49 protein-coding genes (1 of these 49 running past the window's edge) are annotated in these 57,671 nt (G+C 43.2%); 26 read left to right on the top strand and 23 right to left on the bottom strand.

The genetic code is table 11. The annotated features are described in order from the left end of the window. Positions 1–1,874: the 5' portion of an ATP-dependent Clp protease ATP-binding subunit gene (locus tag H6G05_RS10340; protein WP_190578099.1), read on the bottom strand. 616 nt of this gene lie to the left of the window's left edge; the window shows 1,874 of its 2,490 coding nt (coding positions 1–1,874); its start codon is at positions 1,872–1,874; its stop codon lies beyond the left edge, outside the window. Positions 1,875–2,526: 652 nt separating this feature from the next. Here H6G05_RS10340 and H6G05_RS10335 point away from each other — a divergent pair. Continuing rightward, positions 2,527–2,925 carry a response regulator gene (locus tag H6G05_RS10335; RefSeq protein WP_190578098.1) on the top strand — a complete coding sequence of 133 codons (399 nt, stop codon included), beginning with the start codon at positions 2,527–2,529 and terminating at the stop codon, positions 2,923–2,925. 26 nt (positions 2,926–2,951) lie between these two features. Here the strand turns inward: H6G05_RS10335 and H6G05_RS10330 are convergent, their stop codons facing one another. Beyond that, positions 2,952–3,854, bottom strand: a complete 903-nt coding sequence (locus H6G05_RS10330; protein WP_190578097.1) for a sulfite exporter TauE/SafE family protein — start codon at positions 3,852–3,854, stop codon at positions 2,952–2,954. Positions 3,855–4,111: 257 nt separating this feature from the next. Here H6G05_RS10330 and rimI point away from each other — a divergent pair, with 257 nt between their 5' ends. The 3 genes from rimI to H6G05_RS10315 all read left to right on the top strand — a co-directional run bounded on the left by rimI (position 4,112) and on the right by H6G05_RS10315 (position 6,788). Beyond that, a complete protein-coding gene (gene rimI / locus H6G05_RS10325; RefSeq protein ID WP_190578096.1) occupies positions 4,112–4,651 on the top strand; it encodes a ribosomal protein S18-alanine N-acetyltransferase in 540 nt (179 codons plus the stop codon). 189 nt (positions 4,652–4,840) lie between these two features. Next, positions 4,841–5,428, top strand: a complete 588-nt coding sequence (locus tag H6G05_RS10320) for a hypothetical protein (protein ID WP_190578095.1) — start codon at positions 4,841–4,843, stop codon at positions 5,426–5,428. Between the two features lie 40 nt (positions 5,429–5,468). Further along, a complete protein-coding gene (locus tag H6G05_RS10315) occupies positions 5,469–6,788 on the top strand; it encodes a peptidoglycan-binding domain-containing protein (protein ID WP_190578094.1) in 1,320 nt (439 codons plus the stop codon). Between the two features lie 35 nt (positions 6,789–6,823). On the opposite strand, the gene H6G05_RS10310 is transcribed toward H6G05_RS10315, so the two are convergent. Together H6G05_RS10310 and H6G05_RS10305 are read right to left on the bottom strand one after the other, a co-directional pair. Continuing rightward, on the bottom strand, positions 6,824–7,402 hold the full coding sequence (locus H6G05_RS10310) for an L-threonylcarbamoyladenylate synthase (protein WP_190578093.1): 579 nt from the start codon (positions 7,400–7,402) through the stop codon (positions 6,824–6,826). A 124-nt stretch (positions 7,403–7,526) separates the two neighbouring features. Next, positions 7,527–8,111, bottom strand: a complete 585-nt coding sequence (locus tag H6G05_RS10305; RefSeq protein WP_190578092.1) for a DUF2854 domain-containing protein — start codon at positions 8,109–8,111, stop codon at positions 7,527–7,529. Between the two features lie 325 nt (positions 8,112–8,436). Here H6G05_RS10305 and rpoD point away from each other — a divergent pair, with 325 nt between their 5' ends. From rpoD to H6G05_RS10270, 7 genes are all read left to right on the top strand, one after another. Further along, a complete protein-coding gene (gene rpoD / locus H6G05_RS10300) occupies positions 8,437–9,624 on the top strand; it encodes an RNA polymerase sigma factor RpoD (RefSeq protein ID WP_094534929.1) in 1,188 nt (395 codons plus the stop codon). Between the two features lie 257 nt (positions 9,625–9,881). Beyond that, on the top strand, positions 9,882–10,022 hold the full coding sequence (gene rpmH, locus H6G05_RS10295) for a 50S ribosomal protein L34 (RefSeq protein ID WP_094534927.1): 141 nt from the start codon (positions 9,882–9,884) through the stop codon (positions 10,020–10,022). Positions 10,023–10,098: 76 nt separating this feature from the next. Next, a complete protein-coding gene (rnpA, locus tag H6G05_RS10290; protein WP_190578091.1) occupies positions 10,099–10,449 on the top strand; it encodes a ribonuclease P protein component in 351 nt (116 codons plus the stop codon). Then, positions 10,439–10,837, top strand: coding sequence for a PH domain-containing protein (locus H6G05_RS10285; RefSeq protein ID WP_190578090.1), 399 nt, complete (start codon positions 10,439–10,441; stop codon positions 10,835–10,837). The genes rnpA and H6G05_RS10285 overlap by 11 nt, the downstream gene beginning before the upstream one ends. A gap of 103 nt (positions 10,838–10,940) precedes the next feature. Beyond that, positions 10,941–12,245 (top strand): membrane protein insertase YidC, encoded by a 1,305-nt coding sequence (yidC, locus tag H6G05_RS10280; protein WP_190578089.1) that lies wholly within the window; start codon positions 10,941–10,943, stop codon positions 12,243–12,245. 83 nt (positions 12,246–12,328) lie between these two features. After that, complete coding sequence (locus H6G05_RS10275; RefSeq protein ID WP_190578088.1) at positions 12,329–12,850, top strand: Jag family protein; 522 nt, start codon at positions 12,329–12,331, stop codon at positions 12,848–12,850. Continuing rightward, positions 12,850–13,353 carry a YceD family protein gene (locus H6G05_RS10270; protein ID WP_190578087.1) on the top strand — a complete coding sequence of 168 codons (504 nt, stop codon included), beginning with the start codon at positions 12,850–12,852 and terminating at the stop codon, positions 13,351–13,353. Before H6G05_RS10275 ends, H6G05_RS10270 begins: the two co-directional genes overlap by 1 nt. 225 nt (positions 13,354–13,578) lie before the next feature. Here H6G05_RS10270 and H6G05_RS10265 read toward each other — a convergent pair whose 3' ends face one another. Next, on the bottom strand, positions 13,579–14,670 hold the full coding sequence (locus H6G05_RS10265; protein WP_190578086.1) for an NAD(P)/FAD-dependent oxidoreductase: 1,092 nt from the start codon (positions 14,668–14,670) through the stop codon (positions 13,579–13,581). A gap of 315 nt (positions 14,671–14,985) precedes the next feature. On the opposite strand from H6G05_RS10265, the gene H6G05_RS10260 reads away from it, so the two are divergent. The 5 genes from H6G05_RS10260 to polA all read left to right on the top strand — a co-directional run bounded on the left by H6G05_RS10260 (position 14,986) and on the right by polA (position 22,614). Continuing rightward, complete coding sequence (locus H6G05_RS10260; RefSeq protein WP_190578085.1) at positions 14,986–15,390, top strand: FHA domain-containing protein; 405 nt, start codon at positions 14,986–14,988, stop codon at positions 15,388–15,390. A 472-nt stretch (positions 15,391–15,862) separates the two neighbouring features. After that, a complete protein-coding gene (gene tig, locus H6G05_RS10255; protein WP_190578084.1) occupies positions 15,863–17,272 on the top strand; it encodes a trigger factor in 1,410 nt (469 codons plus the stop codon). A gap of 195 nt (positions 17,273–17,467) precedes the next feature. Further along, positions 17,468–18,139 (top strand): ATP-dependent Clp endopeptidase proteolytic subunit ClpP, encoded by a 672-nt coding sequence (clpP, locus tag H6G05_RS10250; protein WP_190578083.1) that lies wholly within the window; start codon positions 17,468–17,470, stop codon positions 18,137–18,139. 17 nt (positions 18,140–18,156) lie between these two features. Next, positions 18,157–19,494 (top strand): ATP-dependent protease ATP-binding subunit ClpX, encoded by a 1,338-nt coding sequence (clpX, locus tag H6G05_RS10245; protein WP_190578082.1) that lies wholly within the window; start codon positions 18,157–18,159, stop codon positions 19,492–19,494. A 261-nt stretch (positions 19,495–19,755) separates the two neighbouring features. Beyond that, on the top strand, positions 19,756–22,614 hold the full coding sequence (polA, locus tag H6G05_RS10240) for a DNA polymerase I (RefSeq protein WP_190578081.1): 2,859 nt from the start codon (positions 19,756–19,758) through the stop codon (positions 22,612–22,614). 450 nt (positions 22,615–23,064) lie between these two features. Here polA and H6G05_RS10235 read toward each other — a convergent pair whose 3' ends face one another. The 6 genes from H6G05_RS10235 to H6G05_RS10210 form a co-directional block, all read right to left on the bottom strand. Further along, positions 23,065–25,230 carry a molybdopterin oxidoreductase family protein gene (locus H6G05_RS10235; protein ID WP_190578080.1) on the bottom strand — a complete coding sequence of 722 codons (2,166 nt, stop codon included), beginning with the start codon at positions 25,228–25,230 and terminating at the stop codon, positions 23,065–23,067. A 14-nt stretch (positions 25,231–25,244) separates the two neighbouring features. Then, a complete protein-coding gene (locus tag H6G05_RS10230; RefSeq protein WP_190578079.1) occupies positions 25,245–27,263 on the bottom strand; it encodes an ABC transporter ATP-binding/substrate-binding protein in 2,019 nt (672 codons plus the stop codon). Between the two features lie 77 nt (positions 27,264–27,340). After that, positions 27,341–28,177 (bottom strand): ABC transporter ATP-binding protein, encoded by an 837-nt coding sequence (locus tag H6G05_RS10225; protein WP_190578078.1) that lies wholly within the window; start codon positions 28,175–28,177, stop codon positions 27,341–27,343. Between the two features lie 72 nt (positions 28,178–28,249). Next, complete coding sequence (ntrB, locus tag H6G05_RS10220) at positions 28,250–29,179, bottom strand: nitrate ABC transporter permease (RefSeq protein WP_190578077.1); 930 nt, start codon at positions 29,177–29,179, stop codon at positions 28,250–28,252. A gap of 118 nt (positions 29,180–29,297) precedes the next feature. After that, positions 29,298–30,641 (bottom strand): CmpA/NrtA family ABC transporter substrate-binding protein, encoded by a 1,344-nt coding sequence (locus H6G05_RS10215; protein ID WP_190578076.1) that lies wholly within the window; start codon positions 30,639–30,641, stop codon positions 29,298–29,300. Between the two features lie 81 nt (positions 30,642–30,722). Beyond that, complete coding sequence (locus H6G05_RS10210) at positions 30,723–32,285, bottom strand: ferredoxin--nitrite reductase (RefSeq protein WP_190578075.1); 1,563 nt, start codon at positions 32,283–32,285, stop codon at positions 30,723–30,725. 270 nt (positions 32,286–32,555) lie between these two features. Between H6G05_RS10210 and H6G05_RS10205 the strand changes: the two genes are divergently transcribed. Beyond that, entirely contained in the window at positions 32,556–33,290 is a 735-nt protein-coding gene (locus tag H6G05_RS10205) for a pseudouridine synthase (protein ID WP_190578074.1), read from the top strand. Positions 33,291–33,815: 525 nt separating this feature from the next. Beyond that, on the top strand, positions 33,816–34,976 hold the full coding sequence (locus H6G05_RS10200; protein WP_190578073.1) for a helix-turn-helix domain-containing protein: 1,161 nt from the start codon (positions 33,816–33,818) through the stop codon (positions 34,974–34,976). A 50-nt stretch (positions 34,977–35,026) separates the two neighbouring features. Here H6G05_RS10200 and H6G05_RS10195 read toward each other — a convergent pair whose 3' ends face one another. Beyond that, positions 35,027–35,524, bottom strand: a complete 498-nt coding sequence (locus H6G05_RS10195; RefSeq protein WP_094533289.1) for a bifunctional nuclease family protein — start codon at positions 35,522–35,524, stop codon at positions 35,027–35,029. Positions 35,525–35,877: 353 nt separating this feature from the next. On the opposite strand from H6G05_RS10195, the gene H6G05_RS10190 reads away from it, so the two are divergent. Further along, the gene (locus H6G05_RS10190) at positions 35,878–36,837 is read left to right on the top strand and encodes an NAD(P)H-dependent glycerol-3-phosphate dehydrogenase (protein ID WP_242025396.1); all 960 of its coding nucleotides are present in this window, start codon (positions 35,878–35,880) and stop codon (positions 36,835–36,837) included. Between the two features lie 17 nt (positions 36,838–36,854). Further along, positions 36,855–37,673 (top strand): sulfurtransferase, encoded by an 819-nt coding sequence (locus tag H6G05_RS10185; RefSeq protein WP_190578072.1) that lies wholly within the window; start codon positions 36,855–36,857, stop codon positions 37,671–37,673. Between the two features lie 98 nt (positions 37,674–37,771). On the opposite strand, the gene H6G05_RS10180 is transcribed toward H6G05_RS10185, so the two are convergent. Together H6G05_RS10180 and H6G05_RS10175 are read right to left on the bottom strand one after the other, a co-directional pair. After that, positions 37,772–41,962: a response regulator gene (locus H6G05_RS10180; RefSeq protein WP_190578071.1), complete on the bottom strand. Its 4,191-nt coding sequence runs from the start codon at positions 41,960–41,962 to the stop codon at positions 37,772–37,774. Positions 41,963–42,409: 447 nt separating this feature from the next. Further along, entirely contained in the window at positions 42,410–43,024 is a 615-nt protein-coding gene (locus tag H6G05_RS10175; RefSeq protein ID WP_190578070.1) for a Yip1 family protein, read from the bottom strand. A gap of 84 nt (positions 43,025–43,108) precedes the next feature. On the opposite strand from H6G05_RS10175, the gene aroA reads away from it, so the two are divergent. The 5 genes from aroA (at position 43,109) to H6G05_RS10150 (ending at position 48,439) form a co-directional block, all read left to right on the top strand. Next, positions 43,109–44,452: a 3-phosphoshikimate 1-carboxyvinyltransferase gene (aroA, locus tag H6G05_RS10170; protein WP_190578069.1), complete on the top strand. Its 1,344-nt coding sequence runs from the start codon at positions 43,109–43,111 to the stop codon at positions 44,450–44,452. Positions 44,453–44,487: 35 nt separating this feature from the next. Further along, complete coding sequence (locus H6G05_RS10165) at positions 44,488–44,745, top strand: hypothetical protein (protein WP_190578068.1); 258 nt, start codon at positions 44,488–44,490, stop codon at positions 44,743–44,745. 198 nt (positions 44,746–44,943) lie between these two features. After that, the gene (gatB, locus tag H6G05_RS10160) at positions 44,944–46,428 is read left to right on the top strand and encodes an Asp-tRNA(Asn)/Glu-tRNA(Gln) amidotransferase subunit GatB (RefSeq protein WP_190578067.1); all 1,485 of its coding nucleotides are present in this window, start codon (positions 44,944–44,946) and stop codon (positions 46,426–46,428) included. 278 nt (positions 46,429–46,706) lie between these two features. Beyond that, a complete protein-coding gene (psbP, locus tag H6G05_RS10155; protein ID WP_190578066.1) occupies positions 46,707–47,255 on the top strand; it encodes a photosystem II reaction center PsbP in 549 nt (182 codons plus the stop codon). A 29-nt stretch (positions 47,256–47,284) separates the two neighbouring features. Further along, entirely contained in the window at positions 47,285–48,439 is a 1,155-nt protein-coding gene (locus H6G05_RS10150; RefSeq protein ID WP_190578065.1) for a PP2C family protein-serine/threonine phosphatase, read from the top strand. Positions 48,440–48,676: 237 nt separating this feature from the next. Here the strand turns inward: H6G05_RS10150 and H6G05_RS10145 are convergent, their stop codons facing one another. Beyond that, positions 48,677–49,000: an STAS domain-containing protein gene (locus tag H6G05_RS10145; protein WP_190578064.1), complete on the bottom strand. Its 324-nt coding sequence runs from the start codon at positions 48,998–49,000 to the stop codon at positions 48,677–48,679. Positions 49,001–49,381: 381 nt separating this feature from the next. Between H6G05_RS10145 and H6G05_RS10140 the strand changes: the two genes are divergently transcribed. Next, positions 49,382–50,461, top strand: a complete 1,080-nt coding sequence (locus H6G05_RS10140; protein WP_190578063.1) for an Mrp/NBP35 family ATP-binding protein — start codon at positions 49,382–49,384, stop codon at positions 50,459–50,461. Between the two features lie 240 nt (positions 50,462–50,701). Here H6G05_RS10140 and mtnA read toward each other — a convergent pair whose 3' ends face one another. The 8 genes from mtnA to lysS all read right to left on the bottom strand — a co-directional run bounded on the left by mtnA (position 50,702) and on the right by lysS (position 57,173). Beyond that, on the bottom strand, positions 50,702–51,793 hold the full coding sequence (gene mtnA, locus H6G05_RS10135) for an S-methyl-5-thioribose-1-phosphate isomerase (protein WP_190578062.1): 1,092 nt from the start codon (positions 51,791–51,793) through the stop codon (positions 50,702–50,704). A gap of 73 nt (positions 51,794–51,866) precedes the next feature. After that, positions 51,867–52,259, bottom strand: coding sequence for a hypothetical protein (locus H6G05_RS10130; RefSeq protein WP_242025394.1), 393 nt, complete (start codon positions 52,257–52,259; stop codon positions 51,867–51,869). A gap of 219 nt (positions 52,260–52,478) precedes the next feature. Next, positions 52,479–52,643 carry an adenylate/guanylate cyclase domain-containing protein gene (locus H6G05_RS10125; RefSeq protein WP_190578060.1) on the bottom strand — a complete coding sequence of 55 codons (165 nt, stop codon included), beginning with the start codon at positions 52,641–52,643 and terminating at the stop codon, positions 52,479–52,481. A 49-nt stretch (positions 52,644–52,692) separates the two neighbouring features. Next, positions 52,693–54,051 carry a ribosome biogenesis GTPase Der gene (der, locus tag H6G05_RS10120; RefSeq protein WP_190578059.1) on the bottom strand — a complete coding sequence of 453 codons (1,359 nt, stop codon included), beginning with the start codon at positions 54,049–54,051 and terminating at the stop codon, positions 52,693–52,695. A 4-nt stretch (positions 54,052–54,055) separates the two neighbouring features. Further along, positions 54,056–54,244, bottom strand: a complete 189-nt coding sequence (locus tag H6G05_RS10115; protein WP_190578058.1) for a hypothetical protein — start codon at positions 54,242–54,244, stop codon at positions 54,056–54,058. A gap of 90 nt (positions 54,245–54,334) precedes the next feature. Next, on the bottom strand, positions 54,335–55,159 hold the full coding sequence (locus tag H6G05_RS10110; RefSeq protein ID WP_339383047.1) for a metal ABC transporter solute-binding protein, Zn/Mn family: 825 nt from the start codon (positions 55,157–55,159) through the stop codon (positions 54,335–54,337). Beyond that, positions 55,078–55,434, bottom strand: coding sequence for a metal ABC transporter solute-binding protein, Zn/Mn family (locus tag H6G05_RS25995; protein ID WP_339383046.1), 357 nt, complete (start codon positions 55,432–55,434; stop codon positions 55,078–55,080). Before H6G05_RS25995 ends, H6G05_RS10110 begins: the two co-directional genes overlap by 82 nt. Before the next feature lie 140 nt (positions 55,435–55,574). Next, a complete protein-coding gene (gene lysS / locus H6G05_RS10105; RefSeq protein WP_190578057.1) occupies positions 55,575–57,173 on the bottom strand; it encodes a lysine--tRNA ligase in 1,599 nt (532 codons plus the stop codon). Between the last annotated feature and the right edge of the window lie 498 nt (positions 57,174–57,671).

Here is a 57,671-nt window from a genome sequence, read left to right as displayed (position 1 = left end):
GCTTTCTCGATTTCGTCGAATAGGACGACAGTGTAAGGGCGACGACGGACGGCTTCAGTAAGCTGACCACCTTCGTTGTAGCCGACATAGCCAGGAGGTGAACCGATCAGCTTAGATACAGTGTGACGCTCCATATATTCCGACATGTCGAGACGAATCATCGCTTCTTCAGAACCGAAGAAGTAAGCGGCGAGTGCTTTAGTTAACTCAGTTTTACCAACACCTGTAGGTCCTGAGAAAATAAAGCTGGCGATCGGACGGTTAGGGCTCTTCAGACCTACACGGGCGCGACGGATCGCACGGGAAATAGCTTTTACTGCTTCATCCTGACCGATTACGCGGCTATGCAGGGTTTCTTCCATCTGCATCAACTTGACAGACTCGGATTCGGTAATCTTGAGGACAGGTACGCCAGTCCAAGAACTGACGATGTAGGCGATGTCCTCTTCGGTTACATGAATTTCAGGTACATCTTCGGCGGGAGTTTCTGCCTTTTTGGTTTGGCTGAGAGCGCGAATTTGTTGTTTAAGATCGATTTCCTTGTCACGCAATTCCGCTGCCTTATCAAAGTCTTGCTTACGAACGGCATCATCCTTATCTTTAAGGGTTTGACGCAATTCCTTATCAAGTTCTTTGGCAGCAGGAGGCAACTGTGAGTTAATCAAACGCACACGCGAACCAGCTTCATCGATTAAGTCGATAGCTTTGTCGGGCAAGAAGCGATCGCTAATGTAGCGATCGGATAATCTCGCCGCCGCAACAAGGGCTTCATCGTCGATCTTCAGCTTATGGTGTTCTTCATAGCGTTGACGTAAACCGATCAAGATTTCGATGGTTTCTTCAACACTAGGCTCACCGACCATTACTGGTTGGAAACGACGCTCTAGGGCTGCATCACGCTCGATATGTTTACGATATTCATCAAGGGTGGTTGCACCGATGCATTGCAATTCGCCACGAGCAAGGGCAGGCTTGAGAATATTAGCGGCATCGATCGCGCCTTCCGCAGCACCCGCACCGATCAAGGTATGGACTTCATCAATTACCAAGATCACATTGCCAGCCGTGCGAATTTCTTCCATGATCTTCTTGAGGCGTTCCTCAAATTCACCACGGTATTTTGTACCTGCTACTAGTAAGCCGATATCTAAGGTAACAACCCGCTTTTCTTGCAAAATGTCAGGGATATCACTGTTAGAAATGCGCTGAGCTAAACCTTCAGCGATCGCGGTTTTACCCACACCAGGTTCACCAATTAGGACTGGATTATTTTTGGTGCGGCGACCGAGAATTTGAATGACTCGTTCAATTTCTTTTTCACGACCAACGACTGGGTCGAGTTTGCCATCTTGGGCAAGCTGGGTCAAGTTTGAGCCAAACTCGTCGAGGGTTGGCGTTTTGGTGCGTCCTGATGAACCGCCACCAGCGGATACTTCGGCAGTCTCACCGAGCATCCTGATTACTTGTGTGCGAACCTTAGACAGATCCACGCCGAGATTTTCTAAAACTCTAGCGGCAACGCCTTCGCCTTCGCGAATTAGTCCTAGCAATAAATGCTCAGTACCGATATAGTTATGTCCGAGCTGACGAGCTTCTTCTAAGGACAACTCTAGGACTCTCTTAGCGCGAGGAGTGAAAGGAATTTCGACGGCGACAAAACCAGAGCCGCGTCCGATGATCTTTTCAACCTCAATGCGAGCGTCTTTGAGGTTTACACCCATGGACTTAAGTACTTTGGCGGCAACGCCAGTTCCTTCTCCGATTAGACCCAATAGGATTTGCTCTGTGCCGACAAAGTTATGACCGAGGCGGCGAGCTTCCTCTTGAGCCAGCATGATGACTTTAATTGCTTTTTCTGTAAAGCGTTCAAACATGGCGTTTCCCCATACTTTGCTGCGTTCTGGTTAAAGTTAATACTAGCACAGCATTAGCAGCATTCTGTGTGTACGGGTTTCACTCCTTTTTACCCAAATTGTTAAGATCTCTCTTAGGGATTATGTTGGCTTTTATAGGTCGTTTTAACTCAATATTTTTAGTTTTTTGTTGTCTTTGCAACCGATTAAAGGGGCTCTTTGCTGTATCAGGATATTAATGTATGAGGAGAATATGATTTCCATCTAAATTTATGAGGCTGGCATCAGATTTATGAGATTAACAATTCTTACATCACTTCTCAAAATTTCTCTGTAAGACTATAAACCAATTCTTATTTCTGAAGTGTGGATCTATAGCAATCATTAAGTTTATCTATTCCCGTTTTGCAAGCCGATTTCGCTATGATTGATTGAAACAAATACAAGCCTAGTTTTTCCTGATTACTGATAACTGAGTTAATTCCTACACTAGTACAAAAAACATTAATGTAGACAAGCAGCAATGAGAATCAAGGCACTGGTCAGCTAAATCGTGATCGAAGTATTTGCGTCGTTTTCATCAGTATGAAATGGACGTTTTAGAACACATCCCACATTAGCCAACCATCACCTAGAAAAGCAACCTCTTGTATTCTCTGATATTTCAAATGCCATGAGAGAAGAAAATATAAAATTTGATTTAGCTTCAATTAAAAAATACACAGTACTTGATGTTTACGATTGCGTAAGTGTAAATTTCTTTTCCCGTTTGATTAGACATATGGGATTGAATTGTATTGAATCAGTTTACAGTGAAAATTTGTTAGAAATTGCAACACAGTATTTGCCAGACATTATTCTTCTCGAACAGTTTCATCCTAATGATCTTGAAGTTTGTCACCATTTAAAAATCAATGAAAAGACAAAAAATATCCCTGTGATTGTAATTACGGTATGTGAAGAAGAAATAACTGAATCTATTGCAATGGAAGCAGGTGCAGATTCATACTTAGTTGCACCTGTTAAAGTAGAAAAATTTAGAGAAACTATTCAGTCTTTTTTGAATGAATAGGCGATCGCCTCAAAACTTATCTCTAGCTACAAGATATTTAAAAACAAACTTCTTTGTTGCCACAGCATCCATGATCCGCCGAGTGCCATAAAAGCAAGAACCACTTGGCGAAACTGTTGAGGACTCATGCGACTAAGGAGATATTTGCCAATGAGATTCGCGGGTATTGCGGCTAATCCGATCGCTAATCCTGCGACAATTTGCTCTTTAGACATCGCTGCTAACGCCCCGTAGGTAATGATTTTCACGACATGGATAATTGTCATGTGAGTTGCTTTAGTAGCTAGCATTTTCTCCTTGACTAAGCCATAGCCCAGATAAAAGGGATTTAAGACGGGGCCAGTTGTGCCGACTAAGCCCGATACATATGCCTTGAGGAAACCCGCAGGCATAATATGCCAAGCCTGAAGTTGAAATTTGGGTTTTACTTCTTTGGGAATTAATTCTGACTTTTCAAGAGCGCTTAATTCACTTAATTCTCCTAACTGATTAATCTCAATCAGTTTTTCGATCTCTTGTAACTCTTTAGAATCATCGACCAATTCAATCTGTTTTTCCTGATCCTTCGCAACAGTTTTTTCGGGACTTTTTTCTAGTTCAAATAAAACGGCACTCACGATTAGGAAAATGGCAATCACTATTTGCAACCAATCGAGATGGATTTGCGTAAAGGTATAGGCTCCCAAAATTGCCCCTGCGATCGCCCCAGGAGCATACCAAGCTGTCAATACCCAATCAATATCCCGCCAAAACAGTAAAACTCGATGGGCATTGCCAAAAAACATGCCGATTGTGATTACAGGTGGAACGGCATTGGCTCCCATGAGAAGGTTAACTAACGGAATTAAGATGAATGGACTGCCCCCACCTGCCAAAGTGCTAACAATCCAAGCAAAAAAGCTAACCACGCTGAGATATACAATTGGCATGAGTTCTGACATCGATCAATAATCCGTTTGGGCTATTTATAACAATTCAAGAAAGTGTGACAACACTTTGGGGAATTAAAAACTAAACCTAGTAAGGGTTTTCAAGGTAAGAAATGGTGTAGCCATTTCTTACCTTGGTATAAAAAGCAAACCCAGTAAGGGTTTTAAAAACAAAAAATGGCATAGCCATTTTTTGTTTTGGTATTAAGGCGCGTTGTGCCGCACATCCTAATTAAATCTTTAGATAATTACAACACATGAGCCTATCGACCCGAATCTATCTAAGTGAGATTGATCAAAATTTTTCATCACAGCTACAGGCGATCGATTGTGCGTGTCTTGGCAATTTCTGGAGCTTAGAAGCCTATCAGCGCGAAATTGACAATCCCAGCAGTCTTGTACTGGGCTTAACTACTGAAAATCATGAACTATTAGGTTTTGGCTGTTTGTGGTCAATTCTTGAAGAAGCACATATCACAGTATTAGCGGTGCGTCCCGAATATCAGGGTCAAGGTTTTGGTAAGTCGCTGGTTTGGGGCTTGCTCAAGAAAGCCCGCGATCGCCAATTAGAATGGGCAACCCTCGAAGTTCGCGAATCTAATCATGTCGCGATCGCCCTATACGAAAGTTTTGGTTTTAAGGAAATTGGTCGAAGACCGAAATATTATGAAGTGACGGGCGAAGATGCGTTGATGTTATGGTGCAAAGGCATACATACAGAGGAGTTTGGATTGCTACTAGATCAGTGGCATGAGTCTATATCCTTGGAGTTATTAGCCAAAGGCTGGAATTTATAGAGATACTCCCACCCAAGAATTAGTGTTACAACGCAAAGCGCCGCAACACTAAATTCTTGCGCTAGATTTTTTGGGGCGCGGCTTCGCCGCGCCCCAAAAAATCTAAAACGCCCCCTCTACTTATTGCTATAGAATTTAATTTAGGTTCATGAACAATTAGGTCGCTTTAGGGTTAAAGGTCTAAAAACGATGAAAATATCTAACTGGGCAAAACAAGCTATCGGTTTGGCGATCGCAAGCTGGGGTTTTTGGAATGTGGCGATCGCTAATGCTAATGCCCAATTAGGCAACATTGTGGTCTACATCGCAGGCAACAATCCTGCAACTCTAAATATTGCAAGGCAAGTTGTCACTAATCCTGTGGTTGCTTCGGTCAATGGTCAGACATCCATCGTCGCGGGAGCTTTCGATGCCCCGACTGCCGATTTTGTGAGTAGAGAATTACAACGTCGTGGTGTAGCAGCTCAACAGGCTTATACTTCTCAGACTTTTCAGCCTATTCAACCTGTTAGTAATTCACCCTTCGTAACATTGCCGAGTTATTTACCTACTAATAGTATTGAGAACTCGGCACAATATCGCTACGTTACCGCAGTTCCCTTGAGAACGATCACAACTTTAGAACAGGTGAGGCAGTTTATCCCTACTGCATTTGTGGCGAGATCAGGTCGTGGCAACTATATCTACGCTGGAGGATATCCAAATCGAGATGCTGCCGAATCTTTGAAACATTTTTTGCGATCGCAAGGAATAGATGCTCGTGTACTCTATTTCTAGATTTTGAGCCAATTAAGAACTATAAAACACTGGGCTAATTATGGACTCGATATTAAGACAAGGTAGTAAGGGTAGTGCTGTGTCTGAGTTGCAGCAACTTCTCCAAAGCAAGGGATTTTATACTGGCAAAATTGATGGCGATTTTGGCGCTGGTACTACAAATGCTGTTCTAAAATTTCAAAAAGTGAATGGATTAGTGACCGATGGCATTGTTGGTAGTTCAAGTTGGGCTAAGCTGCGTGCGGTTGTACCGACGGCTTCATCTCAAGGATTGCCAACATTATTATCAGGCTCCAAAGGCTCAGCAGTTGCCCAAGCACAGCAATTACTCAAAGATAAGGGCTATTACCAAGGTCGCATTGACGGAGATTTTGGTATGGGGACAAGGGATGCGATCGCGGCTTTTCAACGCGCCAATGGCTTAACTGTCGATGGCAAAGTGGGAGAGCAAACATGGAAAAAGCTGCAAGCACCTGCGATCGCCGATGCCACGCCACCAGTTACCTTTGTGGAGATTGTCCGCCCATCACCTACACCGACAACTCCCGCGCCCTCTGCCACACCCACACCTTCAATTTTTGTTCCTACATCAACTGGAACAGCAACTACTGGAACAGCAACTACTGGAACCCCGACTGGTAGTACCACTACTAGTCCTCCTGTTGCTACTAGTCCTGAGCCTGCAACGTCAATTCCAACCGCGAGTGCGATTAGTCTCGTTGACGCGGCGAATAGTTATAGCCGCGCTAGATTACCCAATCAAACTGCTGCGCTTAATAATTTACAAGCAGGTATTGCTCCAGAAATATTGCAGCAATTTTTTCAGCGTTGGCAAATCGCATCGGGGCAAGCAACGACAGCAACATCTTTGCAGGATGCATTAGGTGGTTACAACAGCGCTCAAATGCTCAATCAAAATCTTGCCCTGCAATGGTTACAAAGCCAACTCTTGCCACAATCACTCACTCAGTTTCGCCAAGATTGGTCAAACCTTAATGCAGGTATAGGGTCAACCACAACTACCCCATTTACCCCACAACCTAGTCCAACTCCAGCGCCCACGTCTCAGCTTCAACTGATTAACCTTACCGACGCTGTAAAAGTTTATAAACGCGAGGCAAATCAAGTTACTGCATTAGAAAATCTTCAAGCCTCTATCCCCATCCAGACCATGCAACAGTTCTTTCAGCGTTGGTCATTAGCCTCAGAACAAACGGCTGTCGCTATTTCTTTGCTGGATGTGTTTCAAGACTACGACAGTCAGAAATTTCCCAGCCAAGTAACAGCTTTACAATGGCTAGAAAAAGAGCTAACCACCGCTAACCTAGAGCAATTCTCACGAGATTGGCAAACAATCTAAACAGATCAAAAAGGGCGCAAAGCGCCCTTTTTGATCTAAAAATTGACAGCACCTTGGCGACGCACCAACCAACCCTCCATAGTCCACTCCACTACGGTGGATGGCAATCCACTACCTAACTGCTCAGTAATATCTATTCCATCGCCTAGGGTAATTACTGAGGGGAAAGCCTCATGAATTTCGAGCATTCTACGGTATGGCGGCTGATTACTTTTGTTGGCACTTGTGGTTAGCATTGCTCCTGTTTGCTGCAAAATGGCGATCGCCATTTTGCTATCGGGAATTCGCACACCCAAAGTTTTAAAACCTTGATTTAACTTACAGCCGCGATCGCTAGCAGGTAAAACCAGAGTCACAGCTCCCGCAAAATATTTCTGCGCCACTTGTTCCCAAGTTTTCAGCGCAGGATGACTTGTATCTAAAAATGGTAGAAATTCTTGCCAACTCGCCGCCATCAAAATTAGCGGTTTATCAGACGATCGCTGTTTGAGCGTAAAAATATCGGCACTGCGATCAGGACGCACTGCCAAAGCAGGCACAGTATCCGTGGGAAAACTAACTAACTTTCCAGATCTTGCACCCGCCACCAAAGCTGCTAAAGAAACTAAAGCCACTAACTAGTCCTATTCCTAATTTAAGTACTTGTACAAAATAAATTACCCAAACCCGTAAAGTTATGCCCCTTCGGGGCATAACTTTACGGGTTTGGGTTTGTAATTATTTATGTTCATCCACTTACTAACCACTAACTACCGCAGAGGTTTCTGAAATCAAGCGTAAATCAACTTGCTTATCTTCTAATTCTGTGACAATAGCTAATATCCCAGGACCAAAAAATCGCGTTAATTTATCTTGTTTTTGTTGCCAAGCCTCAAAACCCATCAAAGGCGATCGGAATCGTAAAACTAAGCTATAGGCTCCTTTCGTTTCTTCAGCTTGAGAAATTTCTTCATAGATGCCAACTAGGATAGGGCGCTCCTCATCCGTAGGACTCATCCCCACTTTTTCTAGGATTTCATCCAAGTGAGCCTTAATCCCATAGCGATAGCGAGTCACATCCTTGCGTAACTGCTTTTGGGTTGGAGTTTCTTGTAACTTACGCAAAGCCAAAACCGCCTCAGTTTCAGGAACTATCACAGGGGTTGGTGTTACTTCTGAAGATTTAAATGCAAATCCTCCCAATAAGATGGGAAACCCATAGAAAAATCCGACTAAATTCAAAGTCGAATTACCCTTTGCATAAGCCCAAAATCCTACTACAAAAAGAATTCCGCCAACATATAAACCGACTGAGGCTAGAGATATTTTATTAAGCTTAAGCATAATCAAAAATTAATAATACTTAATAAATGTATCTGCTAAACGGCTCTATTTTTTGAAGATATTTTTGGCGATCGCGTTAATAGTTTTCAAAATTCTTTTGCCAAAAAATTTTTATAGTTGGGTTTACCATCGTTAGACTATAAATATATAAGTAGGAATTACACCGCATTGACTGAATTCACGAATTGTAAATTACCCCTTAGATAGGTTTTTAATAATTCTAAGTAGCCAAAACCACCATTTTTATATTTGGCAAGCTACAATCATCTAGGTGTAATTCCCCGTAGCACAAAGTTTTAGACAGTACGGATCTGAGGAATCTGGCATGAGCAAAACAGCCATCGACCTACCTATTGAAATCAAGTTGCCTGTTGGCAAACTTGGCGGAAATCTCGAAGAAATTGAAGAAGACCTTGAAGACCTAGATGATGATATCGAACTCGAAAAGGACGATTTAATTGATGACTCAGATGAAGACGCTGACTCTGACGATGACCCTGACAAAGCTGGCAAGGCAAGGGGGACTAAAAAACGAGCTAGCCAGACTAAGAAAAAGCATTTTACCGAAGACTCAATTCGCCTGTATCTCCAAGAAATCGGTCGTATTCGTCTACTTAGAGCCGATGAAGAAATTGAGCTAGCTAGAAAAATTGCCGATCTGCTTGAACTAGAGCTAAAGCGTGAAGAATTAGCTACTGAAGTTGACTGCCATCCTGATGATGTCAGGGAACCAGACTGGGCTATCAAAATGGGGATGCCCCTCGGAGAGTTTCGCAAACGTCTCCACTCTGGTCGCCGTGCTAAAGACAAAATGGTGCAGTCCAACCTGAGACTTGTGGTATCGATCGCCAAAAAGTACATGAATCGTGGATTGTCTTTCCAAGATTTAATCCAAGAGGGCAGTTTAGGCTTAATCCGTGCCGCCGAGAAATTTGACCATGAAAAAGGTTATAAGTTCTCGACCTATGCGACATGGTGGATTCGTCAGGCGATTACCCGTGCGATCGCCGATCAGTCTCGTACTATTCGTCTCCCTGTTCACCTTTACGAAACCATTTCACGGATTAAGAAAACAACCAAGTTACTTTCTCAAGAAATGGGGCGCAAGCCAACCGAAGAGGAAATCGCCACCCGCATGGAGATGACGATTGAAAAACTACGGTTTATTGCCAAATCAGCTCAGTTGCCGATCTCTCTGGAAACACCAATCGGTAAAGAAGAAGACTCCCGCCTTGGTGACTTTATCGAGTCCGAGGGTGAAACTCCTGACGATCAAGTTGCTAAGAGCCTTTTGCGTGAAGATCTTGAAAGCGTATTGGGAACCCTTAGCCCCAGAGAACGCGATGTCTTACGTTTACGTTACGGACTTGATGACGGTCGCATGAAGACCCTCGAAGAAATTGGACAAATCTTCAATGTTACTCGCGAACGCATCCGCCAAATCGAAGCTAAGGCTCTCCGCAAATTGCGTCACCCTAATCGCAATAGCGTTTTAAAAGAGTACATTCGTTAAAAAAGTAATACCAATTCACGAAAGTGTTGCAACACTTTTGTGAATTGAAAACCAAACCCAGTAAGGGTTTTAAAAGCACAAAATGGCGTAGCCATTTTGTGCTTTGGTATAAGGGGAGCGCTGAGCGCTCTCTTTACTTTTTATAATTAATTGCTCTGCCTTGTTGGTAAAACTGTACATAGGCTAAACACAGGTGTTATACTGGGAAGCCTGTGAAAAAATGACATCTTTTGAAACTAAATAAGTAAGTAACGGTTATGACAAAACGTACCCTACGCGGTAGTGTCCGCAAAAAGAAGCGCACCTCTGGATTTCGCGCCAGAATGGAAACTCCTACAGGTCGCCGTGTAATCAAAGCTCGTCGTAGCAGAGGTCGGGTTCGCCTCACAACTGTATAAGCTGCCATAAGATCAGCTATTAATAGATTTAATTCACAATCATTATTTGTACTTGATTTGCAATTGTTAATCTCTAGTGCTTCCTAACCAAAACCGTCTACGGCGGCGCGAAGACTTCGCAAAAGTATATGCCAAAGGCGATCGCTACAGAGGCACTTACTTAAGCTTGCGAATTCTTTTTGATAGCAATGATCCCTTTATCAGGATAGGCATAGTTGTAAGTAAAAAAGTCAGCAAGTTGGCGGTAACCCGTAATCGATTTAAGCGTCAACTTCGCGCCATTTTTCGTCAACTTCTGTCACAATTGAAGCATGGATTGCAAATAGTTGTAACAGTCACTACTGTTACAAGCAAGCCAAGTTATCAAGAACTTTGGGACGACCTAAGGAATTTATTAGCAAAGGCGAAGGTTTTGCATGGCAATTAATGAGGAAGTTTATTATGAAGGCGCACCTCACATTGGCGATCTGATTATTAGTTTGCTGATGAGTATTTTTGTGATCACAATCCCATTTGGCGTTGCCGCGATCGCAAGAGCATTGTGGGTAAGGTATCGCATTACCAACCGACGCATTACCGTCACAGGTGGTTGGCGAGGTCAGACCCGCACAGACATTGTGTATGCGGAAATTGCCAAGATTGTCACCGTCCCTCGTGGTTTGGGTAGCTGGGGAGACATGGTACTTACCCTCAAAGATGGTTCTCGCCTTGAACTCAAGTCTTTGCCTAAATTTCGCGAAACATACGAATATATCGAATCGAAGCTAAGCCTCAAAGCGCAAGACATAAGTGGCGCGATCGGCGGCAAAGCCTAAAATATTTAAAGATCGTTCTTGAAGACTAGAATCTTGGGCGATCTTAATTTTCATGAGTGATATTCGTTATCATTCGGATGCAAACCCAACAGTAAAGTAGAAAATGGATTTCGGTGTAGGTTTTCTTTCCAACAACATAATGTTGCCTTTCCTAGATTTTTTCTACGGCATCGTGCCGAACTATGGATTGGCAATTATTGCATTAACGTTGGTTGTCCGTTTTGTGTTGTTCCCTGTTAGTGCTAATCAGCTTCGCAGTATGCGGCGCATGAAAATTGCTAACCCTGTGATGCAACAAAGAATCAAAGAAGTTCAAGAGCGCTATAAGAGTGATCCTGCTAAGCAGCAAGAAGAGCTAGCCAAAGTTAACTCAGCAAACTTCAAAGAATTTGGCAATCCTTTGTCAGGATGCCTACCCGCAATAATTCAATTACCAATCTTGTTTGCGTTGTTTGCAACCCTCAGAGGATCGCCCTTTGCGGATATTAACTATTCTCTTAACTTTCAGATTGCGACTCCTGAGAATGCTGCTCAGATTCAGCATCAGCCTTTCACTTCTCCTAGCCAAAACGTTTACTTTGCCGATCGCGTGCATTTCCCAGTTCTGGCTACCGCTGTAAACGGTACAAACTTAGCGATTGGCGAGCAATCCAAGATTGTTTTACAAACTTCTCAAGGCAAAGACTTCAATGCTCTCGCTACTGAATATCCAGATGTAGAGCTAACTACGAGGTGGAAAGTTACTAAGGGTCAGGACTTAGTTGAGGTTCTAGAAGATGGCACTGTAGTTGCTAAGCAAGCGGGTGATGTGACTGTTCAAGCGACAGTACCTGGATTAGCATCTAATAAAGGTTTCTTGTTCATCAAGGCTCTTGGCAAGACAGGTGTAACTAATGCTGATGGCAGCATTAACTGGGATATTGTGATCATGGTCTTGGGCTTTGGTATCAGTCTATATGCCAACCAAAATATTTCTAGTGGCTCCACTCCTAAGCCTAGCAATCCCTCTCCTGAGACTTCGCAACAGGACACAATGAACAAACTCACACCAATTATTTTCTCTGGTATGTTTTTGTTTTTCCCCTTGCCATCAGGTGTAATGCTTTACATGTTGATAGCCAATATTTTCCAGACTTTACAAGCCTTTATTGTTGCTAAAGAGCCACTTCCTGAAAACTTGCAAAAATTAGTTGCGGTTTCGGCAAATTCTGCGCCTACTGCTAAGGCTACCAAAGCCGACTCTAAATCTACCGTATCTAGTAAATCTGAACCGACTAAGACTGTTGATGCAAAAACTAAACAGACAGTTGTTGTTGATGATAAAGACAAAGATACAAAAAGTCCTACTAAGTCTGCCTTACCCTTTGAGCCTAACTCTTCTAACAAGAAAAAGAAGAAAGGTTCTTAACTAAATGGGGTGACGCGGCGCGTCACCCCATTTAGTATTGAAATTACATTTAACAGATATTTGATCAGGCAATTTTAAAGTTTATGGAAGATACTTCAGCAAGTGCAAATTGGCTGCAAGAGCTTTTAGGTTTGATGGGTTATACAACATTGGTTGATATTCGTCTTGCGGAAGCATCTCCAGAACAGGTTAATGTTAGCTCTAAGAACTATTGGCTAGAGATAAATGCTGGTGGTCTACAGGAGCAGCAAATTCAAAGGTTGATTGGTCGGGATGGCATAGTACTTGACTCATTACAATATTTGGCTAGCATTCTGCTAAATCTTCACCTACCCGCAGAAGAAACAACAGATCAGAAAAATCATAATTTTTACACCGTTGAATTGAATGGCTATCGGTCAAAACGTTTAACTGATTTGCAGTCCTTGGCAGAACAAGCCGTGCAACAAGTGCGTGAGACCCAGACTGAGTTTGTTATTAAACAATTGTCGTCCGCCGATCGCCGATATATTCACCAGCTTTTAGAAGAATTTCCAGATATTGAAACCCATAGTCAGGGTCGAGAGCCAAATCGTCATTTGATTGTTAAGTTAGTGAACAGCTAATGGAAAAGTTATACATCCCTCAGATTGCCAAAGCCGTAAATGCAACTGAAGAATTTGAATTTAAGGAATTTATCGAGGGGCTTGAGACGCTAACGCCTGTGCAAGGGGTAATTAGTGTACGCCATGTTGGTTCTTTTATAGAGGTTATTGCTAAAGCTTCGACAATTATGACTTTGACCTGCGATCGCACATTGGTGCAATTTAACTACAGGTTGGCGATCGATAATTCTGAGATGATTTGGCTGGCTGAGCCACTTCCAGAAAGCGAATATCCTAGGGAGCGCGAAATCGAGTCAGATGATTTAGTAGAGTCTTTATCTCCCTCTGGTTATTTTGACCCTGCAATATGGCTATATGAGCAATTATTGCTGGCTATTCCTTATCCAAAGATTGCACCTGATGCTCCTGCCCTTGAGGTTACTGATACAAACAATCTTGATGGTTCAAAAGCTCCTATAGATAAGCGTTGGGAAATTTTAAATTCTTTAAAACTACCCGAATAATACCAATTGACGAAAGTGTGGTTACACTTTCGTCAATTGAAAACCAAACCCAGTAATGGTTTTAAAAACACAAAATGGCTTCGCCATTTTGTGCTTTGGTATTAAACATATAGCTATAGCCATCTGTATCAGGACAAATCAAAACCCAAATAGTGTGAGGCGGCGCTTCGCGCCGCCTCACACTATTTGGGTTTTATGTACTAATAAGAATGGCGACAGCTATAACTAGAGCATAAATGGTCGCCAAGGTAAATCGCTTGTACCAGTTAAGAGTAAATCTTTAGTAATTTGAGCTGTCACTGGAGCCATCAGCACACCGTTGCGATAATGACCTGTAGCAACCAAAATGTGGGGATGATCTGGCGCAAACCCTAAAATTGGCGATTGATTGGCAAGTGGTCGCGGGCGATCGCCTGCCCATGTTTCTAAAACTTCAGCTTTGGCAAAAGTGGGACACCATGCGATCGCCTGTTCTAGTAATAGGGACACATTTGACTCGTTGGGTAGTTCGTTTGGTTCAAATTCTAGGGTTGCGCCGAGCCAATAGCGATCGCCACCTAACGGCACAATATTCAGATCGGAGCCATCTTCATTTTCTATATGCACTACGTTTTTTAAGTTTAGGTTTGGAATATGCAGCAGCAATGCTTGACCGCTGACTGGCTGCATGAGATTCTGTCCCGCGTATTTGGGATGATCTTTTAAAAGAGGCGCAAGTAGAGGGTTAGAGCCTAAGCCTGATGTAACAATAAGGCGATCGCTAGATAGATCTTCTAAATTTTCGACTGGGGTATTCCAAAGAAACTTCACCCCATTTTGAGTTGCGGCTTCAACGAGGGCATTTACTAACTGGGTGGGATGCACCGCCCGATCGCATGGACTTAATAAGCCACCATCGGTTTGCCATTGCGAGAACTCTAGAGAAATTTGATCGCGATCAAGCCATTGCAAATTAAATCCCTGTCTTTGGCGAATCTCAGATAGCGATCGCGATTTGGTTTCAGCATCAGGCGATCGATATAAATTTAAAATGCCATTGCGGTTGTAGAGAATATCGTGTTTTGTTTGCTCGGTTAACTCAGTAATCAGGCGATCGTATTTACTTAAACTTGCCAAGCGCAGCTTTACTAAAACACCTCTTGCCCTAGAACTAGAAGCAGCCATCAGCACCCCCAGTGCCGAGCCTGTGGCTACCATTGCAGGGCTAGTATTTAGCTCCAGAACTGTCACATTTAGTTCATATTCTTTGCATTTGCTTAATTCATAGGCAATCATTGCTCCGATTACGCCGCAGCCAATAATAGTGACAGTTTGCATAGATATTTTCAATTTTTCAGTAGATGTCAGCAAAGCTCATTATAAAAATCGGTTTTTTGAAAGCCCGCCAACGGCGGGCTTTCAAAAAACCGATTTTGGTGTTTCCAGTGCCTTCGGTACTGGAAACACCAAAATCGGTTTCATAATGAGAATTGCTGAGTAGATGTTGATAAAGGCACGAAGTGTCCTTGTCTACTCTAAGATCTGATTGCCATCATCATTAAAGTCAATGCTAAACTTTTGAAATAAGTGCAAATCCTGTAGCATTTGCAGTCAAACTTTCTTACGTCCTGCAAAATTACTGCATTAAAACCTGTGATTACGCTAAACTTGCTACATCCCATTGAAGCTACCCCAATCCAAACATGGAAATTTGAATCTGAGCCTGTGATTCGGATTGGGAGATCGGGAGATAATGACGTGATTCTTTATAGCTCTGTTGTTTCTCGCTATCATGTCGAGCTACATCGTCACTCTCTCTATTGGGAAATCGTCAATATTGGTACAAACGGTACATATATTAATGATCAGCAAATTGATAAAGAACGCATACAGGATGGTATGACTATTCGGCTGGCGACCACGGGACCTAAATTACAAATTTTATTAGATGGGTCTGAATCAATGACCCCTTCGCCTCGTGATGCTGTTACTAAGCCCACATCACCAACGAAGCCAACTGATAGTCGCGCTACAGTTATGTCCCGTAAGTTAATGTAATACCGAAATATAAAATGGTGTAGCGCTTTGTAGCTAAGTACTATCACTTAATTTAGGATTTTTTCAGCAATCCTCATTGTGAAAACAGCTTTGGAGTTTCTAGCGCCTTCGGCGCTAGAAACTCCAAAGCTGTTGTTTTTTTAATCCAGCCAACGGCTGGATTGAAAAAACAACTTTTATAGCTGCCGTCGATTGTGTTAGGGCAAAAGCTAAACCCAAGAAGAGAATGGCGGCGCGAAGCGCCGCCATTCTCTTCTTGGGTTTTATGTCTTTATACACTTGGCGACAGCTATATAATGAGAATTGTTGGAGCTTTTTGAAATATGCGATCGCCAATATCGTATTATCATAGACTTGGCATAATTTGGCACTTGCTGACAGTTTTGCCAAAAGTTGGCAAAAGTCCAAAAAATGTTTTTGATTTCTAGATATATTCAAATCTAGGCATACTTAATCTAGGCATATTTAAATAATGAAGGTCACTCTAGAGAAGCTTCCCGCTAGTCAAATTGGTTTTGACATTCAAGTAGAAGGAGCAAAGTCTCAAGCAATATACGATCGCATCGTCAAAGACTTGACGCGCACGATGCAAGTCCCTGGTTTTCGCAAAGGCAAAGCGCCTACTCAACTTGTATTGAGACAAGTTGGCAGTCAGCGACTCAAAGCAAATGTTCTTGAAGAATTGCTAGAAAAAACCTTAAACGAAGCTCTTGCTGAGAATAAAGAAGTTAAAGATAAAGCACTGGGCGGCTTTCAACTAATTACCGATATTGAAACTCTTGTCCAAACCTTCACACCAGGGCAAGAAGTAACCTTTAAAGCGGCGATCGATGTTGAGCCAGAAGTAACGCTCAACAAGTATCAAGGCTTCACGGTTAAGGCTGAAGAAATTAAGCCAGATTTGACAGAAGTTGATCGCACCCTAAACGAATTTCAAGTTCGCAAAGCAACGATCGTCCCGATCGAAGATCGCCCTGTGGCTTTAAATGATGTCGTTACCGTTGATCTTAAAGTCCTTGATCGCGCCACTGGCGAAGAATTGCCTGACGCTGGTGAAGAGGATTTTCAGTTAGATGTTGATGAAAAAGCCTTTATTCCTGAAGTCGTTCAGGCGATCGTCGGTGCAGATATCGATCAGGTCATTGAAGTTGAGTCAATTTTTCCTGAAGAATATTACCCCGAAGAATATGTCGGCAAGGAAATCAAATATGTTGTCACGATCAAATCGATCAAAGGTCGTGAGCTGCCAGCTTTAGATGACGAGTTTGCCCAATCGATCAGCGACAAAGAAACGATCGCCGAATTACGCGAACTCCTCGAAAAGCGTGTCATTGACGAAGCTGAAGCTAAGACTAAAGCCAACAAGGAACGTGCTGTGCTTGAAGCTCTTACTGCTGAACTTGAAGTTGATCTACCTGTAACCCTTTTGCAGCAAGAACTAGACTTTTTGGTGAGACAACAGGCTAGCTACTTGCAAGAGCGCATCGATCCTGCGATGGCAAAGCAACTGTTTACCAAGGAATTGGTTGAAGAAATGCGTCGCCTTAATCAACCAGAGGCGGTTAACCGTCTCCGTCGCAAAGTAGCCCTTGATAAAATTGCTGCGGAGGAAAAGCTTACAGTTGATGAAGCTGAACTTAAAGAAAGGGTTGCTAACACCTTGGAAATGCTCAAAGATCCTAATATCGATCCCGCTAGATTAGCTAGCTTGATTCGTGAGGAAATGCTGACTGAGATCGCTGTGGCATGGTTGATCGAGCATTGTGAAATTGAGTTAGTTGAGCAAGGCTCGCTCCAACCAGAGCCTGAAGCCCTCGAAACTATCTCTCCAGAGACTGATACAGATGTGGTAACTGTTGAGGCAACATCTGAAGAAGCTTAATTAAAAGTAAGAGGGGTGCTTTGCACCCCTCTTACTTTATAAATTGCGTAGAATAGTATGGCTAAATACTAATACTGTTTTTGAGGCATAATAACTCTTAAATCTGTATGGCAAAACCTCAGATTTGCCACTCAAGCTTAGCTAATCAGGTTTTGTCTAGGATCAGGCATCAAAATTATGGTGAATTCAAAACGAATGCTTCCTTTATCTAGTCAATTAAAATCAAATCAATTTGCGATCGCATCGACCCAAAATCAGGTTGTACCGATGGTAGTCGAGCAATCAGGTAAAGGCGAGAGAGCATTTGATATTTTCTCGCGCTTACTGCGTGAGCGCATCGTGTTCTTGGGTTCGCAAGTAGATGACACCACATCGAACCTGATTATGTCGCAGCTTTTATTTTTAGAAGCTGAAGATCCTGAAAAGGACATTTATCTTTATATCAACTCTCCTGGTGGCTCAGTCTATGCGGGCATGGCGATTCTTGATACCATGAACCACGTCCGCCCCGATGTTTGCACTATCTGCATGGGTTTGGCGGCTAGTATGGGCGCATTCTTGTTGGCGGCTGGTGCTAAGGGCAAGCGCATGTCTTTGCCTAATGCACGGATCATGATTCACCAACCTCTTGGTGGCGCTCAAGGTCAGGCAGTTGATATCGAAATTCAAGCAAGGGAAATTTTGTACATCAAGCGATCGCTCAATGAGATGCTAGCTGCTAACACAGGCAAACCACTTGAGCAAATCGAGCAAGATACTGAGCGTGATTTCTTTATGTCCCCTGCGGAAGCTCAACAATATGGTTTAATTGATCGCGTTTTAACCAATTCTAAAAGCCTCCAGCCATCTGTCCTATCCCTAGTCTAGCCACAGCGAGATAGCTTATGCCCAGTAAATATGACTCTCATCTTAAATGTTCCTTCTGTGGTAAGTCACAGGAGCAGGTACGCAAACTCATTGCAGGACCAGGGGTATACATTTGTGATGAGTGCGTGGATTTATGTAACGAAATTCTCGATGAGGAGTTGTTTAACAGCGCTCCGCCTCAATCTACTCAACGGAAAGATCCTGCCAATGAAAAGCGGAAAACTAAAACTGCGGCAAATCTTAATCTTAGTCAGATTCCCAAGCCTCGCGATATCAAGCGCTATCTTGATGAAAATGTAGTTGGTCAAGACGAAGCCAAAAAAGTTTTGTCGGTTGCTGTATATAACCACTACAAGCGTCTAAGTTTTATCGAGTCGGCTGGCAAAGGTCAGGTTGAAGATGGGGTTGAACTTCAGAAGTCGAATATTTTGTTGATTGGTCCCACGGGTTGTGGGAAGACCCTGTTAGCTCAGACTTTAGCAGAAATGCTAGATGTACCTTTTGCGGTTGCTGATGCTACGACACTTACTGAGGCGGGCTATGTCGGTGAAGATGTAGAGAATATTTTACTGAGGCTCTTACAGGTTGCTGACCTTGATGTTGAAGAGGCTCAGCGCGGCATTATTTATATTGATGAAATCGATAAAATTGCGCGTAAGGGTGAAAATACTTCGATTACCCGTGATGTTTCGGGTGAAGGTGTACAACAAGCCTTACTCAAAATGCTCGAAGGCACGATCGCCAACGTACCGCCTCAGGGTGGACGTAAGCATCCTTACCAAGACTGCATTCAGATTGACACCAAAAATATCTTGTTTATTTGCGGTGGCGCATTCGGTGGCATGGAAAAGCTGATCGAGCAGCGCATTGGCAAAAAGTCGATGGGCTTTGTGCAGCAAGGCGAGTCGATTCCCCGCGAAAAGAGGACTGCGGAGATTTTGAAAAACCTCCAGCCCGATGATCTGGTCAAGTTTGGGATGATTCCTGAATTTATTGGTCGGGTTCCTGTAACGGCTGTTCTTGATCCCCTTGATGAAAAAGCGCTCATGGCAATTTTGACTGAGCCTCGCAGCGCGTTGATCAAGCAATACCAAAAGCTCTTAAAAATGGATAATGTCCAGCTTGAGTTTCAGATGGATGCGGTTCAAGCGATCGCGAAGGAAGCCTATCGCCGTAAAACAGGGGCGAGAGCTTTACGCGGTATCGTCGAGCAGTTGATGCTAGACATGATGTATGAGTTGCCTTCACGTAAGGATGTCACCAAATGTCTAATTACCCGTGACATGGTGGAAAAACTATCTACGGCGGAGATTTTGCAGCATCCAGCCTCGATACCTAAACCCGAATCAGCATAAACAAAAAGGACTCGCTGAGCGAGTCTTTTTTGTTTATACCAATTTACAAAAGTGTGGCAATACTTTCGTGAATTGGTATAAAGGTTTTCAAAACAAAAAACGGCTTAGCCGTTTTTTGTTTTGGTATTACATCTAGAACTAAACCAAGATAAAGACGGCGCACAGCGCCGCCTTTATCTTGGTTTTATATCCTAAGCAAAACTTAATTCGCAGAGCAATTTATACTGCCAATAGCGATCGTCAAAACTTTAAAAGAGCATCATGACTTCAAGCGAACAAAAACACCCCACATTTTTACTCGTTGACGGACATTCCCTCGCGTTTCGAGCCTTTTACGCCTTTGGCAAACATCCAGAAGGCGGCTTGCGAACCTCAACAGGAATCCCCACTAGTATTTGTTTTGGTTTCTTGAAAGCATTAATAGAGATGCTCGATCGCGAAAAACCCACAGCTGTAGCGATTGCCTTTGACCTCGCCACACCAACATTTCGCCATGAGATTGACGATACTTACAAGGCAAATCGTTCAGAAACTCCTGAAAGTTTTATTCCTGACATGCAGAACCTACAGAAAGTTTTAGCAGCAATGAATTTGCCAGCGATTACTCAGGCGGGTTTTGAGGCGGATGATGTGCTGGGAACACTCTCACAGGCGGCGAGTGCTGAGGGTTACACCGTCAAGATTTTAAGTGGCGATCGCGATTTGTTTCAGTTGATTGATGCGGAAAAGCGGATTTCAGTGCTGAACATTGGTCAAAAAGATAAGATTGTGGAATACCATGCTGATCAGGTGAAAGAGAGGCTAGGAGTATTACCCACCCAAGTTGTGGACTATAAGGCTTTATGTGGTGATGCTTCGGATAATATTCCTGGAGTGCGGGGGATTGGCGAGAAAACGGCGATTAAATTAATTGAGGAATACGGAAGCTTAGAGAATGTTTTGGCAGCCGTGCCAAAGATGAAGGGAGCAGTTAAAACTAAGTTAGAGCAGGGAATTAAAGCGGCTAAGCATTCGCAGTTTATGGCGACGATCAAAACTGATGTGCCGCTCCCAATGGCGATCGCTGATTGCCAATTAACAGGTTTTGATACCGCAGAGTTAATTCCTTTACTAGAAGAGCTTGAGCTTAAAGCTTTTGTGAATCGGGTTGATCAGATTCAAGCAAAGTTGTCGGGGAATTATGATAAGAAGCCCGCACCCCCAGCCCCTCTCCCAGAGGGAGATGGGAGTAAGACCTCTCAAAATCAAGGTAATGGAGAAGATGAGGAGTTGTGGTTTGACTTTGCTAAGCAGGAAAATGATCAAGCGATCGCAGCGACTGCTTCGCTTAAGTTAGATGTGCAGATTATAGACACAATTCCCAAATTAGAGCAGTTAGTGGAATCTTTCCGCAGTACTAAACTAGCAGTAGCTTGGGATACGGAAACTTCGGCACTAAATCCCTTTGAGGCGGAATTGGTGGGGATTGGCTGCTGTTGGGGTAACTCCATTAGTGATGTTGCTTATATTCCCTTAAGCCATAGTGAAGGGGAAAATCTGCAATGGTCAGAAGTGAGAGAAATTCTTAAGCCCATTCTCGAAGATGCTAGTTATCCGAAATACTTACAGAATGCTAAGTTTGATCGCTTGATGTTTAAGGCGGCAGGAATTGAACTTACAGGTGTTGTATTCGATACGATGATCGCTAGTTATGTGATCGATCCTGAAGCTAGTCATAAGCTTGATGATATGGCGATGGACTTGCTCCAGATTCGTACTGTCAGCTACAAAACTCTAGTTGGTAAGCGCAAATCGATCGCCGAAGTAGATATCTCCTCTGTTGCCCAATATTGCGGTATGGACACCTATATCACTTATCACATTAGACCGATTTTACAAGAGCAATTAACTGCGGTTCCCGAACTTTGGGATTTATTCCAAAATGTGGAAATGGCTTTAGAGCCGATTCTTGCCGAGATGGAATGGCGCGGGATTAGGATCGACAGAGAATTTTTGAGTGCTTTTTCCTTGGAATTAGAGAAAGATTTGGATGCTTTAGCGATCGCGGCCTATGACCAAGCTGGAAAGAAATTTAATCTTAATTCTCCCAAGCAGTTGAGTGAGATTTTAGTAGAAATACTCGGCGAAAAGTTCACAAAGAAATCACGTAAAAGCAAGACAGGCTATTCCACCGATGTTGCGGTTCTCAACAAATTGGAAGGTGAAGATCCACTTATTGACACGATTCTCGAAAATCGCACCCTTGCTAAACTCAAGTCCACCTATGTCGATGCTTTGCCATCGCTGATTCAACCCAAGACTGGGCGCGTACATACAGATTTCAATCAAACTGTTGCTTCCACAGGACGCTTGAGCAGTTCTAATCCTAACTTGCAAAATATTCCCATTCGCACAGCTTTTAGTAAGCGGATCAGAGCAGGTTTTTTGCCTGAAGAGGGTTGGATATTAATGTCGGCGGATTATTCGCAGATTGAACTGCGGATTCTTGCCCACCTGAGTCAAGAACCTGAATTGATGAGAGCTTTTAATGCGGGTGAAGATGTGCATACTGTCACCGCACAACTGCTCTTAGAGAAGGAAGAAGTAACTAGTGATGAGCGGCGCTTGGCGAAAATCATTAATTACGGCGTGATCTATGGCATGGGAGCGCAGAAATTTAGCCGTGATATTGGTGTGCCTGTAAAAGTAGCGAAGCAGTTTATTGAGAAATTCAAGGAGCGCTACGAAAGAATCTCTACTTATATGCAAAGTGTGGAAGTAGAAGCAGAACGGGATGGCTTTGTCAAAACTATATTAGGAAGACGGCGCTATTTTCACGGGATTAGCCAGATTGGTGGTTACCAAAAGGCGGCGCTGTTGCGATCGGCGGTCAATGCTCCGATTCAGGGAACTAGCGCCGATATTATCAAAATTGCGATGTTACGGGTGGATGAACTTTTGCGAGGTTATCAAGCGCGATTATTATTACAAGTCCATGATGAACTTGTGTTTGAAGTACCACCCGATGAAGTTGCCGAATTACAACCCAAAATCAAAGCGGCCATGGAGTCGGCGGTGGAGCTTTCAGTCAAGTTGGAAGTGGATGTACATACTGGCAAGAACTGGATGGAAGCTAAATAAGAGATTTTGTTGGCAGTCCCGACTTGGCATAAATTTCTACATTTACGCCTCTTAATCTCGCCTTGAAAAGGAGGAAAATGCGGATCTTCCTTTCTTCCTTTTCAAGCTACCTTACATTGCTTTGCGATCAAACAAAGCAATGTAAATTATTTATAGCTGTCGCCATTCTTGTTAGGACATAAAACCCAGATAGTGTGAGGCGGCGCTTCGCGCCGCCTCACACTATCTGGGTTTTGATTTGTTCTGATACAGGTGGCTATAGCTATACATTACCAAGTTTACCAATGTTTTCATTTTACATCAGTCACAGGAAAAGGTTTTGGAGCTATAGCAAAGCAAGTTTTTCTTAGGACATAAAACCCAAGAATCGAGTGGCGGCGCTTCGCGCCGCCACTCGATTCTTGGGTTTTGGTTTGTACTAGCTAACTCTTTTTTTGCTATATAAATCCACTAAGGTGGATTAACTAATGAGATCGCGACCGCACAGGCTTTTAATTCTGGTTGCTTTGAGTCAGGATCGGATTCAGGATGAGTGAGTGCATTCGCCTCTGCGTTATCTGCCCAGAGCGTTCCCCAATGCATTGGTACAAAAAGTACGCCTCTTGCGATCGCCTCAGTTACCAGTGCAGGAAATTTGGAAGAACCGCGACGCGATCGCACTTCTACTAGATCGCCATTATTAATACCAAACTTATTGGCATCCTTGGGGTGAATTTCGATAAAGGGATTGGGATGCATCTGACGGATTTTGTCGATGCGACCTGTGCGGGTTTGCGTGTGCCAATGCCCGTATAGCCTACCCGTGGTGAGAATAAATGGATAATGCTCATCAGGAGTTTCAAACACACCTTGGGAATGATAAGCACCAAATCTTGCCTTGCGATCGCTGGTATGGAATTGAAGATCGGTATAGAGACGCTTATTGTGAATTTGGTCTTGATCGGGATTTTGATCGGAACTATTCCATTGTATCGCCCCCATTTTAGCAAGCTTTGCATGGCTAATACCTGTCATATCACAGGGGCGATCGCGAGTGATCTGCACAAACTCTGCATGAACTTCAGCAGAAGTTTGAAATTGGAACTGGTCATTAAAACCAAGGCGGCGACCGACTTCAGCAAAAATTGCCCAGTCATCACGAGCCTCACCGAGGGGAGACTGAAAAGCTTGACAGAGAGTGACACAGCGCTCGGAATTGGTCATTGTGCCAGTCTTTTCGCTCCATTGCGTTGCGGGGAGGAGAACATGAGCAAAAGCCGAGGTTTCGATTGGATAATATGCATCTTGATAGACAGTAAAAGGCGATCGCCTTAGCGCCGCTTTCGTTCTCACCAGATCAGGAAAACTAACAGCGGGATTTGTGGCGGCAATCCAGAGAAAATCTACTTCATCAGCTTCTAAACCGCGAATCATATCCCACGCCGTGCGCCCGACTTGGTCGGAAATTCGCCCAGACGGTAAACCCCAAAATGTTTCCAGTTCGGCACGGTGTTGAGGATTGGTAACGAATCTATATCCTGGGAGTAAATGCGCTAAGCCACCCGCTTCTCGACCGCCCATCGCATTGGGCTGACCCGTCAATGAGAAAGGCCCAGCACCAGCTTTGCCAATTTGAGCAGTTAGCAAATGCAGATTAATGATGCATTGAACTTTGGCTGTTCCTTGAGTGGATTGATTGACACCCATTGACCAAATGGAAAGAACTCGTGGTGACTCAGCCCAATATTTAGCGGCTAGTTCCAAATCTGCAATATCAATGCCACAGCGACGCGCCACGAATTCGGGTGTATAGAGTTGAGTGATTTCTGCTAATTCGGCAAATCCATTGGTGTGTTGTTCAATAAATTGGCGATCGCACTTTCCCCATTGCAATAACAAATGGGCGATACCATTTAATAAATCTATATCCGTCCCAGGTTGAATCGCTAAGTGGAGATCTGCAACCTCGGCGGTTTGGGTACGGCGAGGGTCAACGACGATAAGCTTAACGTTTGGATTCTTTTTGTGATGTTTCCGAAAGCGATTGAAAATAATGGGATGACATTCGGCGGTATTTGTACCGATCGCAAATAAACAATCGGTAATATCTAAATCTTCATAGCAACAGGGTGGTCCATCGGAGCCGAAGCTTTTGGCATAGCCTGAAACTGCTGACGACATACAAAGCCGCGAATTAGCATCAAAGTTATTGGTTCCCAAACAGCCTTTAAATAACTTTTGAGCAATGTAATAATCTTCGGTTTGAAACTGTCCCGAACCATACATACAAAGGGCATCTGCACCCTTTGAGGCGATCGCTTGTTGCATTTGTCCGACGATCGCATCTAAAGCTTCATCCCAACTGACCTGTCGAAATTCATCATCAAGGCGATCACGCATCATGGGATGCAATAGTCGATCTTTTTGAATGGATTCAGCAATTGTCGCGCCCTTGACGCAGACCATACCCTGACTGGAAGGATGGCTGCGATCGCCTCGGACTTTGAAGCGATCAGGAAATTTGACTGTTGGTTGATTAGTTGTTTCCACAATCTCCAAACCGCAACCAACACCACAATATGGACAGAGGGTTTTGACGATTTTGGGTGTGGTTGAGGCAGGAATAGGTGCAGACATAGACTGTTATTGAGCTATTGGCGAACAGCTACTTTTTTGGAGGCAAAACCTTTAATGGGGTCAAAATAGCTAGTTTCAGTGAATTGTGAGTATGGCAGGGATTGCAAAGCCGCGATCGGATCAGATGGATCAAAGACTGAACCATCGGCTAAAACAATTGGCGATTTGTCTTCTTCGATTATGGGAATCTCTAGCTCCTTCGCAGCTTGCTGATAGACATTTGTAGCAAGCAGGTTATAAATAACTTCTGCGTGATTTTCTGGGAAATTAACTAAACCCCAACGCGCCATTTGCACCAGCACCCATAACTGCTCTTTGCGTGATGGCATGTTCCCGACCCCAAATTGGCAGAAATCTTGCTCATATTTCGCTTCCATCGTGTTGATGCGATAGGGCCCCGCAAATCCTGGGCGAATATATACAGGATCAAGATTGAGGTATTTCGGACTTGCCAAAGTCAGCACCACTTCATCACGATTTTCCAACGGTTCGCAGAACTGCGCTGCTTCCAATAGAGCCTTGACAAGTTCCAAATGGGTATTGGGATATTGTTCCGCCCAATCTTTACGAACACCTAATACTTTCTCTGGATGTCCTCGCCAAATATCGAGATCCGTCGCTACCACAAAGCCGACATTACTATTGACCGCACGAACATTCCAAGGTTCACCCACACAGTAACCGATGATATTGTTTGCCATCAAGTTAGAAACCATCTGAGGCGGTGGAATTACGATGACATCCACATCTTGATCTGGTTGAATTCCCCCACTAGCTAGCCAATGCCGCAGGAGTAAGTTGTGCATTGAGGCATGGTGTACCATTCCCAGCGCAGGATTGTACGCATCCGCAAATTTATCGACATAGGTTTTTAGGGAAGCGAGATCATGTACGCCCTCATCACGGAGTCTATTACCGAGGGTGATTGCATTGCCATTACGACTCAAGGTTAAAGAAGTAACTACAGGGACAGGGATCTTGCTACCCATGCCAAGGCTAATCGCAAGGGGCATCCCTGTAACCATTTGCGCGGCATCGAGACGACCTTCGCGAATTCCTTCCGCAAGATCATTCCAGCTATTTTCTTTAGAGAGAGTAACGTCTAGCCCATACTTAGCAAACAACCCTTTCTCTTGAGCGATCACAAAGGGAGCGCAATCAGTAAGAGGAATGTAGCCAATTGTGAGATTGGTTTTTTCGATATTTCCCATACTGATCGCTGCTGTATTCTTATTTTTAGCGCGTTCAATTTTGATTTGCTTCTGACGATCGAGGAAGCTAACAACTTCACCTCTGAGTCGATAATAATTCGGGTGATTGACGGACTCAAGCCTTTTGCGTGGATGTGGTAAATCAACGGTAAGAATCTGTCCAATTTTCGCTTCTGGCCCGTTGGTCATCATGACAATGCGATCGCTTAGTAGTAAAGCTTCATCAACATCATGGGTAATCATGACCGCCGAGATTTTACTTTCATCGCAGATATGCATTAACTTTTCCTGCAATCGACCTCTGGTCAATGCATCTAACGCCCCAAAAGGTTCATCTAGCAATAAAATCTTTGGCTTTATCGACAAAGCACGAGCAATGCCGACCCTTTGCTTCATGCCACCTGAAATTTCTCTGGGATATTTATCTGCCGCGTGACTTAACCCCACTAAATCAATATTTTCTTGAATAATTCGACGACGCTCTTCTTTAGGTAAATCTCTCAAGACTCGATTCACCGCCAAACCAATATTCTGACGCACCGTTAACCAAGGTAATAGCGAATGGTTTTGGAACACCAACATGCGATCGGGACCAGGTTCGTTGATTTCTCTTCCTTCCAAAACAATACCGCCAGCACTAGCTTTATCTAAGCCTGACAGGATATTTAGAACCGTTGACTTACCACAGCCCGAATGTCCAATAATCGAGACGAATTCGCCTTCTTTCATCTCAAAATAGACATCTTTGACAGCAACATATGGCTGCCCATTTTGGGTCTTAAAAACACGACTGACGTGATCGATTTCTAGGAATGCAGACATAATGGTTTGGTGATTGGTAATTGGTGATGGCGGATTGGTGATGCGTAATAGGTGATTATTTCCCCTTTTTCCTGGAACTACTCTGCCTCATCAGCTAATGCAAAACGGCTATATAGAAATTCAAGAATGTAGTTGCGAAGAGTGTAATAGCGGGGATCGTCAGAAATTGCTTTACGATCGCGAGGTCGCGAGAAGGGTATGTCAATAACTTCAGCGATATGGGCGGCGGGCCCGTTGCTCATGAGAACAACGCGATCGGCTAAGAATAATGCTTCATCGATGTCATGGGTGATCATCAGCGCTGTTACTTTATTGGCTCGCCAAATTGAGAGTAGTTCTTCTTGCAACTCTTCACGAGTCATTACATCTAACGCGCCGAAGGGTTCATCAAGGATTAGGACTTCAGGACGAATTGACAATGCGCGGGCGATCGATACCCTTTGGCGCATTCCACCAGATAACTGTTTCGGCTTTTTATTCATTGCTTCAGTTAAGCCCACTAAAGCAAGACTATCTTTGGCAATCTTCGTCTTTTCTTCTTTGGATTTGTCAGTATAAACTTGCTTTACTGCAAGATAGACATTCTCAAAGGCAGTCATCCAAGGCAATAGCGAATAGTTTTGAAAAACTACCATGCGATCAGGCCCTGGACGCAGAATTGGTTTTGACTTTAAGCAAATCTCTCCAGCAGTCGGTCTATTAAAACCTGCCACCATATTTAGCAATGTTGATTTACCGCAACCAGAGTGACCGATCACACAAATAAATTCACCTTCATATACCGTTAAGTTCACGTCTTCGAGAACGGTATAGGGACCTCTAGCCGTTTGGTAAACTTTGGAAACTCCATCAATTACTAAAAAAGGGTCTTGATTTTTTTTCTGGTTGTTATCAGTAAGATCTAATGTCTGCATATTGCTATAGCGAGGTTTAATTGAATGTTATACAGACAAGGGGCTTAAGCCCCTTGTTCAACAAGATGAATTTTACGAATCTGACTGGACGGCAAATTTACTAATGTAGTAAACCAGTTTGTCAAGCAATAGACCAACTAAGCCGATATATAGCAGAGCAAGAATTAGTTCGCTCTGTTTGCCACTATTGTAACTATCCCAAATAAAGAAGCCGATGCCACCACCTGCGGTCAACATTTCCGCAGCCACGATCGCTAACCAAGATAAACCAACAGCGATGCGTAAACCAGTGAAGATATAGGGTGCTGCCGAGGGCATCAAGATGGTGATGAAGTAATCAAATTTACCGAGACGCAATACTCTTGACACGTTGCGATAGTCTTGAGGAACCTGCTGCACGCCCACTGCCGTATTCATGAGGATCGGCCAAATCGAAGTGACAAAAATCACGAATAGCCCTGCTGCTTCGTTGACGTTTAGCCCAATAGTCTGTAGAGATTCATTCATGCCACTAAACGCTGCTAAAGCGATCGGCAACCATGCAAGAGGTGGAATAGTTCGTAATACTTGGAAGATTGGATCAAAAGCTCGATACAGAAAAGCATTTGTGCCGATCGCAATACCTAGGGAAATACCGACAATCGCTGAGGCTGAGTAACCGATCGCCACGCGCCGAACGCTGATCATGGTTTTGACACCCAAGCCTTGTTCAATCGTTACTTTGTCTTTGAGTTCTTTACGCGCAGGGCTATCAATTTTTTCTTTAGCATTGACATCATAATATTCGCGGTCAAAGAATGGATGCCAAATGTATGGTTGAGTTTCTTCCCAAACTTTTGCAGGTGGTGGTAATGGGGGCTTCTTGCCAGAACATAGTACTTGCCAAGTCGATAAAAGTAAGACCAGCGCTAACAATGGTGGAATTAAATATTTTGCTTGCTGTTGCAACCATTCACCTATGTTATTAAGCGTGAATTTAGAAGTTATGCTGCCTGCTGCCATTTTTTTGTCTCCTAAATTGGAAGTAATTAATTTGACGTAAGTAGGGGCAATTCATGAATTGCCCCTACTTCGGGTAAGAAAGACTGAACTTTGCTCAGCCTTTTGTCGATAATCGATATTACGCTTTCTTGATCTTCAGTCCCTTCAGATACTCGCTAGGATTTTCGGGATCGAACTTGACTCCATCAAAGAAAGTCTCGATACCGCGAGAAGTACTCTTCGGAATTGCCGCCTCTTCACCAATCATCTTCGCCGCTTCTTTCCAGATATCTTCACGGTTAACCTTATCTACCAACTTCTTGGCATCAGTGTCAGCATCAAAGTAACCCCAACGCATATCTTCAGTCACAAACCAAAGATCGTGGCTCTTGTATGGATAGGAAGCATTATCTTTCCAGAATTTCATCGCTAGATCGGGATTGTCAAGGGTTCTGCCATCACCGTAGTCAACCTTACCTTGGAGTCTACCCAAAATCTCGGCGGGAGGAACTTTGAGCCACTTGTCAGCACCAATGATTTTGCACATCTCTTCTTTGTTCTCAGCCTTCTCACACCAGATTTGAGCTTCGAGAACGGCTGCAAGTATCGCTTTAGTCGCTTTAGGATTCTTGTCAACCCAATCACCACGCATTGTGAAGGCTTTTTCAGGATGATCTTTCCAGAATTCGCCAGTAATAAATGCTGTGTAGCCAACGTTTTGAGCAACTAGACGGGCATTCCAAGGTTCGCCGACACAGAAGGCTTGCATGTTGCCAGCTTTCATGTTGGCGACCATTTGGGGTGGTGGTACAACGATCGTGCTGACATCGGTGTTGGGATCAATACCATTTGATGCTAGCCAATAACGCATCCAAAGATCGTGATTGCCACCTGGGAAGGTTACAGCGCATTTGACTTCTTTCCCGCCAGACTTGATTTTGGCAAAGCTGTCCTTGAGGGTGTCACTCTTGAGAGTGATTTTTAGTTCTTTAAACTCATTTGCGATCGACATCGCTTGACCGTTGGTGTTCAATCTAGCCAAGATATACATTGGCACTTTGTTGCCATTGGTAATTTTGCCTTCAGCAATCAAGTAAGGCATTGGAGAAAGAATGTGAGCGCCATCAATACCACCCGCCTCAGAGCCAAGGACGATATTGTCACGGGTAGTTCCCCAAGAAGCTTGCTTGAGCACTTCGACATCCTTCATGCCGTATTTCTCAAACAATCCTTTTTCTTTGGCAATAATGAGGGGTGCGGAGTCGGTTAGAGCAATGAACCCAAGCTTAGCTTTAGTCGTTTCTGGAGCGTCGGCAGCACTGACTTTAGGGGTAGAAGTTGCTGTCGCATCTGGACTTGCCTTTGTGGTAGCGTCCGTTGTTTTAGGAGCTTCACCGCCTCCTGAACAGGCATTTAGAGCGATCGCACTTACAGTAGAAAGTCCTGCGGTGGTCAAAAATTTACGGCGAGAGAACATTCCCATTGTTTAATTTCCTGATTTTTTGATTTGTTTTGATGTTTTAAATATTTGCTTCTCTCTAGCAAGACGCTAGAAGGATTTGGTTTAGCCAACGGCAACTAATTCGGCTGAGTTAGCGATCATTTCCCCATGCTGTTTGGGAACTGCACCGAAGCGATCGACAAGCAATTTGCCGACCACTTCGTACAGATCCTCACAGGGAACCTTTTCCATAACACAAGTGCCAAGGTGAGCATCTTTGCCTACCGTGCCACCCATGTATATGTCTACACCATCAACCACCTTGCCATCTTTACGAGCTTTGCAACCCGTAAAGCCAATGTCGGCGACCTGTGGCTGGGCGCAGGAATTGGGGCAACCACTCCAGTGAATCCGTACTACTTTCGGTAAGTCGTAGGCGGCACTGAGTTGTTTGGTGAGGGCTAGGGAGCGATTTTTGGTTTCCACGATCGCCACAGGACAGAACTGATTACCCGTGCAGGAAACCAGTCCGCGCATGAGGTTGTTTGGCTCAACAGGGAACTTCTGAAGTAGTGGTTCTTGCAGAAGCGCAGTGACTTTTTCATCACTGACATGGGTAATCAGAAGATTCTGCTCAACCGTGAGGCGCATATCGCCATTACCGTAAGTTTCGGCAAGACGCGCAAATTCGTACATATCAGGGGCATACATGCGTCCGACAGGAATTTGCAAACCAACGTAATTTAATCCTGCTTGTTTTTGCTTGTGAACACCGATATGGTCACGCTTTTCCCATTCAATTTCGTCCTTAGCGGCGGCAGATGCTAAAGGCTTGCCCATTTGCTTCTCAACTTCAGTGCGGAATTTCTCAATTCCCCACTCATCAATTAAATACATCAGACGAGATTTTTGGCGATTCTCGCGTAATCCATTGTCTCGAAACACAATCAGCAGAGCTTCACAAAGAGCAACTACATCTTCAGGAGCAACCCAAACATCTAAGGGAATTGCGGCGGCAATCCGCTTTGATGAGAAGAAACCACCAACCAAAACATTAAATCCGAAAGTTTCTTGCGATTCGTCTTTAAAGGCAGGCACAAAGGCTAAATCGTTGATTTCGGCATGGGTGGAATTATCACGACAGCCCGCGATCGCAATGTTAAACTTGCGCGGTAAGTTCGTAAAAGCAGGATTACCTTCTCCATTATTAGTAAGTAAGTTTTGAACTTGGATAGCTAACTCGCGAGTGTCGTAAAGCTCATTGGCATCAATACCAGCTACAGGGGAACCTGTAATATTACGAATGTTATCCATAGCTGACTGCACGCTAGTCAGACCAACAGATCGGAACTTATCGAACATTTCAGGAACATCTTCGATCAAAATACCGCGCATCTGAATGTTCTGGCGGGTGGTGATATCAGCAACGCCATGCTCACCACATTTTTCGACCACCGAAGCCAAAACACGCATCTGATCGCTACTCAGCAATCCATTGGGAATACGCATTCTGACCATAAATCGACCAGGAGTACTTTTACGAAAGAATACACCTAACCATTTCAACCGATGTTGCAAATCATCATCGTCGATCGCTTCCCAACCAATTTCGGCAAAGCGAGCAATTTCTGCTTTGAGGGCTAGCCCATCTTTCGCTTCTTTAAGGGCTTCAATTTTGTTTGCCATGTAATTTATCCTTGGCTCATACTTGTGAAGTCTAGGTTTAGCGATCGCTAAATGTAGCGAAATCCTAAATTTCCAGTTCTCAAGCGCTATTTCGACTTTGTATAGGATTTACACTACTTAACGTTTCGATCCCAATTCGTATAAGAAACTACATATTTTTAAACTTTATTTAATAATTGCAACTATTTAATGCATTAAACGCATAAGTGCTTGCATTTTTTTAAGATGAAAGGCGGCACATCGTGCCGCCTTTCATCTTATTATTCGTTTATGAGCGATCGCCTTCAAAAAATTCTGTCTAGACATGGTATTGCTTCGCGAAGAGAAGCAGAACAGATAATTTTGGCAGGACGAGTTGCGGTAAATGGAAGAACTATTACTGAATTAGGAACGAAAGCTGATCCTGAACGCGATCGCATTGAAGTTGATGGCAAGTTACTCCAAACTAACGCCCCAGATTTTTTATATCTATTACTAAATAAGCCTACAAGTGTAGTCAGTACCTGCGATGATCCCCAAGGGAGAAAGACGGTTTTAGCCTTCCTGCCACCACAATATCAACAGGTTTATCCAGTTGGAAGGTTGGACTACAACAGTAGTGGGGCTTTGATCTTGACTAATGATGGAGATTTTGCAAATTATCTGATGCATCCCCGCCACCATGTCGCCAAGACCTATGAAGTATGGGTCAAAGATATTCCCAGCCATCAGATCATCCAACAATGGCAAGCAGGAATTATGCTGGATGGCAAACTCACTCTCCCCGCAACTGTAAAGATTCTGCAAATTGAACGGAATAAATATCCCACTCCACGTACTCAATTGCAGATAATTTTGGCAGAAGGTCGTAATCGCCAAATTCGGCGTGTTGCTGAGCATTTGGGTCACCCTGTTCTAGCTTTACACCGTGTAGCGATCGGCGCGATATCTCTTGATCTTCTTAAGTCAGGCTCTTATCGACTATTAAGTGATTATGAAATCAAGACATTATGTCCAATTCAATAAAGTGTGACAACACTTTATTGAATTGGTATTAGATAGAACAAGTAGCGCCGCTACTTGTATCTTGGGTTTTATGCCCTAAGTAAACCTTTGGTTTTTATATAGCTGTCGCCAAGTGTATGAGGACATAAAACCCAAGAAGAGAATGGCGGCACTTCGCGCCGCCATTCTCTTCTTGGGTTTTGCTTTTGTCCTAACACAATCGACGGTTGCTATATATTAGGACTTACTCAAAAACGACTTAAAATTTTCATTGCAAAGTAGGGGCAATTCATGAATTGTCGCTACTTTGCACTAGTTTGTGGAATTCCTCATATAGCAACGCAAGAAATAGCCATAACCCAAAAGATGAGCGGCGGATCTTCACGCCACCACTCATCTTTTACATTAGGCAATATAGCTATTGATATATAATTAAAGGCGAGGTAATTTGCTGTGAAAACTTTGCAGAATGTTATATTACTTTAGGTTAGGTAATATAATTACACCAGATTACTTAAATCGCCAACGACGCTATACATAGAACTTGTGGTTGTCCAAGTTCGACTGAAAGCCAACTTGAAGTCAGTCAGTCCAATCTCTTTCTACATGTCTGTGAGTATTGTGAATATTACAACCTCGAAGCAAGCAGAGAAATTAGCAGAAATCGGAGCGCAATTTAAGCGAATTCGAGAAGATAAGGAGCTATCAATTCCACATCTAACTGCGACTACATTAATTTCTGAGCGCTATTTGCGTGCGATCGAAGATGGTCAAATGGATTCATTACCTGAACCTGTCTATGTGCGTGGATTTATCCGTAAGTATGGTGATGCTTTAGGGGTTGGCGATCTTTCAGAAGATTTTCCTTTAAACCCTGTTTTGCCTGAACAAAAGTGGGCAGGTAGTGCTGCCGCTGAACTCCGTCCCTTGCATCTCTATGCTCTATATGTTGGTGTGATCGCAGGAGCGGTTAGCTTGTTAGCAACATTCCTAAACTCACCTGACGCTAACAAGATTAATGACAATCAAACCAATTTTGGGGATGCTGCTCAAGTAAGCTCAGCGAAACCAAACAAGCCGATTGAACCAACAGAAGCTTTGTTGCCCAAAATTGGCGGGCTAGAGGTTTTGCGTCAGACTGCATCCGTGGCCATGTCCACCCCTGCATCGGCTACTACAGTTCCTGTACCGATAGAAGTCAAAAAACCAGATGCTTCCACTGTTATTCTCAATAAGCCACAGGCTCAAACTAACCTTGGCGGCGCAAACCCTAACCTTAACAATATGCTCTCGGCTTGGGCAAACAGCAGTTTTGTATCGGATAATCTCTCTCCCAATAGCACTACGATCGCCAATGGTAATTTTGAATTTGTGGGGAATAAGCCCGTTAATGTCGGTATTGTCATGCAAGGTGAATCTTGGCTAAGGATTACCGTTGATGGGCAGACCGAGTTTGAGGGTGTACTTAATGAAGGTAAAAAGTTATCTTGGTCAGGCGATCGCCAAATTTCCATTCGAGCTGGAAATGCATCGTCAGTAGCTCTTAGCTATAACAATCAACCAATTAAAGTACTTGGCAAAGAAGGAGAAGTTGCGGAAAGACTATTTGGTATGAATCAAGCTAGTAATACCAGAGCTAGTGATACGCGATTACGTGGACTTGTAGAGGTAATGTCTAACGGCAATTCCACCAACTCTGCTAACTAAAAAAAAGCCACTAAAAAACCTTGCTTTGTAAGGTTTTTTAGTGGCTTTTTTTAATTGCTCTCAAGCCCACTTTTTTTAACTAATTCTTCTGGCGTAAGCTTTGCTAAAAACTCACGAAATGCTCTTCTTTCGGCTTCATCTGCATCCTGATCTACGGGAATCGAAGCTTCGAGAATAACTTCTTCCATCACCCAGATCGGACATTTAGCACGAACCGCGATCGCGATCGCATCACTAGGACGAGCATCTATTTCTTTTTTTATATCTCCCTGAGAAACCGTAATCACAGCATAAAAAGTACTATTTTTAAGTGCATGAACGACAATTCGCTCAACCGTTATACCCCACGCATCCAAGAAATTTAGCATGAGATCATGGGTCATTGGGCGCTCTAGCGGTCTGCCATCTAATGCCCCAATGATTGCTTTAGCTTCAGCTTCCCCAATCCAGATTGGCAATGCTCTGCGTTCTAAAGTGTCTCGTAATAGGACAATAGGATTACGGCTCACAGCATCAATAGCAATCCCAGCCACATTCATTTCGATCATTGTTGCTAGCCTTCCTCAAGAAATGAGCGAAAGTACCCCTCATCCATCAAAGCTCTTGATGTGATATTGATAATTAAAGACGATCAATATCTATCTAGCAAGGGTTTTAGTGCTTGAGAGGCTTCTACACGTTATTATATCACCGTCGTGATCTGGAGTCTGGCTTCTAGTCTTGTTTTTGCTAGTGCTTGACTTTTATGAGGGTCGGCTTTGCCGACCCTCATAAAAATGGTTTCTTTATTAAGTTGCCGATCCCTTATCGCTAATCTCGACTAAGTAACTCCGAAGAAAAAAATTTCAAAACTTTGCTTGGCAACGTTTTGAAATTTTTTTCTTGCTTGGGTGTAAGCACTATGGCAATTGCTATTCAATCAACTACCAAAAACATGAAATCAGACTTAAAAAATGTGACGATCATTGGCTCTGGTGCGTGGGGATCGGCACTCGCAACTTTAGTTCAAACCAATCAGCATCATGTGCAAATTTGGTCTCGCCAAAGTCAATTATCTCTAGCAGAAATGGTTAGTAATAGTGATGCAATTGTCTCCGCAGTATCGATCAAAGGAGTACGAGCGATCGCCGAAAAATTACAAACAGCAAAACTTCAGCCCCATACAGTTTTAGTCAGTGCCACTAAGGGACTAGAGCCAGTGACTAGACAAACACCATCACAAATTTGGCGATCGCTAATTCCCGATCATCCTCTTGTAGTGTTATCGGGACCAAATCTTTCTAAAGAAATTATGATGGGACAACCTGCGGCGACGGTGGTGGCAAGTACTGAGGCATCTGCCGCCCAATTTATTCAAAATATTTTTGCTTCCAGAAATTTCAGGGTCTACACAAATTCCGATCCCATCGGGGTGGAATTGGGCGGTACACTCAAAAATGTGATTGCGATCGCCGTTGGTGCTTGTGATGGCTTAAACCTCGGTACAAACGCCAAATCTGCCTTAATCACTCGATCGCTGATTGAAATTATTCGCGTTGGTGTTTACTTTGGGGCGCAACCTGAAACATTTTGGGGATTGTCGGGCTTAGGCGATCTCTTAGCAACTTGCAATAGCAATCTCAGTCGGAATTATCAAGTGGGCTATGCGATCGCGCAGGGACTGAGTCTAGAGGAGGCGATCGCAAATGTGCAAGGTACAGCTGAAGGGGTAAATACAGCGAATGTGTTAATCGAAATTAGCGATCGTGAAAAAATTAGCGTACCTGTATCACGTTATGTTTATCGGTTACTGAAAGGAGAAATTACCTTGCAACAAGCAGTTGAAGGATTAATGGAACGCGACCTCAAACCAGAAAATTAGATACTTATCTTAAAACTATGAATAATCTACATGTTGTTTCTGCTAAATGGCTCCACGATCATCTTCACGATCCACAGGTGGTTGTAGTGGATTGTCGATTTTCATTAATGGATATAGCTCTAGGTCGTAAGCAATATCAAGAGAACCACATCGAAGGCGCTTATTATCTTGATCTTAATCTTGACTTGTCTAGTTCTGTTCAAAAACATGGTGGCAGACATCCTCTGCCCGATTTTGACAAACTTGCCAAAAAGCTTTCTCAAATAGGTATAAATTCAAGCGAAACTATGGTGGTTGTCTATGATGACTCACGATTTGCTTTTGCTTCAAGACTTTGGTGGCTTTTGCGATATATGGGTCATGAGCAAGTAGCAGTTTTAGATGGGGGCTTTGCAGGATGGAAAGATCAGAATTATGCAACTAGTTCTACAATTCCTGTCGATGGAATTGGGAAGTTTATTCCTAGCTTCCAACCTGAATTAGTCGTCGATATCGAAACGGTGAAGTCTCGCAAAGACCTGCCAGAAGTAGTTTTAATTGATTCGCGAGAAGGCGATCGCTATCGGGGTGAACGAGAACCGATCGATCCGATCGCTGGTCATATCGAGGATGCAGTTAATTATCCTTGGATGGAAGTTACCAATGAGCAAGGTTTTGTCATTGAAAATCAAGGCGATCGCTGGCAGGAAGTGAAAAATGCTCAAGAAGCGATCGTCTATTGCGGTTCAGGTGTAACGGCTTGCGTGAATTTACTATCGCTGAAGCTAGCAGGAATTGAGACAGGTAAGCTCTATGCAGGAAGTTGGAGCGATTGGTGTTCGTATTTAGTCCCATAGGACTTATATAGCTGTCGCCATTCTGAAAACCCACATCCCATAGTAAGGGCAATTCATGAATTGCCCTTACTATGGGTTCTTTTGCGTAAGTTCTCTATTTAGAGAAAATGTTTAATTTGTGTTAATAGAGATTGCATTTTTTTCAGTATCTCTTTCATTTCTGATTCTTGTTGATTGTGTCCAACTAGCTCTAAATCAGTAGCGATCGCTGCAATTGAAATCATCCCTAAGTTACTAGCTGAACCTTTGATAAAATGAGCGACTTGGGAAATCTTATGATAGTCATTGGACGCGATCGCTACTTCGAGTTGTGCCAAACCCTCAGACGTAGAATCCACAAAAGTTTCGAGAAGTTCAGCCTTAAACTCTTCACTACCATCAACAATGTCATCAATATAACTCCAGTCAATTAATGGTAGTGACTCGGAAATATGGAGATCTTGCTCTAGGAGACTAGGATGAATATCTTTATCAGCTCTTATTACCTCTTCTGAAATTACAGCTACGGCGATCGCATTCTGAGTGTTAATTTTTCTCTCCCATTCGCCTAGTTTTTGTGCAAGATCATCTTTGCGAATGGGTTTGCTGAGATAGTCATCCATCCCACAAGCTAGGCAGCGATCGCGATCTTCTTTCAAGGCATTAGCGGTCATCGCCACGATTGCAATCTTATTCTTATCTGAATCTAGTTGCCGAATAGCTTTCGTAGCTTCATAGCCATCCATTTCTGGCATTTGGCAATCCATTAAAATAATGTCATAGTGGATATGCTTGAGTAAATCGAGGACTTCTTTTCCATTTCCTGCTACATCTGCGTCATAGCCAAAGTTCCTTAACTGATGTAAAGCAACCTTTTGGTTGATCGGACTATCCTCAGCAATCAAGATTCTAAGCTTGGAAATCTTTTTGGGTATATCATCTAACCCGATGAGTGGAGGAATTGGCAGAGCTTTGCGACTAGTGTCTGTAGAGACGACTTCCATCAAAATATCTAGTAAACGTGATTGTTTGACGGGTTTGACAAGATAAAATTCAAACCCCATTTCTCTAACACGGATGATTCCACCTTGTTGATTTAGCGATGTCAGCATAATTAATTTAATATCTTGCAACGTCGGGTCAGCTTTAATTTGTGCGCCTAACATTTCGCCATTAATGTCGGGCATTTGCATGTCCAAAATTGCTAACTGATAGCGATCGCCTTCAGCAACTGCATCTCGTAAAATCGCGATCGCATCAAATGCAGATTGCACGGCATCCACTCGCATCTGCCAAGCCGTTAATTGATAGGTGAGAATTTTGCAATTAGTGGCACTATCATCCACTACTAATACGCGAATATCTTTGAGATTAACTTCTCGGCGAGGTGGTCGCTCGGCGATCGTTTCGGGAGATTGCTTCGCAAAGGAAATTCTGAACCAAAACTGTGAACCTCTTCCTTCTTCACTATCGATGCCAATTTCACCGCCCATCAGATCGATCAATTGCTTGCAAATCGCCAAACCTAACCCAGTACCACCATACTTACGAGTGGTCGAAGCATCAACTTGAGTGAATGGCTGAAATAGTTTTTTCTGGGCTGTGGGCGATATGCCAATACCTGTATCGATCACTCTAAATTCAATTGTTGCCGTGGATGCAGTTTCTGCTTTGAGCAAGACTTTGATGATAACTTCCCCTTTTGACGTGAATTTAATGGCATTACTGACTAGATTTGTTAATATCTGCCTAACCCGTGAAACATCTCCACGCAGATAAATCGGTACATTTTGATGAATTAGTGAAGCCAGTTCTAAACCTTTGGCTTGAGCTAGCATCGCTAACAGATCAGTTACTTCCTCCACACAGGTGTTAAGGTCAAAACTAATCTCTTCTAATTCCATTTCATTGGCTTCAAGCTTAGAAAAATCAAGAATCTCATTGATCAATGTCAGCAGATTTTCGCCACTGATTCTTACTGTTTCCACAAAATCTTTCTGTAGAGTTGAAAGCTCAGTATCCGCCAGTAAACCTGTCATTCCTAGCACTGCATTCATCGGTGTGCGGATTTCATGACTCATGGTGGCGAGGAAAGAGCTTTTCAGCTTTGTGGCAATTTCAGCTTGATAACGAGCTTCCTCTAAGGCTAAGTTTTGTTGTAATAATTGTTCACGCCGTAATGTTTCTTGTTCTAAGAGAGTTGCTTGATAGAGCGCTATCCCTACTTGGGTTCCTAGTTCCGTTAAAAAGTCAACTTCAAAACTGCGCCAATGCCTTGTAGCGCTACATTGATGCACTATGAGCAGTCCCCACAAATTCTCCTTTTCGAGGATTGGTACTACCAAGTTGGCCTGTACTTGAAATTGAGCCATCAATTTCTTATAGCAATCTGGCATATCTGAATTAGGGATATCATCATTGATGACTCTACGACCTTGGCGGTATTTTTCCCAAAGCCTATGACGGAAACAGATATCTTTAACATCTGAGCCCAATGACGGAATCCAATGTGGCTCCACTGACTCAACCACAACTGTACCATCCCATTCTCCATCAAAGCGATAAGCCAAGACTCGATCAGCTTTGAGAAATCTGCGAACTTCATCAACGGTTGTACTTAAGATTTCATTTATATTTAGGGATTGGCGAATTCGTAAAGTGATTTGGGAGAAAACCAACGATCGCCAATTCTGCAAGCGGACTTCTTCTTCGACTTGTTTGCGATCGGTGACATCCAAGCCAGTAGCAATCACAAAATCAATTTTGCCATCTGAACTTAGTAGAGATGTGGTTGACCATGAAATTAAACGACGTTCTCCCTTCTTAGTGATCCAATAGTTCTCATAAGAGGTTGATGAGCTTGGAGGAGTGACTACTTTGGCAAGATTTTTGCGAACTGATGGAGCGTCTTCAGGCAATAAAAAAATCTTCCAAAAGTTTTGATTATGGACTTCTTCGTAATAATAACCAGTTACCCGTTCACATTCGCGATTAAATCGGATGATTTTACCTTCTGGATCTAGTACTACTACCAATGCAGCAGCCGTATCCAATACAGCAACTGTAAAATCACGCTCTTGTTTCAGGCTATTAGCTAACTTGCGACGGCTATTTACTTCGTGCCTTACAAAATAAAACAATATCGCTAGTACTACTAGGGTAAATAGAAGTGTAATTAAAGAAAGATCTACAGCATTAAAGATAGAAGCTTGACGTTTCTGTAACCACTGCATTAAGTTGTTTGTCTCTAGAGTGATCAGTTCTTCTAACTGAACTTCGGCTAAATCTAGATAGTTTTGATTATTGAGATCGCTTATTTTTTTCTGGGTTGCGCTGATGCCAGCAGTTTGATAGAGCAACACAATTTGGCGCGAGTCACTCATTTCTTTGCTAATGTGTTGGACTAGCAGAAGCAGCGTATTTGTGTAGCGATCGCTCTTTCGCTGATCATCATACATATGACTACTATTACTTAAGGATAGCTTTTTGAGAAAATGTAAGTCTTGCTCCAACTCCAAAGCTAAGCGCTCATATTTTTTTAAACTATCTGGGTTATTAGATAGTAGATAATTCATCATTGCAACTTTTAGCTCACGTAAACGATTAAGCGGTTGATTAATTTTTTCTAAGGTTTCGCGCTGTTGCAGAATCGCGCTATTGATATCTCGTAAGCTGCTCAAGTTGACGAAAGAAATCACCCCCATACTGATGACCATTGTTGCTGCTAGGCTCATCCAAAAGGCAATTTTCTTAAGAAAGTTTCCTTTTTCTTGGGTATCTTTATTTTTTGTGGGGACAGCTAAGCGATTGACTTCAGTTAAGCTACGACGAGTCTCAATGATGTATGCAGTTTGACTACCTAGTGACTTTAGTGCAGAAAGTTGTTCTTGAGTGAGTTCTCTAGGTTGATAATCAAGTACACATAAGGTTCCTAGGGCATAACCTTCCACCGATTTAATGGGAACGCCTGCATAAAAGCGAATATTTGGAGTATTAATAACTAAGGGATTATCCGCAAATCTCTCATCTTTAAGAGTGTCAGCAACTATAAAAATCCCATCTTGAAGAATTGCATGAGCGCAAAAAGCTATTCTTCTTGGTGTTTCTGTTTCCTCTATCCCTACTTTTGACTTAAACCATTGCCGATCTTTGTCTAATAAACTTACTAAGGCGATCGGGGTTTGACAAATATGAGCAGCCAATTGGGTGATATCGTCAAAGCCTTGCTCTGATTCAGTATCTAGGATATTACACTGATGGAGAGCCGCTACTCTTTCCAGTTCATTTAGTGGTTCTTGAGCAGAAATCATGTAAGTTTTAGGTGGGGATGTAATTTTCCCAATTAAGATTTTTCAATTAGACGTTTTTCGTTAATCCCCATTCCACAAACTTTTATAGCGTTTTGCCAATGAGTATGCACTCATTGGCAAAATGAAAAACAATCCCAGTAAAGGTTTTGACTTTTAATTTTGCTTGAATAAAGCTAGAAGCGTATATCTAAATATAGCAATCTTCCCAATCATTTGGAAGAAAGTTGAGAGTTTCAGCACCCTACGGTTTGGTCGATAAAACCCAAAACAGTAATGGCGGCGCTTCGCGCCACCATTACTAAACCAGAAGACGAGTTGCGACGCGAAGCGTCGCAACTCGTCTTCTGGTTTTATATCCAAACAAGACTGACTAAAACTATATAAAGCGAGTAATTGATGGTGCGCGACTTCGTCGCACACCATCAATTACTCGCTTGGAGAAGATTGCTAAAGACTGATACTTAATATCAACTTTATAGTATTGCCTAACCAAATCAGGGCAACCATACCGCCAAAAATTGCTAAGGGGACGATCGCTAAAGTTTTCCAGATTTTGATTCCTAACACTACGGATGCGCTCCATACTTGCCAGACGATAAACCAAATCATCACAGCGATCGCCGAAATAACCCGAAATCGTGGCGATAGACTCAATGCAGGAGCCATAAATAGCCAAGGTAAACTCGCAAAACCTGTGAGGGTCAGCAACTCACGCATCTCAACGTTTTTTTGAAAAACATTAGCTAACTGTTTGAGGAGAAAAGTGAAAAATAACCAACCAATAATCCCACTAATTACCGACCAGATGATTCTATAGCTTACAACTTGTTCAAGACGTAAGGTTTCCAGAGTATTTACTAAAGCAATGACGATCGCCCCTTGAACAAAATTAGGATTGGTTCGGAGTTGCTCAAAGGTCATCTGCGGTAAAAATAGCGTCCCATAGAGGCGATCCAGAAACGTTCCCAGTGTTTGCGGTGGTTGAGGCGGGGTGTCCCTGTCAGGGATAATATCTGTGGCGATCGCATCTAAATCAGCAGAATTTGGCTCAGTGGGATTCATAAAAAGCTAGTGGTGACGTTGATATAAGTCTAAATTTGCCGTGATTTTGTCTTAATCTAATACTAATTGCTAACTGACTCTAACATGATTGACCTCGACACTACTCAAACTCATCATCTCCTCAACATTGATGCAAGCCAATTGCCACAAGGTTTACGAGGAATAATCACGATCCCTGGCGACAAGTCGATTTCGCATCGAGCGTTAATGCTTGGCTCACTAGCAGAGGGTGAGACAACGATTCGAGGTTTATTGCTAGGCGAAGATCCTCGTAGTACAGCAGCTTGTTTCTCGGCGATGGGGGCGGAAATTTCGGAACTTAACTCGGAATTAGTAACAGTCAAGGGAATCGGACTGGGTAATCTCAAGGAGCCGCTAGATGTCTTAAATGCGGGTAATTCGGGAACGACATTACGCTTGATGCTAGGAATTCTTGCCAGTCACCCCGATCGCTTTTTTACGGTTACAGGCGATCACTCTTTGCGATCGCGCCCTATGTCTCGTGTCGTCAATCCTTTACGTCAAATGGGAGCAAATATCTGGGGTCGGGAAAATGGAGCAAGAGCGCCGCTAGCAATTTCAGGACAAAATCTTAAAGCAATTCACTATCAATCACCTGTAGCTTCGGCACAGGTCAAGTCCTGCATTATGCTAGCGGGATTAATGACGGATGGTGAAACGATTATCACAGAGCCAGAAAGATCTCGCGATCACAGTGAAAGAATGTTGGCTGCTTTCGGCGCAAAAGTGAGCCTTGATCTTGATACAAATACAGTCGGCATTAAGGGCGGCGCAAAACTAGTTGGACAGGAGGTGACTGTACCAGGGGATATCAGTTCAGCCGCATTTTGGTTAGTGGCTGCATCTATCGTTCCCAATTCAGATTTGTTAATTGAGAACGTCGGCATTAATCCAACCCGTACAGGTATTCTCGAAATTCTTGCCGAGATGGGTGCAGATATTACCTATGAGAATCAACGTGAAGTTACGGGTGAACCTGTGGCTGATTTACGAGTGCGCTCTGCTAATCTCAAGGCTTGTCGGATCGGTGGTGCGGTAATTCCACGACTAATTGATGAGATTCCGATTTTAGCGATCGCAGCTAGTTGTGCAGAAGGAACTACCACAATCGAGGATGCTGCTGAGTTGCGTGTCAAGGAAAGCGATCGCATTGTTGCCATGGTTAAAGAAATGACAAAAATGGGTGCGAATGTGACTGAACTTCCCGATGGTATGGCGATCGTGGGTGGTAAATCTTTGGTAGGGGCGGAAGTTGACAGCTATAACGATCATCGAGTGGCGATGAGTCTAGCGATCGCGGCTTTGGTTGCTAAAGGTAAAACCTCTATCAATCGCGCCGAGTCGGCTGCTATTTCTTACCCATCGTTTATTCCTACCCTACAAAGTTTGTATGCCCAATCAGCCTAAATACTGTATCAAGGGATATGCCATCTGCGTTCTAAGTGACCTCAGTTGGTAAAAGTATCGGCTTTATATTTGCGATCGGTAAAAGATTGCGAGATTGGTTTCTACTAGCCAAGCAGTTAAGAGAGTTCAAATCTCTGATGAGTGAATCTCAAGAACTTTTAGCTTTGACAGCCCAAGCGATGCTTTTAACCAATCCATTATTCCTATCTGGGGTGACGATCTCGACAGTGCTAACTTTTGTATGGGCTTTTGTGGCTTTTGTGACTCTTATTATTTACTGTTTTGCGAGGTGATGTCGCTCAAGGCGTTCATCCCATAGTGCTAGGATTTATACTAGATCTGCTACCTACAGCGCTTTGCGCTCAAACCCAAAACAATGAAATCTTTAAAAGCGTTGCGAAGCAACACTTTTAAAGATTTCATTGTGATTCATTTGAGCGCAAAGCGCTGTAGTAATATCTTTGCCAATACTTCGCCTAAACGCATACGTTATGACTGCAACCGCCCCGACTAAAACCAAGACACAATACGAAGCCGTCATTGGTTTAGAAACCCACTGTCAGTTGACCACAAACTCCAAAATCTTTTGTAACTGCTCAACCCAGTTTGGCTCCACCCCCAATACCAATGTTTGTCCTGTCTGTCTGGGAATGCCGGGGGTACTGCCCGTTCTTAACGAAAAAGTTTTGGAATATGCTGTCAAAGCTGGACTAGCTCTAAATTGTCAAATTGCGCCCCACAGTAAATTCGATCGCAAACAATATTTTTATCCCGACCTTCCTAAAAACTACCAAGTTTCGCAATACGATCTACCGATCGCTGAGCATGGCTGGCTCGAAATTCAATTAGAAGATGGCAGTACTAAGCGCATCGGTATTACTCGTCTACATATGGAAGAGGATGCAGGTAAATTGGTGCATGGTGGTAGCGATCGCCTATCGGGTTCCAGTCACTCCCTAGTAGACTACAACCGCACAGGTGTACCTTTGTGCGAAATTGTATCGGAACCAGATATGCGATCGGGTGCAGAAGCTGCCGCCTATGCTCAAGAACTACGGCGGATTATGCGCTATCTCGGTGTTTGCGATGGCAACATGCAAGAAGGCTCCCTTCGTTGTGATGTGAATATCTCCGTGCGCCCAGTCGGTCAAGAGAAATTTGGCACAAAGGTAGAAATCAAAAACATGAACTCCTTTAATGCCATTCAAAGAGCGATCGATTTTGAAATTAATCGTCAAATAGAAGCTCTTGAAACTGGTAATGAAACCATTAAACAAGAAACTCGCCTTTGGGAAGAAAATTCTCAACGCACAATCAGTATGCGTTCTAAGGAAGGAGCCAGCGATTATCGCTATTTTCCTGAGCCAGATCTCATGGCGATCGAGGTTCCCCTAACGACATTAGCTCAATATCGTTCTGAGCTTCCCACCCTACCAGCATCTCATCGTCAACGCTATCGTGATGAATTTGGACTAACTCCCTATGATGCAGCGCTGATTGCCGACGATCGCAGTATTGCCGAGTTCTTTGATGCGACGATCCTCACAGGTGCAGAACCCAAGCAAGTATTTAACTGGGTGATGGGCGACATTACCGCCTATCTCAATGAGAACAAGCTCAAGATCGCCGATATTGCTCTTAATCCTGCGATTTTAGGCGAAATGATCGGTCTAATTTCCGACGGTACAATTAGCAGCAAAATTGCGAAGGATATCTTACCTGAACTGATTGTCAAAGGTGGCTCAGTCAAAGATCTTGTTGCATCTAAAGGCTTAACTGTCCTCGCTGGTGCAGAATTGGAGAAAATCATCGATGAGATTATTGCTGCTAATCCCAAGGAAGTAGAACAATACAAAGCTGGAAAAACTAAGCTATTAGGTTTCTTTGTCGGACAGACAATGAAGAAAACCCAAGGACGTGCCGAACCCCAATCAACCAATAAATTGATTGCTGATAAGTTAAGTGCCTCGGCGTAATTACAGCGCAAAGCGATGTCATTCAAACCAAGAGACTTTTTAAAATTGTGGTTCACCACAATTTTAAAAAGTCTCAGAAAATGTTGGGTGAGATGTGGCGCTGTGTGCCACATCTCATCTTTTTAGGTAATGATTCACTAGAAGGCAAGGTACTGTATTCTGGTATAGGTAAGTCTTGCAAAGTAGCCGTGATTAGGCGGCTCTGACTATTCTTGATAAGATATTCCAATATTTTTTGTTGAAATTTTTGCTATTTATTTTATTTAATCCCTTTAATCATGCTTAAACGCGCTGTTTCTATCTTACTTGTGGTCTTTTCTCTGTTTCTTACCAGTTGTGCTAGTACACCCACCAGTGGACTTGTGCCATTTGCAGATAGTAAAGATGGCTATAGATTTTTATATCCCAATGGCTGGACTGAAACTAAAGGTAATTCGGCGATCGATATTTTGTTTCACGACATTATTGAGCCTTCAGAAAACGTGTCGGTTGCAATTAGTAAGCTCGAAACAGTGAAAACCCTTGAAGAGATCGGTGAACCTGAAGCGATTGGGCTAAGGTTACAGCAGCGTGTCGTCGCCCCAGAAGGTTCTGGTCGTCAGGCTAAGTTACTTAGTGCGACTCAGAAAGAATCAGGCGATCGCAACTATTACATTTTTGAATATGCCGTTCAGCGCTTACAAGGCGAACCCCGCCATGACCTTGTAACTGTGTCTACGAATCGAGGTAATCTCTATACTCTTAGTATTTCTAGCTCCGAAAAACGTTGGGACAAAGTCAAAGATTTGTTCGCTAGGGTTGCCAAATCTTTCACCATCGACGAATAGCAACCAATATCTTTGTAAGCTTGGACAATATGCTGCAAATTCTCGTCATTGATGATGATCCTACGATCAGGATGACTCTTCAGAGGTTTCTCAAGAGTCAAGGATATGACGTGATTGTGGCTAAGGATGGACAAGAGGGCTTAGCTAAGGCTAGGGAACTGCATCCATCTTTAATCATTTGTGATTGGATGATGCCGATCATCGATGGTCTAGAGGTATGTCGTCAGGTAAAGAGCAACCCTGACTTAGCTAATATCTATCTGATTTTGCTAACAGCCCGTGACCAAGAAGGTGACTTGGTGCGTGGTTTAGATATGGGTGCAGATGACTTTTTAGGCAAGCCACCCCGCATTAACGAGTTACGCGCAAGGGTAAGAGCAGGGCTAAGACTTTATCAAGCTACCGAAGAAATCCAAAGGCAAAAACGATTAATTGAACAAGAGTTAGCTCAAGCTTCGCAATATGTGCGATCGCTTTTGCCTACACCACTCGAAGGTGATGTGTCGATTCAGTCTAGTTTTTTGCCATCAACACAGCTTGGCGGTGATAGCTTTGACTATTTTTGGCTAGACAATGACCATCTAGCTCTTTACTTACTAGATGTCTCAGGGCATGGGGTCGGCTCCGCCCTTTTATCAGTATCAGTTTTAAATCTGATGCGTACTCGTAGCTTAAGACGCAGTAGAACATCCCAAGACACAACTAATTTTTATAATCCTAGTGAAGTATTAAGTGACCTAAATAATACTTTTCAGATGGCTGTACATAATGAAATGTACTTTACGATCTGGTATGGCGTATATGATAAACGCACCCACACATTAGTTTATGCAAGTGGTGGACACCCTCCTGCTGTACTAATTTCTAATGAAGAAATCCCTAAAATTAAGTTACTAAAAACTGCTGGTTTACCAATTGGCATGATGCCTGACATTGATTATCAAGAGCAATTTTGTGAGATTGATACTAGTAGCAGGTTGTATCTATTTAGTGATGGAGTTTATGAGATTCCTCAAGAAAATGACAGTATTTGGGGATTTAATGCTTTGATTGATACATTTATCAGGATTCCCAGCGATCGCCATTCACGCATAGAGCATATATTAACCTGTGTTAAAGCCGCAGCTAATAATCGTCCTTTTGAAGATGACTTATCTCTATTAGAAGTCGAGTTTCACATTTAAGAAAGTAGGTGGGCGCAAAGCGCCTACCTACTTTCTTACCCAATAGGAGAAAGGCGGCGCGCAGCGCCGCCTTTCTCCTATTGGGTTTTGATTACGTCCTAACACAAGTGTCGGCTGCTATAGCAATGTAAGTTTTGATTAGGACATAAAACCCAAAAGATGAGTGGCGGCGCGAAGCGCCGCCACTCATCTTTTGGGTTTTGATTTGTCCTAGCTATCTTTTACGTTGCTATATATTTAATTTAAGGTTGCATTAAATTCGTCAACGGTTGGATAGATTTTAAAAATCTTGGTCATGCTAGTGAGTTCAAATAGCATTTGAACTTGATCGTTAGCACCACAAATTACCATATCCCCATCACTGTTACGAATAGCCTTTAGAGCTGAGACTAATGCACCTAATCCAGAACTATCCATAAAAGTAATCTCTTGCAGATCAACTAATAAATATTTGGGAGGTTTTGGGACTGAAGCAATATCATTAACTTGGCGACGAAAATCAGCCGCAGTTGTGACATCCAATCTTCCTGAAGGTTGTATAACTTTTACTTGATTACTCATTGATTTGTTCTTGGCTTTAAATATCTAGTTTGAGAATTGCAGGAATAATGATTAGCTATAAAGTCTTATACCAAAACACAAAACGCTAAGCCATTTTGTGTTTTAAAACCCTTACTGGATTTGGTTTTTAATTCACAAAATTGTTGTCAGGTTTCTGCAATTTAATAAAACGCCCAATTTTTGATGGTGTAGCTTCGTGCTACACCATCAAAAATTGGTTTCTTATTTTACGGCGAAGCCATGACAGTTTTGTGAATTGGTAATAAAGGGAAGTTTCTTACTAAGCATAAATCTTTATCGATTATTTTTGCTCTTATTTGGGCTTTAATGAAATCTTGGCAGTATTAAGCAAATTTTTTTAATTTTGAACTCTATAAATCTATGGCTGATTTACCTGATTTGCAAGCGATCCAAAACGTATTAAATCCTATTGTCGATCCCGATCGCCAAAAAAGCATTATCGACCTAAATATGGTGCGCGATATCGCCATTAAGTCCAATGGGGTGGTCAGTTTCACGTTGTTGCTGAACGATCCTAATAGTCCCAAGCGCGATCCTTTAATCCAAGAATGTAAAGACGCAATTAAGGCGATCGCCTCTGTCACCGATGTTTGGGTTAAGGTGATTGCCGATAGCCCCGTTGTGGCAACACCTGCACCACCGACTAACGCTTTGCAAGGCATTGAGGGCGTGAAGTATGTGCTTGCGATTTCTAGTGGCAAAGGCGGTGTGGGTAAGACCTCAGTAGCGGTGAATGTCGCCGTGGCTTTGGCAGACATGGGCGCAAAGGTCGGCATTCTCGACGCAGATATCTACGGGCCGAATGTACCTGTAATGCTGGGCATGGAGGCGGCTCAAGTCAAAGTAGTAAAGGCGGAAAATGGCGCAGATGTGGTAGAGCCAGCCTTTAACTATGGCGTGAAAATGATCTCGATGGCATTTTTGATTGCTAAGGATCAGCCTGTGGTTTGGCGTGGTCCCATGCTTAATGGTGTGATTCGTCAGTTTTTGTATCAAGCAAACTGGGGCGAACTTGATTATTTAATTGTGGATATGCCTCCCGGAACGGGAGACGCGCAGTTGACGCTCACGCAGTCAGTACCTCTCGCAGGAGCCGTAATCGTAACGACACCACAGACTGTTTCACTCTTAGACTCGCGCAAAGGTTTAAAAATGTTTCAAAACATGGGCATTCCTGTCTTGGGCATTGTAGAGAATATGAGTTATTTCATTCCGCCCGACATGCCCGATCGCCAATACGACATTTTTGGCTCTGGTGGCGGCAAAAAAACCTCTGATGAGTTAGACGTGGATTTACTCGGTTGTGTGCCATTAGAAATTGGTCTGCGTGAAGGTGGCGATCGCGGTGTTCCAATTGTGTTAGGTCATCCTGAGTCTGCTTCGGCTAAGGCTTTAAGGGAGATTGCAAAAGCGATCGCAGCTAAAGTTCAAGCTAACTAGTTATCGTTTAATTGCTAAATTGCTGTAATGCTAAAGCTAAAAATGGCAACGCCATTTTTAGCTTTTATAGCTGTCGCCATACCCCGCCTCTTATAGCAACGTAAGAGATAGCTCGGACAAAAATTAAAACCCAAAAGAAGAGGGGCGGCGCTTCGCGCCGCCCCTCTTCTTTTGGGTTTTATGTCCTAAGCAAAACTTACATTGCTATAGCATTATGAACAAATTCAAAGAAGCTCAAACTTATGGAATCAGATCAAGAAACATACCAGCGATCGCCGTTTCCGCAGCTTCACAAATACCTCTCTCCGTAATCAAACCAGTTACCAATCTTGCAGGCGTAATATCAAATCCATAATTTAATGCTGTAGTTTCCAATGGAGCAACTCTCACTTTGCCAATATCGCCATTATCCTGTAATCCTTGCATATAAAGAACTTCATCAGCACTACGAGTCTCGATCGCAATCTCTTTGACTCCATCCGATATTTGCATATCAAACGTAGAACTTGGTAGAGCCACATAGAAGGGAACATGATTATCAAAAGCGGCTAGAGCTTTGAGATATGTACCAATTTTATTAGCCACATCACCGCTACGGGTAGTGCGATCGGTTCCCACAATACAAAGATCGACCTTGCCATACTGCATTAATAATCCCCCCGTATTGTCAGCAATTAGCGTATGGGGAATCTTCGATTGTCCGAGTTCCCATGCGGTTAGATTTGCGCCCTGATTGCGCGGACGAGTTTCATCAACCCACACATGAATATTAATCCCCCGATCGCTGGCTTCATAGATAGGCGCTAAGGCACTGCCGCGATCCACGATCGCCAACCATCCTGCATTGCAATGGGTCAAGATATTGACAGGTTCGCCTTTGGGTTTATTCTTGGCGATCGCCTCAATCAATTCACAGCCAAATTTACCAATATTGCGTGTACCAACCACATCTTCATCGGCAATGGCAATCGCTTCTTTGAGCGCAATTTCTACTAAGTCTTGCTTTTGTTTTGCCGATTTTTCTAATACTGCAATCATGCGATCGACCGCCCACATCAAGTTTACGGCGGTCGGACGAGCGCGACGAACTACGGCTGCGAGAGCTTTGATTTTTTCTAAATCACCTTTACTTTCCCTAGCTGCTAAGTACACGCCGAAAGCTGCAACATTACCAATCACCCCTGCACCACGTACAGTCATGTCCTGAATTGCGAGGGTTGCTTCGGCGCTAGTTTTTAAAGTCTTAGTCACCACACAAAAGGGAAGCTGTGTCTGGTCAATCACCACCAGATCGCCATCTTCTAACCAAAATGCTTTATAGGTAGAATTCATAATTTTTCTTGGTCATCCTCGGACAATAGCCTTATCTTTTCTCAATCATGCTCAAATATCAACTCTCAAAAGTTTAAATTACTTGAAACTTAGGATTATTTTTAAGAGAAGTCGCATCAAAATAATAGGCCCACTGTAGAAACTGATCATCCAGTAGTTCCACATGGGGATCGATTAGTAAAGCTAAATAATTGCCTTGTTGCTTGATTACCACAGCCGTATATTCCTTGCCATAAATTACAGCATAGGTAAAGTTCTCTACAGGTAAAGAAGCCGCTAACAATGACTTTAGTCCTAGTGCTTGGAAAATTGGTTGTACCCAAATGATGCTTTTACTACCATCTACCAGAGTGTAGTACTCCTTCGGAAGCCCACTTAAATCAAAGGTTGCGGCTCCTAGGGTATAAGCTTCAAATTTAGTTTCTTCTATGGCTGTCATCGTTGTTGGGGAGAGAGAGCGGCTCATTTCCTTCATGAAGGCTGAGTAATTAAAAATCAAGTTTTTAGTTAGTTATCTTATTAATTGATGTTACGTGGAAGGAATTCCTGCTATAGCATAGGTCTAGGGCTGGCACGGGGGCACAGCCCCTACGATAACCCTTAAATTTTGGGGTAGGGGCAATCCCCCCGTGGTTGCCCTGCTATGCTTGCAGTAAGAGATTCATTATCTGTGTTTCACGTAACATCAGTTATTAATTAAAAAGTAAGTTTGCATTTCTCCTTTACCTTTAATCATAATCTTGCCACGATCAGCAAAGTTATATTTGTTTTTCAAAATTAAATAGGTGGAGTCCGAGACTTGGATGTGATCAGCTAATCCATATTCAATCGTGGCAACTTGCTCATACAACCGTCATAGTGCTTAAGAAAACAAAAGGGACGCAAAGCGTCCCTTTTGTTTACCTTAATGCTGAGTTTTTTGACTTTTCGACTTCGCGATCTTTTTTGCCGCGCCAGATAAATCGTAGAGGTGTGCCTTCAAAACCGAGGGTTTTACGGAATTGATTTTCAATGTAACGCTTGTAGTTGTCATTGAAACGATGGGGATCGTTAACAAATAGGATGATCGTTGGTGGACTATCGGAAATCTGGGTGCAGTAATAGACTTTACCCTGTTTACCGCCGCGACTGGTTGGGGGCGCGTGCCATGTGACTGCTTCGTTAAGCGCTTCATTTAAGATGGCGGTAGGGACGCGACGTTTGTGTTGCTCGGCGGCGATGTCGATGCGATCGAGAATTTGGGTGACGCGCTGACCTGTAAGCGCACTCACAAAAATAATCGGCGCATATTCCACAAACATCAGACGACTCTTAACTTCGGCAGTGTAATCGTAAATTGTGTAGGAATCTTTTTCGATCGCATCCCATTTATTCACCACAATTACGCAAGCTTTCCCCTCATCATTGATCCGACCTGCCAATTTTTGATCTTGATCGGTAACACCATCGAGGGCATCAATTACTAGTAAAACGACATCGGAACGTCCGATCGCCTTAAATGCACGGTTAATGCTAAAAAATTCAATGCCGTAATCAATATTCTTTTTACGACGCACACCCGCAGTATCGATCAGGCGATACTTTTTGCCATCGCGCTCCACGGACATATCGATCGCATCACGAGTTGTGCCAGAAATCGGACTCACAATACTACGATTTTCACCGATGAAAGCATTCAATAAGTTGGATTTACCTACATTCGGACGACCGATAATCGCTACTTTGATTTCGTCGCTTTCTTTAACTACTTCTTCGGGTGCTGGTAAATGCTTAATTAACTCATCTAGCAATTCGCCCGTACCGTTACCATGAATTCCCGACATCGGGATCGGTTCACCTAAGCCCAAATTCCAAAATTCTGCTGCTAATGAAAGTCCATATTTAGAACCTTCACATTTGTTAACCGCTAGTAATACAGGGATATTTTGTCGTCGTAACCAGCCGCCCAATTGCTCATCAGCATCGGTGATCCCTGCCATACCATCGACCACAAAAATCACCGCCGCCGATTCACGAATGGCAATTTCCGCCTGTTCGCGAATCATTGGTAAAAATTCAGTCTCATCGTCGAATACTAAGCCGCCTGTGTCCACGACTTGAAATTCATGTGCGCCCCAGAAACAATCACGGTAGACGCGATCGCGGGTTACGCCCGGTTCATCGTAGACGATCGCGTATTGTTCACCCGACAGGCGGTTTACGAGAGTGGATTTGCCCACATTGGGGCGACCGACAACGGCAACAATCGGGAGGGGCATAGCTTTACAATTTTGGAATTCCGAACTCACTATTATAGCTTTGATTTAATGAGTTCGTCAATATCAAACCAAAAAGAGCAGCTATTCTCATTATAAAAATCGGTTTTTGAAAGTCCGCCAACGGCGGACTTTCAAAAACCGATTTTGGTGTTTCCAGCGCCGAAGGCGCTGGAAACACCAAAATCGGTTTCATAATGAGAATTGCTGCAAAAAGAGAATGGCGGCGCTTCGCGCCGCCATTCTCTTTTTGGTTTGATAGCGCAAAGCGCTGTTAAACCCATGTTTAAGGTGTTTTTAATTGAAAGGGGGTGTACTTGCCGCCTAAACCTTCGACAATCGTGCGCGTATTGGCGATCAACATGCCTGCATAGGTCTCAGCCTCACTGCCCTTTGCACCTAGTCCATCAGCATAGAGTTTCCGTTCTGAAACCTTGACATTTGCTTCCCTAGCAACGGTGGTAATCAATTTGGGATTGATCGACACTTCCGCAAAAATAGTTGGGACTTGACTGGATTTGATCACATTCACTAGTTCTTTAACTCTAGTTGGCGTTGTTTGCTCGTCAGTACTAAGCCCATTCAAAGCACCTTCAACAGAAAGTCCATAGGCTTGAGCATAGTAACCCAGAGCATCATGGGTAGTAATCAACTTCCGTGAACCTTCAGGAATTGTGGCAATTTGAGATTTAATCCAAATATCGATCTGTTCTAGTTCGCTCACAATTTTGGCAGTATTTTTGGTATAGGTTTCCGCTTGATCGGGACGTAGTGCAATCAAGCTCTTACTAATCGACTGAGCAATCTTAATTCCGTTCTGAGCATTATTCCAAACATGAGGATCGGCTTCCTTCTCGCCTGCTTTGTCTTCTTTTTCGTGATCGTGATCATCTCCGTGACTATGACCATCTGCCGTCATGATAGGGCTAGGCACTGCAACTTCATTAACCGCTATTTTGGGGGCAGGATTGGAACTTGCTTGGATGAGTTTGATCAAGCTTGGCTCAAAGTCATAACCACCATAAATAACTAACTTGGCGGAGTCGATCGCTTTCCGATCTTCAGGATAGGTTGATAAATATGGGGATCGGTTCCTGCCTCGATTAAACATTTGAGATTAATTGTTTCCCCTGCAATTTGCCTAGCCAAATCACAGGCTACGGAGTTGGTTGCAACAACTAGAGGTAGCTCTGCGGCTTTGGCAACTGGTGAGGTAGTGGTTTGAGTAGTTGCTGTAGGACTGGGTTTATTTGCATCAGTAGCCACAGTGCAGGAAACAAGACTAGCCGCGATCGCTATCAGAGCCGCACTAAAAGCTGAAGAAAGTCTCAAGCTTTTTTTGGTAAGTAGCTTTGAGGTCAATTTTGCAGAGTTAGGCAGAGACATTTTTATACTTTATTACAGAAAATGATAATCATTATCATAACATCTTTATAAACCAAAGCACAAAATGGCGGAGCCATTTTGTGCTTTGGTTTTATACTTGGCGACAGCTATAAAAAAAGCGGCGCATTGCGCCGCTTTTTTTATGAATTACTAGTTGTGAGATTTAACGCGATCGCCTCTTTAATCCGCTGAATCACAAAATCTTTCTCTAAATAAGAAAGTAAGCTTCCAGCTTTTGGTCCCTTCTCCTTATTTAAGAAGGTGTAATAAACTGCGGCAAATGCACTCTTTTGAGAGACTTCAATTTGTCTAGAAGTGCTAAATAATAGCGTTTGTAATGCTTCACCTTCCCAGTTAACATCATCAGCGAGATTAGTCGCTAATGCTTCAAGATAAGTTACTTGTTCGGCAGTGAGGTTTTTCGCTTTTTCAGGCATCGAGTCTAGATAGAGAACTAGTTTCTCTTCTTCATCGGCATAGTCTTGTAGCCATTTTTTGCCGACGCGGATGCGATCGCGCACTACTTCCCAGTCGCGATCGTTGAGTGGATTCGCACTTCTAGCAACAATCTCGGCTTCGAGATCGAGGTGTGGGATTTGTAGCAGTGAAATCAGGGTGCTGAAGTCAAAGGCTTGATAACCTGCAACTTGTTCCTCGGTATTCAATTGCGAATAGACTAAGGGAACTAAATCCTCTAGCGCCTTTTCGTCTTTGACTGTATCCGCCTGATATTTATCAATCAGAGTGTCATAGTCACGGAATAAACGGGTAATTGTCTCGTAATTCGGCGAGAAGTTAATCACGCTACGAGGCTGTGTCCGCAACATCAAGAAACGTAGTAGTTCAGGTGGTAAGAGATCGGCGATTTCCTTAGCACTGGAGCCAACACCCTTAGAGGAACTCATCTTGGTTCCATTTACCAAAATAAATTCATAGGGGGCATGGGTGGGTGGATTCTTTTTGAAAATCTTGCGATAAATGGAGTTAGCCACATCGCGAGAACCACCTTTTTGGGAATGGTCTTTGCCAGCAAGTTCAATCGATACGCCGACGACTTCCCATTTGGCGACCCATTCCACTTTCCAAGGCAACTTACCATTGCCATCAAAGGGTGATATCCAGCCTGTGTGACCGCAGCCTTTGACATATTCCATAGCGTTAGGCTGACAGGTATAAAACACCTTGCCATCTTGGTAATCAGTGACAACGGTAGTTGCAATTTTGCCGCAGTTCTCGCAAATGGTTTGGAAAGGATACCAATTGGAGGGGCGATCGGCTTTGCTGACTTCTTTGTAGGCTTCGCGGACGAGGTGAGCATTGTTCAAGAAGATATCAATATATTGATTCATCTTGCCTGAACGGTAGAGGTCGCGTAGGTAATAAACTTGGGGACGTACACCTAAATGCTCGAATACTTCTAGAAATTCGCCCATGAAGTATTTGGCATAATCGGTAGCCGAGGCTTCGGGTGAGGGGACATTGCAGAGGGGCTGTCCTAAATAGGGTGCAAATTTGGCTTGATCTAAATAATGGGGTACGGTGTCGAGTGCGTCATAGTCGTCAACGCCGTAGGTAAAGGTGACGGGTTTACCTGCGTGTTTGAGGGCGCGATAGATGGCATCGTGAATCACTACCCCGCGCAATGAGCCGACATGAACGCGCCCAGAGGGGGTTTTGGAATCGTTGACTATAATGCGATCGCCGCTTGCATCTGCTGCAAATTTATCCGCCCAAAACATAGTGGTAATTATCCGAAAGTCTTTCAAGAGTTAGGTTTGGCGTATGATTTTGCTGATCTAGACAATTTCGCGCCTTGTCTAGTCTAACAGGATTAAAAATTTTCTGACCCTATTTTTTTGCCCCAGTTGTAAATTAAGTTGTCATTTGCCTTTTATCTTTAGATAGCGATCAAATCTATTATGGCGATCGCTAATACTATGAGTCGTGATTTCTAGGAGATCAATGTAGTACATCCTCGAATAGCAGATCAGAAAGTACCGATGGAGCCAACCATATCCCCGATTCTGCCTTGATATAGGTACGACAGAGAGAAATTATCTTCTTGTCAATACCTAGTTTTATTGATTGCCGATCAACCTCTGTCAAAGCCTCAAAAGCATCACCGCTATATCCGTAAGGAATGAAAAATAAATAACTTATGCATTTCAGTTATTTTGAGGAATAGCTCTATAATTCCATTTAGGAAGATATTCATCAAAAATGATAGGTAGATTTTC

This window comes from Phormidium tenue FACHB-1050, from assembly GCF_014696925.1.
GTDB lineage: Bacteria > Cyanobacteriota > Cyanobacteriia > Pseudanabaenales > Pseudanabaenaceae > Pseudanabaena.
Note: the sequence above shows the minus strand (reverse complement) of the source record. Positions and strands in the feature narration are given on the sequence as shown.

Coding starts and splice junctions, on each gene's coding strand:
- H6G05_RS10335 (WP_190578098.1), top strand. CDS start 2,527: ATGAGAGAAGAAAATATAAAATTTGATTTAGCTTCAATTAAAAAATAC.
- H6G05_RS10330 (WP_190578097.1), bottom strand. CDS start 3,854: ATGCCAATTGTATATCTCAGCGTGGTTAGCTTTTTTGCTTGGATTGTT.
- rimI (WP_190578096.1), top strand. CDS start 4,112: ATGAGCCTATCGACCCGAATCTATCTAAGTGAGATTGATCAAAATTTT.
- H6G05_RS10320 (WP_190578095.1), top strand. CDS start 4,841: ATGAAAATATCTAACTGGGCAAAACAAGCTATCGGTTTGGCGATCGCA.
- H6G05_RS10315 (WP_190578094.1), top strand. CDS start 5,469: ATGGACTCGATATTAAGACAAGGTAGTAAGGGTAGTGCTGTGTCTGAG.
- H6G05_RS10305 (WP_190578092.1), bottom strand. CDS start 8,111: ATGCTTAAGCTTAATAAAATATCTCTAGCCTCAGTCGGTTTATATGTT.
- rpoD (WP_094534929.1), top strand. CDS start 8,437: ATGAGCAAAACAGCCATCGACCTACCTATTGAAATCAAGTTGCCTGTT.
- rpmH (WP_094534927.1), top strand. CDS start 9,882: ATGACAAAACGTACCCTACGCGGTAGTGTCCGCAAAAAGAAGCGCACC.
- H6G05_RS10285 (WP_190578090.1), top strand. CDS start 10,439: ATGGCAATTAATGAGGAAGTTTATTATGAAGGCGCACCTCACATTGGC.
- yidC (WP_190578089.1), top strand. CDS start 10,941: ATGGATTTCGGTGTAGGTTTTCTTTCCAACAACATAATGTTGCCTTTC.
- H6G05_RS10275 (WP_190578088.1), top strand. CDS start 12,329: ATGGAAGATACTTCAGCAAGTGCAAATTGGCTGCAAGAGCTTTTAGGT.
- H6G05_RS10270 (WP_190578087.1), top strand. CDS start 12,850: ATGGAAAAGTTATACATCCCTCAGATTGCCAAAGCCGTAAATGCAACT.
- H6G05_RS10265 (WP_190578086.1), bottom strand. CDS start 14,670: ATGCAAACTGTCACTATTATTGGCTGCGGCGTAATCGGAGCAATGATT.
- tig (WP_190578084.1), top strand. CDS start 15,863: ATGAAGGTCACTCTAGAGAAGCTTCCCGCTAGTCAAATTGGTTTTGAC.
- clpP (WP_190578083.1), top strand. CDS start 17,468: ATGCTTCCTTTATCTAGTCAATTAAAATCAAATCAATTTGCGATCGCA.
- clpX (WP_190578082.1), top strand. CDS start 18,157: ATGCCCAGTAAATATGACTCTCATCTTAAATGTTCCTTCTGTGGTAAG.
- polA (WP_190578081.1), top strand. CDS start 19,756: ATGACTTCAAGCGAACAAAAACACCCCACATTTTTACTCGTTGACGGA.
- H6G05_RS10235 (WP_190578080.1), bottom strand. CDS start 25,230: ATGTCTGCACCTATTCCTGCCTCAACCACACCCAAAATCGTCAAAACC.
- H6G05_RS10230 (WP_190578079.1), bottom strand. CDS start 27,263: ATGTCTGCATTCCTAGAAATCGATCACGTCAGTCGTGTTTTTAAGACC.
- H6G05_RS10225 (WP_190578078.1), bottom strand. CDS start 28,177: ATGCAGACATTAGATCTTACTGATAACAACCAGAAAAAAAATCAAGAC.
- ntrB (WP_190578077.1), bottom strand. CDS start 29,179: ATGGCAGCAGGCAGCATAACTTCTAAATTCACGCTTAATAACATAGGT.
- H6G05_RS10215 (WP_190578076.1), bottom strand. CDS start 30,641: ATGGGAATGTTCTCTCGCCGTAAATTTTTGACCACCGCAGGACTTTCT.
- H6G05_RS10210 (WP_190578075.1), bottom strand. CDS start 32,285: ATGGCAAACAAAATTGAAGCCCTTAAAGAAGCGAAAGATGGGCTAGCC.
- H6G05_RS10205 (WP_190578074.1), top strand. CDS start 32,556: ATGAGCGATCGCCTTCAAAAAATTCTGTCTAGACATGGTATTGCTTCG.
- H6G05_RS10195 (WP_094533289.1), bottom strand. CDS start 35,524: ATGATCGAAATGAATGTGGCTGGGATTGCTATTGATGCTGTGAGCCGT.
- H6G05_RS10190 (WP_242025396.1), top strand. CDS start 35,878: ATGGCAATTGCTATTCAATCAACTACCAAAAACATGAAATCAGACTTA.
- H6G05_RS10185 (WP_190578072.1), top strand. CDS start 36,855: ATGAATAATCTACATGTTGTTTCTGCTAAATGGCTCCACGATCATCTT.
- H6G05_RS10180 (WP_190578071.1), bottom strand. CDS start 41,962: ATGATTTCTGCTCAAGAACCACTAAATGAACTGGAAAGAGTAGCGGCT.
- H6G05_RS10175 (WP_190578070.1), bottom strand. CDS start 43,024: ATGAATCCCACTGAGCCAAATTCTGCTGATTTAGATGCGATCGCCACA.
- aroA (WP_190578069.1), top strand. CDS start 43,109: ATGATTGACCTCGACACTACTCAAACTCATCATCTCCTCAACATTGAT.
- gatB (WP_190578067.1), top strand. CDS start 44,944: ATGACTGCAACCGCCCCGACTAAAACCAAGACACAATACGAAGCCGTC.
- psbP (WP_190578066.1), top strand. CDS start 46,707: ATGCTTAAACGCGCTGTTTCTATCTTACTTGTGGTCTTTTCTCTGTTT.
- H6G05_RS10150 (WP_190578065.1), top strand. CDS start 47,285: ATGCTGCAAATTCTCGTCATTGATGATGATCCTACGATCAGGATGACT.
- H6G05_RS10145 (WP_190578064.1), bottom strand. CDS start 49,000: ATGAGTAATCAAGTAAAAGTTATACAACCTTCAGGAAGATTGGATGTC.
- H6G05_RS10140 (WP_190578063.1), top strand. CDS start 49,382: ATGGCTGATTTACCTGATTTGCAAGCGATCCAAAACGTATTAAATCCT.
- mtnA (WP_190578062.1), bottom strand. CDS start 51,793: ATGAATTCTACCTATAAAGCATTTTGGTTAGAAGATGGCGATCTGGTG.
- H6G05_RS10130 (WP_242025394.1), bottom strand. CDS start 52,259: ATGAGCCGCTCTCTCTCCCCAACAACGATGACAGCCATAGAAGAAACT.
- der (WP_190578059.1), bottom strand. CDS start 54,051: ATGCCCCTCCCGATTGTTGCCGTTGTCGGTCGCCCCAATGTGGGCAAA.
- H6G05_RS10115 (WP_190578058.1), bottom strand. CDS start 54,244: ATGAAACCGATTTTGGTGTTTCCAGCGCCTTCGGCGCTGGAAACACCA.
- H6G05_RS10110 (WP_339383047.1), bottom strand. CDS start 55,159: ATGTTTAATCGAGGCAGGAACCGATCCCCATATTTATCAACCTATCCT.
- H6G05_RS25995 (WP_339383046.1), bottom strand. CDS start 55,434: ATGTCTCTGCCTAACTCTGCAAAATTGACCTCAAAGCTACTTACCAAA.
- lysS (WP_190578057.1), bottom strand. CDS start 57,173: ATGTTTTGGGCGGATAAATTTGCAGCAGATGCAAGCGGCGATCGCATT.